Origin of the sequence: Modestobacter sp. VKM Ac-2982 (genome assembly GCF_026967935.1) — a bacterium.
Lineage (GTDB): Bacteria > Actinomycetota > Actinomycetes > Mycobacteriales > Geodermatophilaceae > Modestobacter.
Window position 1 is genome coordinate 455,497 of sequence record NZ_JAPVBL010000003.1, and the last position, 57,671, is coordinate 513,167.

General features: G+C 75.6%; 47 protein-coding genes, 1 tRNA gene, 1 pseudogene and 1 riboswitch (2 of these 50 only partly in view). Of the genes and pseudogenes, 29 read left to right on the plus strand and 20 right to left on the minus strand.

All coding sequences use genetic code 11. From position 1 onward, the window contains the following. A protein-coding gene (locus O2W20_RS12820) for an ABC transporter (protein ID WP_269172240.1) crosses the window boundary here: on the plus strand, window positions 1-686 show its end. 1,015 nt of this gene lie to the left of the window's left edge; the window shows 686 of its 1,701 coding nt (coding positions 1,016-1,701); the start codon falls outside the window, past its left edge; it ends in the stop codon at window positions 684-686. Beyond that, complete coding sequence (locus tag O2W20_RS12825) at window positions 683-2,275, plus strand: YfjP family GTPase (RefSeq protein WP_269172239.1); 1,593 nt, start codon at window positions 683-685, stop codon at window positions 2,273-2,275. The genes O2W20_RS12820 and O2W20_RS12825 overlap by 4 nt, the downstream gene beginning before the upstream one ends. A gap of 70 nt (window positions 2,276-2,345) precedes the next feature. Here the strand turns inward: O2W20_RS12825 and O2W20_RS12830 are convergent, their stop codons facing one another. From O2W20_RS12830 to O2W20_RS12850, 5 genes are all read right to left on the minus strand, one after another. Beyond that, entirely contained in the window at window positions 2,346-3,596 is a 1,251-nt protein-coding gene (locus O2W20_RS12830) for an MFS transporter (RefSeq protein WP_269172238.1), read from the minus strand. Window positions 3,597-3,651: 55 nt separating this feature from the next. Next, window positions 3,652-5,190, minus strand: coding sequence for a precorrin-2 C(20)-methyltransferase (locus O2W20_RS12835; protein WP_269172237.1), 1,539 nt, complete (start codon window positions 5,188-5,190; stop codon window positions 3,652-3,654). After that, window positions 5,187-5,807, minus strand: a complete 621-nt coding sequence (locus O2W20_RS12840; RefSeq protein WP_269172236.1) for a precorrin-8X methylmutase — start codon at window positions 5,805-5,807, stop codon at window positions 5,187-5,189. The genes O2W20_RS12835 and O2W20_RS12840 overlap by 4 nt, the downstream gene beginning before the upstream one ends. Then, on the minus strand, window positions 5,807-7,000 hold the full coding sequence (gene cobG, locus O2W20_RS12845) for a precorrin-3B synthase (RefSeq protein ID WP_269172235.1): 1,194 nt from the start codon (window positions 6,998-7,000) through the stop codon (window positions 5,807-5,809). Before cobG ends, O2W20_RS12840 begins: the two co-directional genes overlap by 1 nt. 65 nt (window positions 7,001-7,065) lie before the next feature. After that, window positions 7,066-7,779 (minus strand): DUF4383 domain-containing protein, encoded by a 714-nt coding sequence (locus tag O2W20_RS12850; protein WP_269172234.1) that lies wholly within the window; start codon window positions 7,777-7,779, stop codon window positions 7,066-7,068. Between the two features lie 133 nt (window positions 7,780-7,912). Here O2W20_RS12850 and O2W20_RS12855 point away from each other — a divergent pair, with 133 nt between their 5' ends. After that, window positions 7,913-8,242, plus strand: coding sequence for a tetratricopeptide repeat protein (locus O2W20_RS12855; protein ID WP_269172233.1), 330 nt, complete (start codon window positions 7,913-7,915; stop codon window positions 8,240-8,242). A gap of 67 nt (window positions 8,243-8,309) precedes the next feature. Here O2W20_RS12855 and O2W20_RS12860 read toward each other — a convergent pair whose 3' ends face one another. After that, window positions 8,310-9,902, minus strand: a complete 1,593-nt coding sequence (locus O2W20_RS12860) for an alanine/glycine:cation symporter family protein (protein ID WP_269172232.1) — start codon at window positions 9,900-9,902, stop codon at window positions 8,310-8,312. Next, window positions 9,899-10,336 carry a universal stress protein gene (locus O2W20_RS12865; protein ID WP_269159729.1) on the minus strand — a complete coding sequence of 146 codons (438 nt, stop codon included), beginning with the start codon at window positions 10,334-10,336 and terminating at the stop codon, window positions 9,899-9,901. Before O2W20_RS12865 ends, O2W20_RS12860 begins: the two co-directional genes overlap by 4 nt. A 188-nt stretch (window positions 10,337-10,524) precedes the next feature. On the opposite strand from O2W20_RS12865, the gene O2W20_RS12870 reads away from it, so the two are divergent. Further along, the gene (locus O2W20_RS12870) at window positions 10,525-11,103 is read left to right on the plus strand and encodes an FKBP-type peptidyl-prolyl cis-trans isomerase (RefSeq protein ID WP_269172231.1); all 579 of its coding nucleotides are present in this window, start codon (window positions 10,525-10,527) and stop codon (window positions 11,101-11,103) included. Between the two features lie 11 nt (window positions 11,104-11,114). Continuing rightward, a complete protein-coding gene (locus O2W20_RS12875; RefSeq protein WP_269172230.1) occupies window positions 11,115-11,540 on the plus strand; it encodes a VanZ family protein in 426 nt (141 codons plus the stop codon). Between the two features lie 10 nt (window positions 11,541-11,550). Here the strand turns inward: O2W20_RS12875 and O2W20_RS12880 are convergent, their stop codons facing one another. Genes O2W20_RS12880 through O2W20_RS12905 form a run of 6 tightly spaced genes read right to left on the minus strand, consistent with a single transcriptional unit; the run spans window position 11,551 to window position 19,552 of the window. Then, the gene (locus tag O2W20_RS12880; RefSeq protein ID WP_269172229.1) at window positions 11,551-12,150 is read right to left on the minus strand and encodes a GNAT family N-acetyltransferase; all 600 of its coding nucleotides are present in this window, start codon (window positions 12,148-12,150) and stop codon (window positions 11,551-11,553) included. Continuing rightward, a complete protein-coding gene (locus tag O2W20_RS12885) occupies window positions 12,147-14,261 on the minus strand; it encodes a penicillin acylase family protein (RefSeq protein WP_269172228.1) in 2,115 nt (704 codons plus the stop codon). Before O2W20_RS12885 ends, O2W20_RS12880 begins: the two co-directional genes overlap by 4 nt. Beyond that, window positions 14,258-16,075, minus strand: a complete 1,818-nt coding sequence (locus O2W20_RS12890; RefSeq protein ID WP_269172227.1) for an IucA/IucC family protein — start codon at window positions 16,073-16,075, stop codon at window positions 14,258-14,260. The genes O2W20_RS12885 and O2W20_RS12890 overlap by 4 nt, the downstream gene beginning before the upstream one ends. Next, window positions 16,072-16,665 (minus strand): GNAT family N-acetyltransferase, encoded by a 594-nt coding sequence (locus tag O2W20_RS12895; RefSeq protein WP_269172226.1) that lies wholly within the window; start codon window positions 16,663-16,665, stop codon window positions 16,072-16,074. Before O2W20_RS12895 ends, O2W20_RS12890 begins: the two co-directional genes overlap by 4 nt. After that, window positions 16,662-18,014 (minus strand): lysine N(6)-hydroxylase/L-ornithine N(5)-oxygenase family protein, encoded by a 1,353-nt coding sequence (locus O2W20_RS12900; RefSeq protein ID WP_269172225.1) that lies wholly within the window; start codon window positions 18,012-18,014, stop codon window positions 16,662-16,664. Before O2W20_RS12900 ends, O2W20_RS12895 begins: the two co-directional genes overlap by 4 nt. Further along, entirely contained in the window at window positions 18,011-19,552 is a 1,542-nt protein-coding gene (locus O2W20_RS12905; RefSeq protein ID WP_269172224.1) for a pyridoxal phosphate-dependent decarboxylase family protein, read from the minus strand. The genes O2W20_RS12900 and O2W20_RS12905 overlap by 4 nt, the downstream gene beginning before the upstream one ends. A gap of 108 nt (window positions 19,553-19,660) precedes the next feature. Between O2W20_RS12905 and O2W20_RS12910 the strand changes: the two genes are divergently transcribed. The 6 genes from O2W20_RS12910 to O2W20_RS12935 all read left to right on the plus strand — a co-directional run bounded on the left by O2W20_RS12910 (window position 19,661) and on the right by O2W20_RS12935 (window position 28,255). Further along, window positions 19,661-20,392, plus strand: coding sequence for a siderophore-interacting protein (locus tag O2W20_RS12910; RefSeq protein ID WP_269172223.1), 732 nt, complete (start codon window positions 19,661-19,663; stop codon window positions 20,390-20,392). Continuing rightward, complete coding sequence (locus tag O2W20_RS12915; protein WP_269172222.1) at window positions 20,389-21,633, plus strand: MFS transporter; 1,245 nt, start codon at window positions 20,389-20,391, stop codon at window positions 21,631-21,633. The genes O2W20_RS12910 and O2W20_RS12915 overlap by 4 nt, the downstream gene beginning before the upstream one ends. Continuing rightward, window positions 21,630-22,979 (plus strand): MFS transporter, encoded by a 1,350-nt coding sequence (locus tag O2W20_RS12920; protein ID WP_269172221.1) that lies wholly within the window; start codon window positions 21,630-21,632, stop codon window positions 22,977-22,979. The genes O2W20_RS12915 and O2W20_RS12920 overlap by 4 nt, the downstream gene beginning before the upstream one ends. Before the next feature lie 27 nt (window positions 22,980-23,006). Then, window positions 23,007-23,085: riboswitch (cobalamin riboswitch) on the plus strand. Window positions 23,086-23,136: 51 nt separating this feature from the next. After that, window positions 23,137-26,760 carry a cobaltochelatase subunit CobN gene (gene cobN, locus O2W20_RS12925; protein WP_269172220.1) on the plus strand — a complete coding sequence of 1,208 codons (3,624 nt, stop codon included), beginning with the start codon at window positions 23,137-23,139 and terminating at the stop codon, window positions 26,758-26,760. 134 nt (window positions 26,761-26,894) lie between these two features. Then, entirely contained in the window at window positions 26,895-27,974 is a 1,080-nt protein-coding gene (locus tag O2W20_RS12930) for a WD40/YVTN/BNR-like repeat-containing protein (protein WP_269172219.1), read from the plus strand. Next, complete coding sequence (locus tag O2W20_RS12935; protein ID WP_269172218.1) at window positions 27,971-28,255, plus strand: MoaD/ThiS family protein; 285 nt, start codon at window positions 27,971-27,973, stop codon at window positions 28,253-28,255. Before O2W20_RS12930 ends, O2W20_RS12935 begins: the two co-directional genes overlap by 4 nt. A 279-nt stretch (window positions 28,256-28,534) precedes the next feature. On the opposite strand, the gene O2W20_RS12940 is transcribed toward O2W20_RS12935, so the two are convergent. Genes O2W20_RS12940 through O2W20_RS12950 form a run of 3 tightly spaced genes read right to left on the minus strand, consistent with a single transcriptional unit; the run spans window position 28,535 to window position 30,449 of the window. Further along, complete coding sequence (locus O2W20_RS12940; RefSeq protein ID WP_269172217.1) at window positions 28,535-29,329, minus strand: adenosylcobinamide-GDP ribazoletransferase; 795 nt, start codon at window positions 29,327-29,329, stop codon at window positions 28,535-28,537. Next, a complete protein-coding gene (cobU, locus tag O2W20_RS12945) occupies window positions 29,326-29,889 on the minus strand; it encodes a bifunctional adenosylcobinamide kinase/adenosylcobinamide-phosphate guanylyltransferase (RefSeq protein ID WP_269172216.1) in 564 nt (187 codons plus the stop codon). Before cobU ends, O2W20_RS12940 begins: the two co-directional genes overlap by 4 nt. Further along, window positions 29,886-30,449, minus strand: coding sequence for a histidine phosphatase family protein (locus O2W20_RS12950; protein WP_269172215.1), 564 nt, complete (start codon window positions 30,447-30,449; stop codon window positions 29,886-29,888). The genes cobU and O2W20_RS12950 overlap by 4 nt, the downstream gene beginning before the upstream one ends. Window positions 30,450-30,525: 76 nt before the next feature. Between O2W20_RS12950 and O2W20_RS12955 the strand changes: the two genes are divergently transcribed. Then, on the plus strand, window positions 30,526-31,323 hold the full coding sequence (locus O2W20_RS12955) for an oxidoreductase (RefSeq protein ID WP_269172214.1): 798 nt from the start codon (window positions 30,526-30,528) through the stop codon (window positions 31,321-31,323). 48 nt (window positions 31,324-31,371) lie between these two features. Beyond that, window positions 31,372-32,361, plus strand: coding sequence for an aldo/keto reductase (locus O2W20_RS12960; protein ID WP_269172213.1), 990 nt, complete (start codon window positions 31,372-31,374; stop codon window positions 32,359-32,361). A 26-nt stretch (window positions 32,362-32,387) separates the two neighbouring features. On the opposite strand, the gene O2W20_RS12965 is transcribed toward O2W20_RS12960, so the two are convergent. After that, a complete protein-coding gene (locus tag O2W20_RS12965; RefSeq protein ID WP_269172212.1) occupies window positions 32,388-33,251 on the minus strand; it encodes an HAD family hydrolase in 864 nt (287 codons plus the stop codon). A gap of 125 nt (window positions 33,252-33,376) precedes the next feature. Between O2W20_RS12965 and ssd the strand changes: the two genes are divergently transcribed. The 4 genes from ssd to O2W20_RS12985 are packed head-to-tail and all read left to right on the plus strand — an operon-like array spanning window position 33,377 to window position 37,183. Continuing rightward, complete coding sequence (gene ssd, locus O2W20_RS12970) at window positions 33,377-34,471, plus strand: septum site-determining protein Ssd (protein WP_269172211.1); 1,095 nt, start codon at window positions 33,377-33,379, stop codon at window positions 34,469-34,471. Beyond that, the gene (locus tag O2W20_RS12975) at window positions 34,468-35,622 is read left to right on the plus strand and encodes a TadA family conjugal transfer-associated ATPase (RefSeq protein ID WP_269172210.1); all 1,155 of its coding nucleotides are present in this window, start codon (window positions 34,468-34,470) and stop codon (window positions 35,620-35,622) included. Before ssd ends, O2W20_RS12975 begins: the two co-directional genes overlap by 4 nt. Further along, window positions 35,619-36,416: a type II secretion system F family protein gene (locus O2W20_RS12980; protein ID WP_269172209.1), complete on the plus strand. Its 798-nt coding sequence runs from the start codon at window positions 35,619-35,621 to the stop codon at window positions 36,414-36,416. Before O2W20_RS12975 ends, O2W20_RS12980 begins: the two co-directional genes overlap by 4 nt. Next, window positions 36,413-37,183: a type II secretion system F family protein gene (locus O2W20_RS12985; protein ID WP_269172208.1), complete on the plus strand. Its 771-nt coding sequence runs from the start codon at window positions 36,413-36,415 to the stop codon at window positions 37,181-37,183. Before O2W20_RS12980 ends, O2W20_RS12985 begins: the two co-directional genes overlap by 4 nt. Window positions 37,184-37,229: 46 nt before the next feature. Here O2W20_RS12985 and O2W20_RS12990 read toward each other — a convergent pair whose 3' ends face one another. After that, on the minus strand, window positions 37,230-38,642 hold the full coding sequence (locus tag O2W20_RS12990) for a DUF3152 domain-containing protein (RefSeq protein ID WP_269172207.1): 1,413 nt from the start codon (window positions 38,640-38,642) through the stop codon (window positions 37,230-37,232). A gap of 316 nt (window positions 38,643-38,958) precedes the next feature. Between O2W20_RS12990 and O2W20_RS12995 the strand changes: the two genes are divergently transcribed. The 3 genes and pseudogenes from O2W20_RS12995 to O2W20_RS22800 form a co-directional block, all read left to right on the plus strand. Further along, entirely contained in the window at window positions 38,959-39,189 is a 231-nt protein-coding gene (locus O2W20_RS12995; protein ID WP_269172206.1) for a DUF4244 domain-containing protein, read from the plus strand. 6 nt (window positions 39,190-39,195) lie between these two features. Next, complete coding sequence (locus O2W20_RS13000) at window positions 39,196-39,582, plus strand: TadE family type IV pilus minor pilin (RefSeq protein ID WP_269172205.1); 387 nt, start codon at window positions 39,196-39,198, stop codon at window positions 39,580-39,582. Beyond that, window positions 39,579-39,923 (plus strand): annotated as a pseudogene (locus tag O2W20_RS22800) (Rv3654c family TadE-like protein); the annotation flags it as partial. The gene O2W20_RS13000 and the pseudogene O2W20_RS22800, both read left to right, overlap by 4 nt. 30 nt (window positions 39,924-39,953) lie before the next feature. Here the strand turns inward: O2W20_RS22800 and O2W20_RS13005 are convergent. Next, window positions 39,954-42,473: a DEAD/DEAH box helicase gene (locus O2W20_RS13005; RefSeq protein ID WP_269172204.1), complete on the minus strand. Its 2,520-nt coding sequence runs from the start codon at window positions 42,471-42,473 to the stop codon at window positions 39,954-39,956. Window positions 42,474-42,669: 196 nt separating this feature from the next. On the opposite strand from O2W20_RS13005, the gene O2W20_RS13010 reads away from it, so the two are divergent. From O2W20_RS13010 to O2W20_RS13045, 8 genes are all read left to right on the plus strand, one after another. After that, window positions 42,670-44,931: a sodium-translocating pyrophosphatase gene (locus O2W20_RS13010; RefSeq protein ID WP_269172203.1), complete on the plus strand. Its 2,262-nt coding sequence runs from the start codon at window positions 42,670-42,672 to the stop codon at window positions 44,929-44,931. Between the two features lie 118 nt (window positions 44,932-45,049). After that, on the plus strand, window positions 45,050-45,373 hold the full coding sequence (locus O2W20_RS13015; protein ID WP_269172202.1) for a hypothetical protein: 324 nt from the start codon (window positions 45,050-45,052) through the stop codon (window positions 45,371-45,373). Then, window positions 45,370-46,899: an alpha/beta hydrolase gene (locus O2W20_RS13020; RefSeq protein ID WP_269172201.1), complete on the plus strand. Its 1,530-nt coding sequence runs from the start codon at window positions 45,370-45,372 to the stop codon at window positions 46,897-46,899. Before O2W20_RS13015 ends, O2W20_RS13020 begins: the two co-directional genes overlap by 4 nt. A gap of 196 nt (window positions 46,900-47,095) precedes the next feature. After that, complete coding sequence (gene topA / locus O2W20_RS13025) at window positions 47,096-49,960, plus strand: type I DNA topoisomerase (RefSeq protein ID WP_269172200.1); 2,865 nt, start codon at window positions 47,096-47,098, stop codon at window positions 49,958-49,960. A gap of 33 nt (window positions 49,961-49,993) precedes the next feature. Continuing rightward, window positions 49,994-50,737: a class I SAM-dependent methyltransferase gene (locus tag O2W20_RS13030; RefSeq protein WP_269172199.1), complete on the plus strand. Its 744-nt coding sequence runs from the start codon at window positions 49,994-49,996 to the stop codon at window positions 50,735-50,737. A 311-nt stretch (window positions 50,738-51,048) separates the two neighbouring features. After that, window positions 51,049-53,322, plus strand: coding sequence for a dTMP kinase (gene tmk, locus O2W20_RS13035; RefSeq protein WP_269172198.1), 2,274 nt, complete (start codon window positions 51,049-51,051; stop codon window positions 53,320-53,322). A 73-nt stretch (window positions 53,323-53,395) separates the two neighbouring features. Next, window positions 53,396-54,583, plus strand: a complete 1,188-nt coding sequence (locus tag O2W20_RS13040) for a DNA polymerase III subunit delta' (protein ID WP_269172197.1) — start codon at window positions 53,396-53,398, stop codon at window positions 54,581-54,583. Between the two features lie 71 nt (window positions 54,584-54,654). Then, window positions 54,655-54,727, plus strand: a tRNA-Thr gene (locus tag O2W20_RS13045). 158 nt (window positions 54,728-54,885) lie between these two features. Here the strand turns inward: O2W20_RS13045 and O2W20_RS13050 are convergent. After that, window positions 54,886-55,380: an inorganic diphosphatase gene (locus O2W20_RS13050; RefSeq protein WP_036334013.1), complete on the minus strand. Its 495-nt coding sequence runs from the start codon at window positions 55,378-55,380 to the stop codon at window positions 54,886-54,888. Window positions 55,381-55,476: 96 nt separating this feature from the next. Between O2W20_RS13050 and dacB the strand changes: the two genes are divergently transcribed. Further along, a protein-coding gene (gene dacB, locus O2W20_RS13055; RefSeq protein ID WP_269172196.1) for a D-alanyl-D-alanine carboxypeptidase/D-alanyl-D-alanine endopeptidase crosses the window boundary here: on the plus strand, window positions 55,477-57,671 show its 5' portion. It continues 208 nt past the right edge of the window; only the first 2,195 of its 2,403 coding nucleotides appear in the window; it begins with the start codon at window positions 55,477-55,479; its stop codon lies beyond the right edge, outside the window.

Sequence of the window (57,671 nt, forward strand, 5' to 3'; positions counted from 1 at the left end):
TCGTCGGCACGGGGGAGTGGATGCGCAGCCTGCAGGGGCACGTGGGCCGGCTGCGCGACCGGGTCACCGCCGCCTTCGCTGGCCGCAACAACCCCGCCGACGACCTGGCCGGTGCCCTGGAGTCCGGGGTCGAGCTGCTGCTGCGGGCCGAGGCCGACCGGGCCGCGGAGAAGACGGTCACCAGCTGGCGCACCCTGCCCGGCGGGATCGCCCTGCTCGACGGCCGGGAGATCGAGCTGGACGGCGTCTCGCCGTCGTTCGCGGGCGCCTCCGCCGACGAGGTGCGCGACTGGCAGGGCACCGTGCTGGAGCTGGTGCGCAGCGAGGGTGCGGGCAAGCGGTCGCGGGCCCGGCTGCTGTCCTGGGGGGTCAACGGCGCGGGGGCGGTGGTGATGGTCGCCGTCTTCGCCTCCACCGCCGGGTTGTCGGGTGCGGAGGTGGCCATCGCCGGTGGCACGACCGCGGTGGGCCAGCGGGTCCTGGAGGCGGTGTTCGGGGACGCTGCGGTGCGCGAGCTGGCCGCCCGGGCCCGGGCCGACCTGGACGCCCGCGCCGACCGGCTGCTGCACGCCGAGCAGCGGCGTTTCGACGTGCTGCTCGCCGACGCCGCCCCGGCGCCGGGCGCCGACGCCGAGCTCCGGTCGGCCGCGCAGACGCTGGCTGCCGCCCAGGGAGCGGGCGCGTGAGGCTCGGGCGGCGCGGCGAGCTGTCCCTGACCGACCGGCTGGCTGCGCTCCGCGAGGCGATCGAGGTCGCCGAGGAGCGGCTGGAGGTGCCCGAGGTGGCCAGCGCCCGCACGCTGCTGGCCAAGGCCGGCGCCCGGGAGGCGCTCGGTGACGCCACCGTCGTGGCGCTCGCCGGGGCGACCGGCAGCGGGAAGTCCACCCTCTTCAACGCGCTCAGCGGCAGCGAGGTGAGCACCCCGGGCGTGCGCCGTCCGACCACCGGGGTGGCGCACGCCAGCGTGTGGGGCCCGGACGGCGCGGACCGGCTGCTCGACTGGCTGCAGGTCCCTCGCCGGCACCGGGTCGAGGCGGGTGACGCCGCGCTCGACGGGCTGGTGCTGCTCGACCTGCCCGACCACGACAGCGTCCGGCTGGAGAACCGGCTCGAGGTCGACCGGCTGGTGGAGCTGGTCGACGTGCTCGTGTGGGTGCTGGACCCGCAGAAGTACGCCGACGCGGCGGTGCACTCGCAGTACCTGGCGCCGCTGGCCGGGCACGCGGGCGTGCTGGTCGTGGTGCTGAACCAGGTCGACCGGCTCGACGAGCCGGCCGCCCGCGCCTGCCTGGCCGACCTCCGCGGCCTGCTGGACCGGGAGGGCCTGGGGGCGACCCCGGTGCTGCCCACCGCGGCCCGCACCGGTGCCGGCCTGCCCGAGCTGCGGGCCGAGCTGGGCCGCCGGGTCGCCGCGCGCCGGGCCGCCACCGACCGACTGGCCGCCGATGCCCGCGCCGCAGCCGGTGCGCTCGCCCAGCACTGCGCGCCCGACGCCGGCCCCGACCGCAGCCGGGACCCCGACGAGTGGGCGGGGCTGACCGAGGCGCTCGCCGACGCCGCCGGCGTGCCGGCCGTGGTCGGCGCCGTGGAGCGCTCGGCCCGCCGCCGCGGTGCCGCGCACACCGGGTGGCCGGTGCTGCGCTGGACGGGCAAGCTCCGGGCCGACCCGCTGGGCCGGCTGCACCTGGGCAACGAGGCGGCACGCAGCTCGCTGCCCCCGGCCGGCGCCGTGCAGCAGGCCGCACTGGTCGCGGCGCTGCGCCGGGCACGGGACGCCGCCGGGCAGGGGCTGCCGCAGGCCTGGCGGGACGAGCTCCGCCGCACCGCCGAGTTCTCCGAGGAGCGGCTGGCCGACCGGCTGGACCGGGCGGTCACCGGCACCGACCTCGGCCCGGACCGCACGCCGCTGTGGCAGCGGGCGGTCGGCGGGCTGCAGTGGCTGCTCGTGCTGACCGCGCTGGCCGGCGCGCTGTGGCTGCTCGGCCTGGTCGGCCTGGGGCTGCTCCAGCTGGACGACGTCGTCCCGCTGCCCCGGGTGGAGGGCATCCCGCTGCCGACGCTGCTGCTGGCCGGTGGCCTGCTCGCCGGGCTGTTGCTGGCGCTGCTGGCCCGGCCGCTGGTGCACGCCGGCGCGCGGAGACGAGCCAGACAGGTGCGGCGGCGGCTGCTGGACCGGGTCGGTGAGGTGACCGACGAGGAGGTGGTCGGGCCGCTCACCGAGGCGCGCGAGGACCACTCCCGGTTCTGCGCGGCGGTGACCCGCGCCGGCAGCTGAACCGGGGCCCTCCGAGTGCTTGTGCTCTGCTCACTCCTGGTGAGCAGAGCACAAGCACTCGGCACCAGGCTCAGTCGAGCGCGGCGGCGGGAGCCCGGTGCGTGGGCTCCGGGACAGGAGCGGCGGGACGGCGGGCGTGCAGGGTCAGGCCGCCCACCGCCAGCAGGGCCAGCACGATGACCGCGACGCCGTAGACCTGCGCCGTCCGCTCCAGGCCGACGTGCCCGGCCGCCACCCCCGCGGCGATCGCCGGCACGCTGAACGCGAGGTAGCTGGCGGTGAAGACCGCGGACAGCAGGGCGGCCCGCTGGCCGGGGGCCACGCCCTGGGTGACGGTGGCCATCGCACCCAGGAAGGCGGTGCCGAAGCCGAAGCCGGAGACGACCGCCGCGACGAAGAACAGCGACAGGGAGCCGGTGGTCAGCGCGGTCACGGTGCCGGCCACCCCGACGGCGAAGACCAGGGCGCCGACGACCATCGAGCGGGCGGGCGCGACGGTGCGCATCGAGAGCGACCCGACCAGACCGGTGCCGTTGAGCGCGAGGATGACCAGGCTGCCGACGACGTGGTCCTGCACGTCGAAGACGCCGGCCACCAGCGACGGGCCGAGCGAGGCGTAGAGCCCGCCCAGCGCCCAGGTGGCGACCAGGCAGGGCAGGACGACGACGAACGCGCGGCGCTGCGAGGCCGGCACCTGCACGCTGGGCCGCAGCGACCGCGCCGCGCCGGGCAGCCGGGGGGAGGACTCCGGCAGGAACACCCAGACCCCGGCGGCGGCGGCCACGCACAGCACGGTGAGGACGCCGAAGACCCAGCTGGTCGGCGCGGGCAGGAACTCGACCGCCAGCCCGGCGCTCACCGCGCCGACGGAGAGCCCCACCGCGGGGGACGCCGAGTTGACCAGGGCCCCCAGCGGCCGGTCCGGGCGCTGCAGGTCCAGCAGTGCCGCGCCGAACGCGCCGGTCAGCGCCCCGGTGGCCAGCCCCTGGACGATGCGGGCGAGCAGCAGCCACCCGACCCCGTCGGCGGTCAGGAACAGCACCATCGAGACGGCCTCGAGCAGCAGCGCGGCGGCGAGCACCGGGCGGCGCCCCACGTGGTCCGACAGCGCCCCGACCACCAGCAGCGACAGCAGCAGGGCGAAGGCATACACGCCGAAGACGACGGTGATCAGGCCCGAGCCGAAGCCGAACTCCTCCGCGTAGACCCGGTAGAGCGGTGAGGGCACCCCGGAGGCGGCGAGCATCAGGGTCAGCAGCACCGCCACCGACCAGAAGGCGGCGGGGCGGGAGAGCTCACGGCGCGGCACGAACCGGTGCAAGCCGCAACGAGCCCCTCCTGTTCCGCCGAGGGGCCGAAGTCGCGACTTCGGCCCCTCAGGCGTCAGCGGGGTAGCGGCGGGAGGTGTAGACCTGGCCGGACGGCGTCACCCGGGTCTGGGTGGAACCGATCATCACCAGGCAGCGCATGTCGACCGTGTCGGGGTCGAACTCGCCGAGGGTGGTCACGGTGACCGACTCCTCGGGCCCGCCGACGTCCCGGCCGATGACGACCACGGTCTCCGGCTTCCTGACCTCCAGCAGCGCCTGGTGCGCCTCGCCCAGCTGGTGCGGGCGCGCCTTGGAACGCGGGTTGTACAGCGCGAGCACCAGGTCGGCGGCGGCTGCGTGCCGCAGCCGGTCCAGCACGATCTCCCACGGCTTGAGGACGTCGGACAGCGAGATGATCGCGAAGTCGTGCCCGAGCGGCGCCCCCACCCGGGAGGCGACCGCCTGCGCCGCGGTGAGCCCGGGCAACACCCGGACCTCGACGTCGGCGAACTCGGGCTGGGCCGCCACCTCGAGCACCGCGGCGGCCATCGCGAACACGCCGGGGTCGCCGCTGGAGACGACCGCCACCCGCCGTCCGGACTGCGCCAGCCGCAGCGCCGCCGCGGCCCGCTCGGCCTCCACCCGGTTGTCGCTGGGGTGCCGGGTCTGCCGGGGGTTGACCTCCACCCGGTCCAGGTAGGGGCCGTAGCCGACCAGGTCGTCGGCGCGGGCCAGCGCCTCGGCGGCCTCCGGGGTCGTCCAGCTGCGCTGCCCGGGGCCCAGGCCGACGACCACCACCTCGCCGCGCCGGGGTCCGTCGTCCTCGGCCCGTTCGGGGTGGTTGCCCGGCCCGGTGAGCTCGCTGGGCAGCAGGGCGAGGGAGAAGTAGGGGACGGTGGCCGGGTCGACGTCGGCGAGCGGTTCGACCCGCTGCCGGTCGGTGGTGGCCCGCTCCACGTACCAGGCGCGGTCGAGCACGCCGGCCGCGTCGAACGCCTCCCGGACGTTGGCGAAGGTGCGGCCCAGCTTCATCACCGCGGCGGAGTCAGTGGTCGACAGCCACTCGGCGAGCTCGTCGGACGGCAGCGTGCCGGGCAGCACGGTGAGCACCTCGTCCCGCTCCACCAGTGGCCGGCCGAGCACCGCGGCCGCACCGCTGACGCTGGTGACGCCGGGGACGACCTCGGTCGGGTACCGGTGGGCCAGCCGCTTGTGCATGTGCATGTACGAGCCGTAGAAGAACGGGTCGCCCTCGGCGAGGACGACGACGTCCCGGCCGGCGTCCAGGTGGGCGGCCAGCCGGGCGGCGGCCGCCTCGTAGAACTCGTCGATCGCCCCCTGGTAGCCGCCGGGGTGCGCGGTGGTCTCGGTGGTCACCGGGTAGACCAGCAGCTCCTCGACCTGGCCGGCGCGCAGGTACGGCGCGGCCAGCGCCCGGGCGACCGAGCGGCCGTGCTGGGCGGCGTGGAACGCGACGACGTCGGCCGCGCCGATCAACCGGGCGGCCTTGACCGTCACCAGCTCCGGGTCGCCCGGCCCCAACCCGACCCCGTACAGCCGCCCCGTCCCCGTCGAGGGGCCGAAGTCGCGATCTTGGCCCGTCATTCGGCGGTGCTCGCGATCGCGTTGACGGCGGCGGCGGTGATGGCGCTGCCGCCCCGCCGGCCGCGGACGGCGAGGAACTCGAGGTCGGCGGCGGCCAGCGCCTCCTTGGACTCGACCGCGCCGATGAAGCCCACCGGGATGCCGATGACGGCGGCCGGCCGCGGGGCCCCGTCGCGGACCATCTCCAGTAGGTGGAACAGCGCGGTGGGGGCGTTGCCGATCGCGACGACGGCGCCGTCCAGCCGGTCGCCCCACAGGTGCATCGCCGCGGCGGTGCGGGTGGTGCCCATCTCCCGGGCCAGGTCGGGGGTGCGCGGGTCGTTGAGGGTGCAGACGACCTCGTTGAACGCCGGCAGCCGCTTGCGGGTCACCCCGGAGGCGACCATCTGGGAGTCGCACAGCACCGGGGCGCCGGACTCCAACGCCTTGCGGCCGGCCCGGACGACGTCGGGGGAGAAGGCCACGTCGGCGGCCAGGTCGACCTGACCGCAGGCGTGGATCATCCGGACCGCGACCTGGGCGACGTCCTCGGGAAGGCCGGACAGGTCGGCCTCGGCGCGGATCATGGCGAAGGACTGCCGGTAGATCTCGGCGCCGTCGTGCTCGTAGGAGTACATCAGTCCTCTTCGATCCGGAGTTCGTAGCCGGACGGCGTCGCGACGACGTCGACGACCCCGCCCTGCGGTCGGCCGCAGCGGCGCTCGCAGCCGGCCCAGTGCTGTCGGGCGCCGCCGGCGGGCAGCGTCCGGGTGGAGACGGCGCTGACGGCGTCCGCGCGGACGTCGGCGAGCGACTTGGCGCAGCCCGGGCGACCGGCGCAGGTGGTCACCTGCAGCCAGGGGCTCGCCTCGTCGAACACCATGCCGGTGCGGAACAGGTCGACGGCGGCGTCGTCCACGGCGTCCTCGGCCAGGTCGGGCACGACCACACTGCGCCACGGGGTCAGCTGCACCTCGGCGGCGAGCCGGGCGAGGAGGTCGGCCTGGTCGGCGGTCAGCCGGCCCAGCGGGACGACGCCGATCAACGCCGTCCGGCCGTCGAGCTGCGTCGTCGCCCCGACCGGCCCCACGACCGGCGCCCCCGGCACCTCCACCGAGGGGCCAAAGTCGCGACTTTGGCCCCTGAGGAGGGCGGCGACGCGGGTGGGGCCGTCGGCGAGCTCGGTCAGCCGCCAGGCGGTCGAGCCCTGGGCGGTGCGCTCGGCGAGGAAGGCGCGGGTGGCGTCCAGTGCCAGCGCGACCGCGTCGTCCGGAGCGCAGCGCAGGCCGGAGTCGACGCCGCCGAGCAGCAGGGCCACCGAGTCGGCGGAGAGGGCCAGCAGGCCGACGTCCCCGCCGAGACCGGCGACGTCGCCCCGCCCGTCGTCCAGGGTCAGCAGGAAGCGGCCGGGCAGCTCGGCCAGCGCCGGGTCGGCGCAGAGCCCGGCGTCGAAGGCACCGACCCAGGGCCGGACGTCGACGTGCCCGCCCGCGGTGCGCCCGGACAGGGTGCTGGCCAGCACGTTGCGCACCCGCTCGTGCGTGGCGCTGGGCAGCAGGCCGGCGGCGGCCAGCCGGTCGCCCAGCTCTGCCTCCGCACCGGCCGGCAGCCCGCGCAGCTGCACGTTGCCCCGGCTGGTCAGCTCCAGGTGCCCGTTCCCGAGCTCCCGGGCCGCCGCCGCCAGTGCCTGCAGCTGCACCGCGCCGATCGCCCCGCCCGGCACCCGGACCCGGGCCAGCCCGCCGTCGGCGGCGGCGTGGGTCTGCAGCGCGCCGGGGCAGGCGTCGGCGCGCTCGCGGGGAGCGGAGAGGGAGGTCCCGGGGAAAGACATGGCGCCCGCGAGGCTACTTCCCGACGGCCCCGCCGCACCGGGGCCGTCGGGCCCGCCCCGCCGGGTCAGGTGAGGGACGTCCGGTCGAAGGACATCCAGACCCGTCGCCGGTCGGCCCGGGTGCGCACCCTCGCCATCGCGTCGACCCGGCGCTGCTGCTCGGCGGTGGCGCGGTGCTCGACGACGGCGAGCTCGGCCTCCCGCATGTCGTGCTCGGCCGCCGCCTCCGCCGGGGTCTGCGGCAGCTGCGGGTCGAGGTCCTCGGGGGAGACCTCCGGGCCGGTGTCCTCCTTGTACGGGCTGTCGTCCGGCAGGTTGCCGCTGACCCGGCCGTAGGCGCCCAGCGTCAGCAGCACGAGGCCGGCGCAGATGGAGAAGATGACGTTGGCCATCGAGAACGCCAGCAGGTTGAACTCGGTCTCCAGCACCGCCAGGTTGGCCAGCGCCGAGATCAGGAACAGGATGCCGAGCACCAGCATCGTGTTCGACGCGGCGCGCGGCCCGAGGAACGCGGTGACGACCAGCACCAGCGCGGTGACCACCGAGATCGTCGAGAGCAGGCCGTTGGAGGACAGGCCGGCCACCTCGCCGCCGTCGGTGGAGAAGTAGGCCAGCCCGTCGGCGAAACCGAGCAGGCCGAAGGTGAGCAGGATCAGGGCCACGACCACCGCGCCGACGCGCTGCACGGTGTAGACCACCGACCCGCCACCCTCGGCGGTCTGATTCGCGTCGTCCGACCGGTTCGGCCGACGGTCTCGCAGGTTCTCGCGCACGCCCATGGGTTGCCTCCGTCGTGTGGATGACCAGACACCGGGGCTTCGTCGGTTGCGGCTCGGACGGATGCGCCGCGTGCACGACACGCCGGGAAGAGCCGTGGGGACGGCGCTGTTACGGGCCGATGGAAGGAGCGTCATGACCCAGCCGTACGAGATCGACCTGCACTCGGAGTACCTGCGCGCGGACCTCTTCTTCGCGATGGGGCAGCCCGCGGAGGCCGCGCGCGTCCTGGAGGCGGTGCTCGCCGCCGAGCCGGAGAACCAGGCCGCACTGGAGCTGCTGGCCCGCAGCTACTTCGGTTCCGCCCAGCTGAGCCGCGCGGAGGATGCGCTGGCCCGGCTGGTGGAGCTGGCCCCGGCGAACGGGTGGGCCCGCCGCGCGCTGGCCCGCACGCTCGAGCGGCAGAACCGCGGGGTGGACGCCGCCGTCCACCACCGCGTGGCCGACGCCCTCGGCGCCGCGTGATCCACGTTCGCTGAGCTCGTCGTCCGGCGGGTGCTCGGAGTCCAGGAGCACCCGCCGGAGCGACGGGTCAGCGGTCCTCGACCGAGGGCGGCGGGTTCGGGGTGGTGCCGTCGACGCCCGTGGTGGCGGCGGTGCTGCCGCCCGTCGGGGAGGGCGTGATGCCCCGCTCGGCGACCGGGAGCAGCGCGCCGTGGGCCAACCGCTCGCGGTAGCCGAAGAGCTCCCGCTTCACCACCCGGCTCAGGATGTAGAGCCCGATGATGTTCGGCAGTGACATCAGGAAGATCATGCTGTCGGAGAAGCCGATCACCGCGTCGAGGGTCGAGGAGGCCCCGATGACGACGAAGATGCAGAAGATCAGCTTCCAGGTCCGGTCCACGAACATCGACTCGCCGAACAGGTAGGTCGATGCCTTGAGCCCGTAGTAGCTCCAGGCGAGCATCGTGGAGTAGGCGAAGAGGATCACCGCGATCGCCAGCACGATCGGGAACCAGTCCGCCACCGTCTCGAAGGCGGCCGAGGTCGTCTCCACGCCCGGGGCACTGGCCTCGTCCGCCCAGGTGCCGGTGATCACGATGGCCAACGCGGTCATCGTGCAGATGACGACGGTGTCGATGAAGGGCTCGAGGACGGCGACGTGGCCCTCGGTCGCCGGCTCGTTCGTCTTCACCGCGGAGTGGGCGATCGCGGCCGACCCCAGGCCGGCCTCGTTGCTGAACGCCGCCCGCCGGAAGCCCTGGATGAGCACACCGACGACACCGCCGAACCCGGCCTCGGGGCTGAACGCCGTCCGGAGGATCTCCCAGAGCGCGTTGGGGATCTCGGTGAAGTTGGCGAACAGCACGGAGAGGCAGGCGATGACGTAGAAGACGGCCATGAAGGGGACGAGCTTGTCGGTGACGCGGGCGATGCTGCGGATCCCACCGATGATCACCGCACCGACCAGGATCGCCAGCACCAGGCCGAAGACGGCGCCGGCGGCCCCGAACCCGAGCCAGCCGTCCGCGCCGCCGGTCACCGACTGGGCCTGGGCGAAGGCCTGGTTGGCCTGGAACATGTTCCCGCCACCGACGGCGCCGCCCAGGGTGAAGATGCAGAACAGGACCGCGAGGACCTTGCCCAGCGTGCCCTTGCCCTTCTCCTTCAGCCCCTGGCTCAGGTAGTACATGGGCCCACCGGAGACCCGGCCGTCGGGGTAGACCCGGCGGTACTTGACGCCGAGGGTGCACTCGACGCCCTTGGTGCACATGCCGACCAGGCCGGCGATGATCATCCAGAAGGTCGCCCCCGGCCCGCCGAGCGAGATTGCCACCGCGACCCCGGCGATGTTCCCGAGGCCCACCGTCCCGGAGACGGCGGTCGCCAGCGCCTGGAAGTGGGTCACCTCCCCGGCGTCGTTCGGGTCGTCGTACTTGCCCTTGATCAGCTGGATCGCGTGGCCGAAGGCCCGGAACTGGAAGCCCTTCAGGTAGATCGTGAAGAAGACGCCCGCGATCACCAGCCAGACGACGATGAGCGGCAGCTCGACGCCCTCGTCGATGAAGCCCAGCGGCACGGCGTAGAAGACGATCCCGGTGATGAAGTCCGAGATCGGTGCGAAGACGTCGTTGACCTGCTCGTCGAACGTGGCGGCCTGCGGGGAGGAGAGCGACGTGTTCACGGGACCACCAGGACCGGGATCGGGGACAGTTGGATGAGGCTGCTCGGGGTCGACCCGAACAGCAGCGTGCGGACCCGGCTCTGACCGACCCGGCCGACGATGATCCAGGCGGCGTCCTCCTCGCGGGCGAGGGAGACCAGCGTCTCGGCGGGGTGCCCGTGCCGGACGACGCCCTCGACGGTCAGGTCGCCGGCGGCCGACAGCCGGGCGACCGCCGGGTCGAGCACCCGCTCGCGGGCCGACTTCGCCTCGCGTTCCTTGTCGATCGTGCGGCGTTCGTTCTCCTCCGCCGTGGAGAACGAGTAGGGCGACCAGGGGACGACGCAGGCGAGCACCAGGCGCAGGTCGTGCCTGCGCGCCGCGTCGGCCGCGGCATCAGCCGCTCGCCCGCTCGCCTCGCTCCCGTCGAGCCCCACGATGATCGATGCGGACATTGGGTGACCCCCAGCCGTCGCGGACGTTTCGGGAAAGCTAGTGGCAAGGAACGGCCCACCGCCAGACGGAAGAGGGCTTCACCTTCCGAGCTGTGATGTGCTGGTGACCGCACGGCCGGCGTCCTGACCGGCTGGCCGCGCCTGATGCCCGCCCCGACTCGAGCACCTGCTCGGCCAGGAGAACCCTCATGAGCCACCGCACCGTCCGCCGCACGCTGCTCGCCGTCCCGCTGTCGATCGCCCTGTCGCTGCCGCTCGCCGCCTGCGCGAGCGACGACCCGGCCGAACAGGCCGAGGCACCGGTCGAGGTCGAGGCACCCACGGAGGACGACGAGGCGACCGCCGTCGACGAGGAGCCCGTCGAGGAGGTGGCGGCCGAGGTCTCCACCGACCTGAGCGTGCGGCCGGAGGTGCCGCCGTCGGACGCCCCGGCGCCGACCGAACTGGTGACCGAGGACGTCGTCGTCGGCGACGGCGCCGAGGCCACCGTGGGCAGCACCGCGCAGGTCAAGTACGTCGGCGCCTTCTACGGGACCGGCGAGGAGTTCGACGCCTCCTGGGACCGGGGCGAGGACGAGACCCTGCCGGTCCCCCTCGGCGCCGGCCGGGTGATCCCCGGCTTCGAGCAGGGGATCGTGGGCATGCAGGTCGGCGGCCGGCGGGTCATCACCATCCCCAGCGACCTCGCCTACGGCGACCAGCCCCCGGCGGGCATCCCCGTCGACGCCGACCTGGTGTTCGTCGTCGACCTCGTCTCGGTGGACTGACCCGGGCCCCGGTGGTCGCCGAGCCGGACCATCGCCCCGGGCCGGGGCGGTGGTGGGCCCGCGGGCTGCTCGCCGGCTGCCTGGCCCTCGGCGCGTTCGTCACGCTGCGCCCGGAGCCGATGGGCCGGTTCTCCCGCCCGATCACCCGGGCGGTGATGGAGGCCATCGACCAGCCCTGGTCGGTGGCCTTCCCGCTGGTCGAGCGCGGCGGGAACGTGCTGCTGTTCGTGCCGCTGGCGCTGCTGTTGTGCTGGTCGCTGCCCCGATGGCCCCGGTGGGCGGTCTGGCTGGCGTGCGTGGCCGGGTCGGTGGGCATCGAGCTCGTCCAGGCGCTGTTCCTGCCGGCGCGGTACCCGTCCCTGGTCGACATCGGGACCAACAGCACCGGCGCCGCGATCGGCGTCGGGCTGCACTGGCTGCTCACCCGCCGCCGCTGAGCCCCGGCCGTCAGGACGTCGGCTGGTGCCCGGGGGCGACCGCGGCCAGCATCGCCTCGAGGACCTCCCGGCGCAGGAACGCCAGCCGCGCGCGCTTGGTCGGCAGCTCCACCTCGGGACCGAGCTCGAAGCCCGTCCGGCGCAGCCGCTCCAGGGCGACCTCGTTCGCGGCGTCGGGCTCGACGACGACGCGCCGGATGGTGGGGTCCGTGAGCGCGACCGCCCCGAGGGCGGCGGCGAGCCGGAGGGTGAAGCCCGGCTCCGGGGTGGTCGCGGGGGCCAGCAGCACGTGGATGCCGAGGTCGCCGGGTTCGACGTCGTACACCTCGCCCACCGGGTCGGCGGCCGGCTGGTAGGTCTGCAGCAGCCCCACGGGCCGGTCGTCCACGGACACCAGCCAGGCGTGGTGGGTGTCCAGCGAGTCGACGTAGGCGTAGATGTCGCGCACCTGCTCCTCGGTGTGGTCGGTCATCCCCCAGAACCGGGCGCGCTCCTCCCGCACCCAGGAGTGCACGAGCGGGGCGTCGCGGTCGGGGTCCAGGCGGCGCACCTCGAGGGTGCGGCCGTCCCCGAAGGGGTGGGTGCCCTCGGCGAGGCGGGCATCGGTCACGGGTTCTCCTCAGGTCGGGCGGGTGGGACGGGGATCAGGGAGCCACGGGCCCAGAGCGGGGTCTGGTCCTCGGCGTGCGGGCCGGGCACACCGTCGGCGCCGAGCGGGACCACCCAGCGGCTGGCGTCGCGGTCGGCGAGGTCCCAGACGTAGCGGGCCACCGGTCCGCGCAGGCACAGGTCGGTGAGCCCGGGCAGGCTCGCGGTCGCCAGGACGCAGTTGGTGTCGCCGTGCAGTGGCAAGCCGTCGGCGGGCCGGACGACGGTCTCCTCCCAGCCGGTGCCGTCGAGGGAGTGCACGGTCAGCAGCCGGTGCGTCGCCCCCCAGTCCGGCGCGGGCGTGGTCGCCGCGTAGGCGAGGGCGTCCTGGAGGAGCGCGTCGACGTCGACGCCGTGCCGCGGGAGGACGTCGAGCAGCCGCTCCAGCGCCGTCCCGACCCGTTCCACGGGGGAGAGCCACGGGTCCAGCACCTCCGGGACGCCGGTCGGCAGGTGCAGCGGGGCGAGCAGCGGCAGGTCCAGGACCCGCCGGACCAGGGCGCTGCGCCAGGCGGCGAAGGCCCCGGCGCGGAGGCTGTCGGCGGCCATCCGGCGGTCCCAGGCCAGCAGCTCCGCGCGCAGCCGGGCGGCGGGGGTGCCCGTCTCGGGCGCGGTGGCCCGGCGGAGGGCGTCGACCAGCCCGGTGGCGGGGGAGGCGGTGTCGACCAGCAGCTCGGCGAGGTCGTCGACCCGTAGGCCGGTGCGGTCGCCGACGAGGGCGCGGAGCCGGGCGGCGCGGTGCGGTGGGGCGAAGACCGTGCCGTACGGGGCGACGTCCGGGCGCGCGTCGTTGGCGGTCACCGCGACGCCGCCCCAGGGTGCGGCGTCGGAGACGCGCAGCCCCGCTGGGGGAGGGCGGGTGCCGCGCCAGGCGTGCGCGCGGTCCCACGCCGGCACCGGGTGCCAGCGGTTGCTGGCCGCCCGGTCGGGCACCCGGCCGGCGACCAGCTGGCGCACGTCGCCGGTGGTGTCGGCGACCAGCACGCTGTTCACCGGCTCGACCCACGAGGTGAGCGCCGCCTCGACGTCCCCGGCGGTCCGCGCGCGCAGCAGCCGCGGCAGCGCCTCGAACCCGAGGCTGGCGTCCACCCGGCTCGGTGCCCGCAGGCTCAGCGCCTCGGGCTCCGCACCCCCGGACCAGGACGGCACGACCACCGGTCCGCGGGCGGTCTCGACGGTCTCGACGGTCACCGGCTCGCCGTCGCGGACGGCCAGCCGGACCGTCGCCGCATCGGCCGGCTCCCAGCCGTCCGGACCGAGGGCCAGCAGCCGGTCGCCGTCGCGGCGCAGCCGCTCCCGGTAGAGGTCCTGGTGCACGGCCATCGCGTTCGTCACCGCCCAGGCCACCGTGCCGGTGTGCCCGAAGTGCGCGACACCCGGGACGCCGGGGAAGGCGAGCCCCACCACGTCGAGGGCCGCGGGTCCGGCGACCACCAGGTGCACCTGCTGGTAGACGCCGGGACGTTCCAGCAGCCGGTGCGGGTCGCCGGCGACGAGCGGCAGCCCGGACGCCGTCCGGGACCCGGTCACCGCGACCGCGTTGCTGCCGTCCGGCGGTCCCAGGCCGAGCGCGGCGGCGAGGTCGGGCCCGAGCCGCGGCCCGAAGGACCGCAGCAGGTGCCCCCGCCAGACCGTCGTCCCCAGCGACCCGAACAGCACGTGGTGGACCAGGAAGATGCCCAGCGGGGTCCACGGCCGCCAGCCGCCGTGCCCGCCGCGGGGCAGGCCGAGGGCCTGCAGCTCGGGCGACCGCGCGGCGCCCTCGGCCAGGCCCTCGCGCACGCCCGCCACGTAGGCGGCGACCCAGCGCCGGGTGTCCGGGTCGAGGGCGTCGTGGCAGCGGCGGGCGGTGTCGTCGAGCCGGGCTCGGGCGGCGAAGGTGTCCCAGGACAGCCCGGCGGCGCCGACGTGCGCGGCCAGCGTCGCCTCGCTCCGCCAGCGCTCCACCTCCAGCTGCCACGCACGGTCGACGGCGGTCACCCGCCCCTGCGCCCAGGCGAGGTCGTCCAGCGACCCGGCCCGCACGGTCGGCACGCCCCACGGGTCACGGGTCACCCCGGCCGGTGCGGTCACCGGTGTGCGGCGACCGGGTTGGCCAGCGTCCCGGCGTACAGCAGCGAGGACGCCTGGTCGGCCAGGTCGACCATCTGCGTCGTGTTCCGCAGCTGCAGCCGGTTCAGGCACGAGTGCTGGAACTCCGGGGTGAAGAGGTCGAAGCGCCGGTGCAGCTCCGGGTGGGCGTCCCGGTGCCCCCGCAGGCACTCGGCCACGCAGCCCCAGACCTCCTCGGCGGGCAGCAGCCCGTCGGCGTCCAGCACGCCGGCGAGGTAGCGCAGGAACCCGTCGAAGACGTCGGTGAAGATCGACAGCAGGCGGACGTCGTCGTCGTAGGCAACGCGCACCCGCTCGACGCCCGGGGGCAGCGGCCGGTCACCGAAGACGGCGACCTCCTCCCCGACGTCCTTCATCAGGACCCGGGTCGGCATCGAGCCCTCCAGCACGAGGATGACGTTCTCCCCGTGCGGCATGAAGGCGAGGTCCTGGGCGAGCAGGCAGTGCACGACCGGGCGGAGGTAGGCGTCGAGGTAGCGCCGCAGCCAGCTGCGCGGGTCCAGGCCCGAGTCGGCGACCAGGCCGCCCACCAGCGAGCGGCCGTCGGCGTCCCGGTGCAGCAGCGCCGCCATCGTCATCGCCCGTTCGCCCGGCGCCAGCCGCGGCACCGGGCTCTCCCGCCACAGCGCCGCGACCATCCGCTGGTACGGCGAGCGCAGCCCGCGGGCGGCCATCCGGTGGTAGGCGTCGCCGGTGTAGCCCACCGACGCGAGCTCGCGGAGCACCCCGAACCCGCTGGCCACCAGCTCGGGGTCGCCGGTGACGACCTCGGCGACCCAGTCGTTGATCGCCGGGGTCGCCCGCATGTAGGCCGGGGAGAGCCCGCGCAGGAAGCCCATGTTCTGGATCGCCAGCGCCGTCTTGACGTAGTGCCGGTCGGGGCGGTCGAGGTCGAAGAACGTCCGGATCGACTGCTGGGCCTGGTAGCGGTCCTCGCTGTACCCGACCGGCACGAGGTCGCGCCGGCCGACGTCGGCGGCGAAGGTGACCGCCAGCCGGTGCTCCCACTGCCACGGGTGCACGGGCAGGTAGAGGTGGTCGGCGGGGTCCAGGCCCAGCGACCGCAGCCGGTCGGCGAAGCGGGCGAGCAGCTCCTCGCCGAGCTGGCCGGCGTACAGCTGCTGCTCGTCGACGCCGGCACCGCAGGCGAGATGGGTGTGCTCCCGGCGGGCCGCCAGCCAGACCAGCCGGACCGGGGCCCCGGACTCGGGGGCGTAGGCGGCGGTGTCGGCCAGCCCGAAGCCGATCCGCCCGTTGTTGGCCACGAACGCCGGGTGGCCCTCGGTCATCGACCGCTCGACGGTCTGCAGGTCGGCGCGGGCCAGCTCCCGGGCGTCGGTGCGGCGGTGGTGCAGCTTCCAGGCCACCCCGGCGAGGGTGGCGCTGACCTCCTCCAGGTAGGTGCCCAGCAGCTGGTCGGGGATCCCGAGGTCGTGCTGCAGCTCGTCGACGAGGGCGAGGGCGTCCAGCGGTGCGTCGGCGCCGTCGACGGTGCGGGTCACCGAGGCCGGGTCGACGTCCCAGTGCTCCAGTGGCAGCACCCGGGCGGCGAACCGGTACCGGACCCCGGGGGCGGTGCGCAGCGACCACCAGGTCCGCCGCAGGTCGTCGGCCAGGCCACCGTCGGCCTCGGGGGTGACGAGCCGCTCGTGGCTGAACTCCGACAGCGCCTTGGTGACGACGTGCCGGTGCGCCCGGGCCATCGCCACCGGCTCGAGGTGGTCGGCGCCGAGCGGGACGGCGTCCGCGACCAGCTCGGTCGTGGACGCGGTCATGCCAGCACCCGGCCCAGCTCGCTCGCCGCGAAGGACGCCGGCGTGCAGGTGCTCACCGCCGCCGTCTTGTGCCCCAGGTCGACCAGGCCGTGCTCGACGAACCCCGCCGCCCGGTTCTTGGCCCGGATCGCCGTGTTGCGCGCGTCCGGCTCGACGACGACCCGGCGTGCACCCGGGCGGTCCAGGGCGAAGCGCACGACCGCCGCCATCACGGCCGAGGTCAGGCCGCGGACGGGCGGGGCGCCCTCGGCCGGCGGGGCGACGAGGACGTGCATCCCGACGTCGCCGGGCTCGGCCGCCCAGACGCCGACCAGCTCCCGGTGGTGGGGGTCGTAGGTCTCGGCGAGGAACGCCGGGGTCCCGTCGACCCGGCCCAGCCACGCGTCGTGGTGCGGGTCGGCGGTGATCGCGGTGTAGGCGCTGCGCACCGCGGCCGGCTCCGCGTCCTGCATCAGCCAGTAGACCGAGCGCGGGTGGGTGACCCAGGCGTGCAACAGGTCCAGGTCGCGGTCGACGTCCAGCGGTTCCAGGGTCAGCACCCCGACCGGCGTGCGGACCGACCAGGGGGGCGCGGCGGGAGCGGCGCTCATCGCAGGGCCCCGGTCGCCGTCAGCCCCGCCTCGTCGGGCAGCGCGTCGGTGTCCTCGAGCTCCACCCCGAACTCCTGGTACGCGATGTGCTCCTCGACCGGGTAGACCTCCCGGCCGCACATCGCGTTGACGATCACCGAGTTCCGGAAGGGCCCCATGCCCAGGTCGGGCGCGGTGAGGCTGTGGGTGTGCTCCTCGGCGTTCTGCACGAAGACCTCCCCGCCGGTGACGTCCACGGCGTAGTCCAGCGCCACGTCGTACCGGCCGCGCGCGTCCCAGCGGACCCGGTCGCGCACCGGGTCGAGGAACGCGGGCACCCGGGACCGGTAGCCGGTCGCCAGGACCAGCCCCTGGGTCGGGCGGGTGACCGTGCGCCCCTGCTCGGCGTGGTGCAGCCGCAGCTCGTAGCGCCGCTGCTCGGCGTCCCAGTGGGCGCCGACCACCTCGACGCCGGTGTGCAGCGACGAGGGCACCTCACCGCGCCGTCCCGTGCGGTAGAGGGTGTCGTAGATGGCGTCCACCAGGGTGCCGCTGATGCCCTTGTACAGGTGGCGCTGCTCCCGGGCGAGGGCGTCGCGCCGCCCCATCGGCAGGGCGTGGTGGTAGCGGGCGTACTCCGGGGAGGTCATCTCCAGGGTCAGCTTCGTGTACTCCATGGGGAAGAACCGGGGTGAGCGGGTGAGCCAGTCGACCCGGTACCCGAGCCGGTCGGCGTCGGTGAGCAGGTCGAGGTACACCTCCGCGGCGCTCTGCCCGCTGCCCACGACCGTCACGTGCCCGAGGGTCTGCAGCTCCTCCTTGTGCTCCAGGTAGCGCGAGCTGTGCCATGCCGGGCCGGGCAGGTCCCGCACCGGCTCGGGCACCCACGGCGCCGTCCCGACGCCGAGGACCAGCCGCCGGCCCAGGTGCACCTCCGGCTCCCCGGTGCGGACGTCGCGGGCGTGCACCCGGTAGACGCCGGCGGCGGCGTCGTGCTCGACCCGCTCGACGCGCCGGCCCCACCGCAGCCCGGGCACCCGCTCGGCGACCCAGCGGCAGTAGGCGTCGTACTCCGCGCGCAGCGGGTGGAAGTCCTCGCGGATGTAGAAGGGGTACAGCCGGCCGGTCGCCTTGAGGTGCGCCAGGAAGGAGTACGGCGACGTCGGGTCGGCCATGGTCACCAGGTCGGCGAGGAACGGGACCTGGAGCGTGGTGCCCTCGATCATCATCCCGGGGTGCCAGGAGAACTCCTCGTGCTCGTCGAGGAAGACGCCGGACAGGTCGGGCACCGGGGCGGTGAGCGCGGCCAGGCCGAGGTTGAAGGGCCCGATCCCGATGGCGACGAAGTCGTGCACGGGTGTGGCGCTCATGCCCCGACCCGCCCGCCGGCGAGGGCCAGCGCGCTCGGGGTCGTCGCGCTCGGGGCCGCCGCGTCCGGGCCCGCCGCGGACTCCGCGAGCAGGTCCTCACCGGCCGCGCGCACCAGCTCGATGACCGCACGGACGTCGGCCCGGGTGGTCGCCGGGTTCAGCAGGGTCAGCTTCAGCCACGGGCGCCCGTCGACGACGGTGCGCGCGACGACCGCCTCCCCCTCGTCGAACAGCCGCTCGCGGATGCCGGCGACCAACTGGTCGGCGGCGGCCGGGTCGAGCGGGCCGTCCGGGCCGATGGGGCGGTGCCGGAACAGGACGGTGCTCAGCGTCGGTTCGCTGTGCACCTCGATGTCCGGGTCGGCGCACAGGTCCTCGTGAACCTGTACGGCCAGGTCCAGGCACGCGTCGAAGGCCGCACCGATCGCGTCGGCCCCCATGGCGCGCAGCGTCACCCACAGCTTGAGCGCGTCGAAGCGCCGGGTGGTCTGCAGGCTGCGGTCGACCTGGTTCGGCGCCCGCTCGCCGCGCGGGTTGAGGTAGGCGGCGTGGTGGGTGACGTGTCGCAGCGTGGCGGCGTCGCGCACCAGCACCGCCGAGGACGCCACCGGCTGGAAGAAGGTCTTGTGGAAGTCCACGGTCACCGAGTCGGCGCGCTCGATGCCGTCCAGCAGGTGCCGCCGACGGCGGGACACCAGCAGGCCGCCGCCGTAGGCCGCGTCGACGTGCAACCACGCGCCGATCTCCGCGCAGACGTCGGCCACCGCGGGGAGCGGGTCGATCCGGCCGAGGTCGGTGGTGCCGGCGGTGACGGACACCGCCATGACGACGTCGCCGGCGGCGCGGACCCCCGCGGCGACCTGCCGCAGCGCGGCCGGGTCCATCCGGTGCCGTGCGTCGGTGGCCACCGGCAGCACCGCGTCGGCGCCGAGCCCGAGCAGGCGCGCGGCCTTGCCGACGCTGAAGTGCGCCTGGTCGGTGGCGAGGACCCGCAGGCGGGCGCCCGGGGCCAGCACGCCGCCCGGCAGTGCGGCCAGCGCCTCGTCGCGGGCCAGCAGCAGCGCGTGCAGGTTCGACTGGGTGCCGCCGCTGGTGAACACGCCGTCCGCGTCGGGCCCCAGGCCCGCGCGGCCGGCGGCCCAGGCGATCAGCCGGCGCTCGATGAGGGTGGCCGTCGTCGACTGGTCGTAGGTGTCGACGGAGGTGTTGACCGCGGACGCGAGGAGGTCGGCCGCCAGGGCCGGGATCGCGACCGGGCAGTTGAGGTGGGCGACGTAGCCGGGCTCGTGGAACCACACCGCGTGCTCGAGGTACAGCCGGGAGGTCTCCTTGAGGGCGGAGAACGTGTCGCCGAGGGGGGCCTCGAGGTCGACACCGGCCACGAGCTCCTCGAGGTCCTGCTGCGGCGCCCCCGACCGGGGGCGGCGGACCACCCGCACGCGGTCGGTCAGCGCGCCCAGCGCCGCGGTGACGACCGCGGCGTAGTGGTCGACCGTCGACCCCGAGAACAGGTGTGCGGTCGGCGTGTGCTCCGTCACGAACGAGCCCCTTCGTAGGTTAGCCTCCCCTAAACACGGCGGACGGTACACGGGGCTCGGACCCGGTGCGCGGGGGTCCTGCCGGAGGTGACGGCGAGAGGACGAGCGATGCAGCACGGCTGGGAGGGCGTGGTCCTCAAGGCCATGCGCGGCAAGGACTTCGTCCTCACCGTGCGCGGGAGCGAGCAGGTCGGCGAGCAGTACCAGCGGGTCCGGGTCTCCGACGGCGGGCTGCTCGCCGACTGCCCGCCGCACCCCGCGATGTGGGTCCGGCTGTGGTTCTCCCACGACGGGCGACCCCACCAGCGGGCCTACACGCTCGTCGACCCGGACCCGGTGGCGGGCACCTTCGACCTCGAGTTCGCCCTCCACGACGGCCCGGCCGCGCACTGGTCCGTCGCGGTGCAGCCCGGCAGCACCATCGAGGCGACGGTGCAGGGCACCCGCGAGGCCCAGCCACCGTCGGCGACCCGGGTGGTGCACCTCGTCGGTGACCCGGCGTCCCTGCCGGCGGTGAACTCGCTGTTGGACGCCCACCCGACGACGCCCGCGCGGGTCTGGCTCGAGGCCGGCCACCCGGCCGACCGCGACCTCCCCGTGCGCGCCCGGGCCGGGCACGAGGTGGTGTGGATCGACCGCGACGGCGCCGCCCCCGGGGAGGCGCTGCAGGCCGCCGTGACGGCTGCCTGGGCCGCAGACGCGGCAGCCGACCCGGCGCAGGACTGGTTCTGGGTGGCCTGCGAGGCCGCCGCCACCCGGGCGCTGACCCGGCACCTGCGTCGCGAGCTCGGTGTCGGCAAGGACCGCGTGTCCTCGCTCGCCTACTGGCGCACGACGTGACCGCCCCCTCCACACCCGCCGTCGCCGAGACGTCGCCGGTGGCGGCGGGCCGACCGCCGTGGGCGCTGCTCACGACCCTGTGGGTCACCCAGTACGTCGGCATCGGCTTCCTCACCGTCGGGCTGGTCGCGATCCTGCGGGCCGACGGCGTCTCCCTCGCCGACCTCTCGCTCATCTCGCTGCTCGGTCTCGCCTGGCCGCTCAAGCTCCTCTGGGCACCGCTGCTGGACCGGTACGGGTCCCGGCGGCTCGGGCACCACCGCTCCTGGCTGCTGGCCTTGCAGAGCGGCATGGTCCTCGCGCTCCTCGCGCTCCTGCCGTTCGAGGACCCGGCCGCCTCGCTCGGCCCGCTCGTCATCGTCTGCGCCGTCTACGTGCTGCTGTCGGCGACCCAGGACGTGGCGGCCGACGCCCTGGCCGTGCGGCTGCTGCGCCCGCAGGACCGCGGGCTGGGCAACGGCGTGCAGGTGGGCGCCAGTTACCTGGGCACCGTGCTCGGCGGCGGTCTCTGCGTCCTGGTGTACGACCGCGCGGGGTGGACCGCGGCGGTGCTCCTCCTCGCGGCCCTCACCGTGGTCGCGCTCGCGGTGGTGCTCCGGTTCCGTGAGCCGGCCCGCGACCCGCGGCCACCGGGCAACGCCGCCTGGGCCGCGTTGATCGGGGTGTTCCGCCGCCCCGGCGTGCCGGTGTGGGCGCTGGGCGTCGTGCCGCTCGTCTACGGGGGCGCGGCCGGGGTGTACGCCCTGCCCAGCGCCGCGCTCGTGGACGCCGGGTGGTCGCTCACCCGCATCGGCGTGGTCACCGGCGTCGTGATCAGCGTGCCCGCGGCGCTGGCCGGCCCGCTCGCGGGGTGGCTGGTCCGCCGCTGGGGCCGGGCCGCGGTGCTCGTCGGCGGCGGCGCTGCGCTGGCGGTCTCGACGGCCGGACTGGTCCCGCTGCTGCTGGGGTCGGCGCCGCTGGTCGGCACGGTGGTGGCGCTCAGCGGCTTCCTCGTCGCCTACACCGCGCTCAACGTCGTGGTCTACACGGTGAGCATGGACCTCTCCCGCCCGGCCACGGCGGGCACCGACTTCACCACGCTGACCACGGTGCCGCTGCTCGCCTCCTTCCTCACCGCCTCCGCCGCGCTCGCCACGGCGGCGCTCGTCGGGTACGTCGCCTCGGCGGCCGTGTGGTGCGGGATCACCCTGCTCGGGGTCGCCCTGGGCGTGCGGTGGCTGCGAGCCGCACCCGTCCGGTGAGCACCGTCCCCGACGACCGGGCCGTGGCGGACCACCCGCCCCGGCGGCTGCCGCTGCTCGCGGTCGAGGCGGCGACGCTGCTCTCCGGCACGGCCAACGGGGTCACCGCCGTCGTCCTGCCGTGGCTGGTCCTCGAGCGCGGCGGCGGCGCGGCCGGCGCCGGTCTGGTCGCCGCCGGGACGGCGCTGCCGCTGGTGCTCACCGCGGTGCTCGCGGGTGTCGTCGTCGACCGGGTCGGCCGGCGCCGGGTGTCGGTGGTCTCCGACGTCGTCTCCGCGGCGGCGGTCGCCGCCATCCCGCTGTTGGAGCTGGCCACGGGCGGGCTCGGGCTGGGGACGGTCGTCGCGCTGGCCGCCCTCGGGGCACTGCTCGACCCGGCCGGGGTGACCGCGCGCGAGGCGATGCTCCCGGAGGCCGCTGCGGCCGCCCGGCTCCCGCTCTCCCGGGTCAACGGCGTCCATGAGGCGGTGTGGGGGTCGGCGTTCTTCATCGGACCGGCGATCGGTGGCGTGCTGATCGGCCTCGTCGGCACGGTCCCGGCGCTGTGGGCCACGACGGTCGCCTTCGTGCTGTCGGCCGTCGTCGTCGCCCTCGTCCGGGTCCCCGGCGGTGGGCGGCCGGACCCCCGGGCGGAGTCCTCCGGCAGCGCGGTCCGGCGGGTCCTCACCGACACGGCCGAGGGGATCGCGGTGCTCCGCCGTGACCGGCTGGTGCTGTGCGCCGCGGCGGTCGCCGTCCTCGTCTCGGCGACCTACCTGCCGATCTCGGCGGTGCTGCTGCCGGTGCTGTTCGAGCAGCAGGGCGCCCCCGGCCGGCTCGGTCTCCTGCTGCTGGTGATGAGCGGGGGCTGGGTGCTGGGCAGCTTGCTGCAGGGCGCGCTGGGCCACCTGCTGCCCCGCAGCGTCGTGCTCCGGGTGGCCACCGTGGGGGCGTCCCTGGCGCTCGTCCCGTTCGTGGCCCTGCCGCCCTACCCGGTCCTGCTCGGCTGCGGTGCGCTCGCCGGGCTGCTGTTCGGCCCGATCAACCCGCTGGTCAACCTGGCGTTCCAGCGGCGGGTGCCGCCGCACCTGCGCGGGCGGGTGCTGGGGATCGTCGCCTCGGGCGCCTACGCCGCGGGGCCGGTCGGCCACGTCGCGGCCGGCGTGCTGGTCGACTCCACCGGGTTGCGCACGGCCTTCGCGGTGTTCGTCGGCGCCGTCGTCCTCGCCGCCCTGTCGGCGCTGGCGATGCGCCCGCTCCGGGAGCTCGACGACCTGCCGGACGGGGACGGGACGCCGGTGCCCGGGCCGCCGCCCGCCGGGACCGGACCGGTGCTGCCCGGGCCCCGGGAGCCCGCAGCCCGGTAGCGTCACCGGCACATCACGGCAGTGCGCGAGGAAGCCGGTGCGAACCCGGCGCGGTCCCGCCACTGTGAGCCTCGGCGTCGACGACGCGGAGGCGAGCCAGACACTCCGGCTGCCGTGCTCGACGACCCGGGGCGCGGACCCCGAGGGAGGCACTGCCTTGAGCGCACGCACCTTCACCCTGCTCTCCACCTCCGACACCGACCTGCTCTCGGCCAGGGCGAGCGCGTCGGACTGGAAGCTCGGCAACCCCTACCGGGTCGGCACCGGTGAGCTCGCCGAGTTCGCCGCGGGCACCGACCTGGTCGTCGTCCGGATCCTCGGGGCCGCCCGCAAGTACGAGGACATGCTGCGGCCGCTGCTCGACAGCGGCCTGCCGGTCGTCGTGCTGGGCGGGGAGCAGCTGCCCGACGCCGAGCTGATGGCGCTGTCCACCGTGCCGATGGGCGTGGCCACCGACGCGCACGCCTACCTGGCCCAGGGCGGGCCCGACAACATCGTGGAGCTGCACCGGTTCCTGGCCGACACCGTGCTGCTGGACGGCGAGGGCTTCGACGCCCCGGCCGTCGCACCGGACTGGGGGCTGCTGGACCGCCCGACGAGCGCGACCGGCCCGCGGATCGCCGTCCTGTACTACCGGGCGCACCACCTGGCCGGGAACACCGCGTTCGTGCACACGCTGTGCGAGGCGATCGAGACCGCCGGCGGGGTGCCGGTGCCGGTCTACACCGCGTCGCTGCGGTCGGTGGAACCGGAGATGCTCGACGTGCTGCGCACGGTCGACGCCATGGTCGTCACGGTCCTGGCGGCCGGCGGCTCCAAGCCCGCCACCGCCTCCGCCGGCGGGGACGACGGCGCGTGGGACGTCGGCGAGCTGGCCCGCCTCGACGTCCCGGTGATCCAGGGTCTGGTGCTCGGCACCCCGCGGGCGACGTGGGCGGCCAACGACGACGGGCTCTCCCCGCTGGACGTGGGCAACCAGGTCGCGATCCCGGAGTTCGACGGCCGGATCATCAGCGTGCCGTTCTCCTTCAAGGAGGTCGACGCCGACGGCCTGACCTCCTACGTGCCCGACCTGGAACGGGCCGCCCGGGTGGCCGGCACCGCCGTCGCGCACGCCCGGCTGCGGCACACCGCACCGGCCGACCGCAAGATCGTGGTGATGCTGTCGGCGTACCCGACCAAGCACGCCCGGATCGGCAACGCGGTCGGCCTGGACACCCCCGCCTCGGTGGTCCGGCTGCTGGCCGCGATGGCCGGGCAGGGCTACGACATCGGCCCGTTCGACGGCGAGGGCTCGCTGCCCGGTGTCGCCGACCTGGACGGCGACCGGCTGGTGCACGCGCTGATCGAGGCCGGCGGCCAGGACCCGGACTGGCTGACCGCCGAGCAGCTGTCCGGCAACCCGGTGCGGATCCCCGCCGCGGAGTACCGCCGGTTCTTCGACACCCTGCCCGCCGAGCTGACCGACCGGATGGTGGAGCACTGGGGGCCGCCGCCCGGTGAGCTGTTCGTGGACCCGACCGACGACTGCATCGTGTTCGCGGCACTGCGTGCCGGCAACGTCGTGGTGATGGTCCAGCCGCCGCGCGGGTTCGGGGAGAACCCGATCGCGATCTACCACGACCCGGACCTGCCGCCGTCCCACCACTACCTGGCCGCCTACCACTGGCTGCGCTCGTCCTTCGGTGCGCATGCGGTCGTGCACGTGGGCAAGCACGGCAACCTGGAGTGGATGCCCGGCAAGACCGTCGGGCTCTCGGCGTCCTGCGCCCCGGACGCCGCGCTGGGCGACCTGCCGATGGTCTACCCGTTCCTGGTCAACGACCCCGGTGAGGGCTCGCAGGCCAAGCGCCGCGCGCACGCCGTGCTGATCGACCACATGGTGCCGCCGATGGCCCGCGCCGAGACCTACGGCGACATCGCCCGGCTGGAGCAGCTGCTCGACGAGCACGCCAACATCGCCGCGATGGACCCGCCCAAGCTGCCCGCCGTCCGGCAGCAGATCTGGACGCTGATCCAGGCCGCCAAGCTCGACCACGACCTGGGCCTGGACGACCGGCCGCACGACGCCGAGTTCGACGAGATGATCCTGCACGTCGACGGCTGGCTCTGCGCCATCAAGGACAGCCAGATCCGCGACGGCCTGCACGTCTTCGGCTCCCCGCCGGAGGGCGACGCGCGCGTGGGCCTGGTGCTCGCGATCCTGCGGGCCCGGCAGATCTGGGGCGGTTCGGTCGCCATGCCCGGCCTGCGCGAGGCGCTCGGCCTCGTGGAGGACGGCTCGGCGGGGCTGCACGAGACCGATGAGGTGGAGGCACGGGCGCTGGCCCTGGTCACCGCCATGGAGGCGGCCGGCTGGACCACCGACGCCGTCGAGCCGACCGTCGCCGAGGTGCTGGGCGGGCCGCACGCCGAGGTGAGCCGGGTGCTGGACTTCGCGGTCGCCGAGGTCGTGCCGCGGCTGGCGAAGACGACCGACGAGATCGACATGGCCCTGCACGCCCTGGACGGCGGGTACGTGCCGGCGGGCCCGTCGGGTTCGCCGCTGCGCGGGCTGGTCAACGTGCTGCCGACCGGGCGCAACTTCTACTCCGTCGACCCGCGCGCGGTGCCCTCCCGGCTGGCCTGGGAGACCGGGCAGGGCCTGGCCGAGTCGCTGGTCGAGCGGTACGTCTCCGAGACCGGGGAGCACCCGCGCTCGGTCGGGCTCTCGGTGTGGGGCACCTCGGCGATGCGCACCTCCGGCGACGACGTCGCCCAGGTGCTCGCGCTCCTCGGCGTCCGGCCGGTGTGGGACGAGGCGTCCCGCCGGGTCACGAAGCTGGAGCCGATCCCGCTGGGGGAGCTGGGCCGGCCGCGGATCGACGTCACGGTGCGCATCTCCGGGTTCTTCCGGGACGCCTTCCCGCACGTGGTGACCATGCTCGACGACGCCGTCACCCTGGCCGCGGGGCTGGAGGAGACACCGGAGCAGAACTACGTGAAGGCGCACGTGGACGCCGACGTCGCCGAGCACGGCGACCGCCGGCGGGCCACCACCCGGGTGTTCGGCTCCAAGCCCGGCGCCTACGGGGCCGGGCTGCTGTCGCTGATCGACAGCCGGGACTGGCGCACCGACGCCGACCTGGCCGAGGTCTACGCGGTGTGGGGCGGCTACGCCTACGGCCGCGATCTGGACGGCGTCGCGGCCCGGGCGGACATGGAGACCTCCTACCGGCGGATCGCGGTGGCGGCCAAGAACATCGACACCCGTGAGCACGACATCGCCGACTCCGACGACTACTTCCAGTACCACGGCGGCATGGTCGCCACGGTGCGCGCGCTGACCGGCTCGTCGCCGAAGGCCTACATCGGCGACTCGACCCGCCCCGAGCACGTGCGCACCCGTTCGCTGGTGGAGGAGACCTCGCGGGTGTTCCGCGCCCGGGTGGTCAACCCCAAGTGGCTCGCCGCGATGCGCCGGCACGGCTACAAGGGCGCCTTCGAGATGGCCGCGACGGTGGACTACCTGTTCGGCTACGACGCCACCACCGGCGTCGTCGCCGACTGGATGTACGAGAAGCTCGCGCAGAGCTACGTGCTGGACCCGGAGAACCGGGAGTTCATGGAGCAGTCGAACCCCTGGGCGCTGCACGGCATCGCCGAGCGGCTGCTGGAGGCGGTCGAGCGGAAGATGTGGGCCGAGCCGGACCCGGCGTTGCTGGCCGAGCTGCAGCAGGCCTACCTGGACACCGAGGGGGACCTCGAGGGCGGCGAGACCCCGGCCCAGCAGCCGGTCTGAGCGCCGGCCGGCAGGTGGGGAACCACGAGGCTTGTGCTCTGCTCACCCCCAGTGAGCAGAGCACTAGCTCTCCGAGGTACCACCCGGAGGCCCGACTCCGATGAGTTCCGCCGGGTCGCGGAGTCCTCTGCTGCATGGCGACGACTCTGCTGGCGATCGGCACGCGCAAGGGGCTCTGGCTCGCGACGAGTGAGGACCGGCGCGACTGGTCGCTGTCCGCACCGCACTTCCTGATGACCGAGGTGCCGAGCATCGGCATCGACACCCGCGACGGGCGCCGCCGGCTGATGGTCGGCGTCCGGTCGGAGCACTTCGGGCCCACGGTCCTGCACTCCGACGACCTGGGCGAGACCTGGGACGAACCGGCCGGCGGCGCGATCGGCTTCCCGGCCGACACCGGTGCCGCCGTGGAGCGGATCTGGCAGCTGCAGCCGGACTCCGCCGACCGGCCCGGGGTGGTCTGGGCGGGGTGCGAGCCGATCTCGGTCTGGCGCTCGGACGACGGCGGGGAGTCCTTCGCATTGTGCCGCGGGCTGTGGGACCACCCGCACCGCAGCGAGTGGGGCGCCGGCTACGGCGGGGCGGCGGCGCACTCCGTCGTCCCTGGGCCCGAGGGCACGGTGCACGTCGCGATGAGCACCGGCGGCGTCTACCGGACGCGGGACGGCGGGGGCTCGTGGCAGCCGCGCAACTCCGGCATCTCGGCGTACTTCATGCCCGGACCGGCCCCGGAGTTCGGGCAGTGCGTGCACAAGATCGCCCGGGACGCCGCCGACCCCCGGCGGCTGTACGCGCAGAACCACCACGGCGTGTACCGGTCCGACGACGACGGCGACTCGTGGACGTCGATCGCCGACGGGCTGCCGTCGGACTTCGGGTTCGCGATGCTCGCAGACCCGCGCCGGGGCGGGCGGATCTGGGTGGTCCCGCTGGTCGCCGACGGGGAGCGGATCCCGCCGGGCGGCGAGCTGGCCGTGCACCGCAGCGACGACGCCGGTGCGAACTGGCGCCGGCTGGCCACCGGGCTGCCCACGCACGAGTACAACGCCGTGCTGCGGGACGCCGCCGCGGTCGACGCCGGGGACCCGGTGGGCGTCTACGTCGGCACCCGCGGGGGCGAGGTGTACGCCAGCGCGGACGAGGGGGAGTCGTTCCGCACCGTCGCCTCCCACCTGCCCGACGTCCTCTGCGTGCGGGCGGCGGTGCTGCCGTGACCGTCCGGGTGCTGCTGCCGCGGCTGCTGGCCGACTGCACCGGCGGCCGGACGTCGATGTCGCTGGACCTGCCCGAGGACGGGACCGTCCGCGCCCTGCTGGACGTCCTGGCCGCCGACCACCCGGTGTTCGACCGCCGGGTGCGGGACGAGACCGGCGCGCTGCGCCGGCACGTCAACGTCTATGTCGACGGGGAGGAGGTCCGGCGGCTGGCCGGCCTGGTCACCCCGGTACCGGCCGGTGCAGAGGTGATGGTCGTGCAGTCGGTGGCCGGTGGCTGACCGCGACGACCCGCCGTGATCTGGCCGTCCGACAGGTTACGAGTTGATGACGGCGGTCACACCTCTGCCATGAGCATCCTCAGCAGGTTGATGGGCACGGCAGGGAACACCGCGGCGCGGGGCGCGCGTGGTGGACGTTCGGCCACCCGGGGCACCACCGGTCGGCGCCGGACCGGGACGGCTGGAGGTGGGATGCGACGCGGGCGGGCCGCCTCGCCCGCTGCCTCAGGCGGCCTGAGCCGGGTCCTCGGCTCGCTCACCCGTCGCCGGTGACCGCGCTCAGCTGATCAGGACGGCGGCGGCGAGCAGGGTGACCGCCGCCGTCACCTCGCCCATGGCGCCCATGACGTCGCCGTTCACCCCGCCCAGCCGGGTGCGTGCCCGCGAGAACAGGGCCTCGGACGACCCCAGCCCGGCGGCGACGGCGGCGACCAGCCCGAGGGCGGCGACGGGGCCGTCCCGGCCGACGAGCAGCGCGCCCCCGGCGGCGATCACGGCGGTGACCAGCGCCGCCCCGGCCAGCCAGCCCCGGGAGACGGTGCCGGCCACCGCCTGGCCCAGCGACGAGCCCTGCGCGATCGGCACCCCCGGTAGACCGGTGCGGGCCATCGCCACCCGGGCTGCGACGGTCGCCGCCGGCAGGGCCAGCCAACCGCCGTCCAGCGTGAGCAGGTGCGCCAGGCAGCCGACCTGCAGCAGCAGGGTGAGCACCAGCGTGACGACGCCGAAGGGGCCGACGTCCCCGGCGCGCATCACCGCCAGCGCCTTCTCCCGGCCGCGCAGCGGACCCAGCCCGTCGGCGGTGTCGGCCAGCCCGTCCAGGTGCAGCCCTCGGGTCAATGCGGCCAGGACGGCGACGCCCAGCACCGCGCCGACCAGCGGGTCCACCGCACGGCCGCCGGCCCAGGCGACCGTCGTCGCCACGCCGCCGAGGACCAGGCCGACCAGCGGCGCCCAGGGCAGCACGCCGCGGGCCGAGGTCGCTGCCGGCACCCGCAGGCAGGTCAGCAGGGCGAAGGACTCCGCCGGCCCGGTCCAGGGGCGGCGGGTCGCCGGCTGGTCCGGGGAGCTCATCGCAACCGCTGGGGCAGCCCGGCGACCACGAACCACACCTCGTCGGCGGTCGCGGCCAGCCGCTGGTTCACCGTGCCCAGGGTGTCCCGGAACAGCCGGCCGGCCCGGGTCTCGGGCACCACGCCGAGGCCGACCTCGTCGCTGACCGCCACCACGTGCGCCGACGTCATCACCCAGCTGTCGACCAGCGCGTCGCAGCGCCGGGCGAGCCGGTCGCGGGCCGCTGCGGCGTCCGTCGGGGAGCCTGCGGCATGGGCGCCGGTCGCGTCGACGGCGTCCCAGATGCCGGTCTGGTCCATCAGCGCGGCCACCCAGGTGGTCACGCTGTCGACCAACACCGCCCCGGAGCGCAGCAGCTCCGAGGGCGCGGTGGTCTCCACCGTCGTCCACCCGGCCGGGCGCCGGGCGCGGTGGGTGGCGACCCGGGCCGACCACTCGGCGTCGGCCTCGTCGACGACGGAGGTGGCCAGGTAGGTGACCTCCGCCCAGTCCGCCAGCAGCTGCTCGGCGTGCGCCGACTTGCCCGAGCGGGAGCCACCGAGCACCAGCACCCTGCTCACGTCAGCACCAGCTTCGTGACCGTGCCGTTGTGCGGTGTGACCGCCGGCATCTGGTCCGGCCCGAGACCGGCCACCACCGCTTGGAGGGCCCGGATGGTGTCCCCGTGGGTGACCAGGGCGACGACCGGGGCCGGCGGGTCGGCGCGCAGCCGGTCGAGGTAGCCGGCCACCCGGGCGTGCAGCTGGGCGAGGCTCTCCCCGCCCTCGGCCGACCAGTGCGGGTCGGTCCAGTCGACGACGTCCCACAGCTCTCGGGAGGGCCGCCCCTCGAGCGCCCCGTAGCCCTGTTCGCGCAACGCCGGGGTGGTGGTGAGCGGCAGTCCGGTGGTGGCGGCGCAGTGCTCGGCGGTCTGCACGGCACGGTGCAGGTCGCTGGAGACGAGGGCGCCGGGACCACTGCCGTCCCGGGTCAGCGCGGCGAGCTCGGCGGCGGCCTGCGCGGCCTGCTGGTGGCCGAGCTCGGTCAGCGGCACGTGGGCGGTCTGCCCCTGCATCAGGCCGGCGGCGTTCCACTCGCTCTGACCGTGGCGGACGAGGAGCAGGGTCAGGGGAGCGGCCATGGTGGGTCGGAGCGTATGCGGCGGGTGGTGCGGGGCGGCGTGGGCCCTGCGGTCCCGGACTCGTACCGTCGCGGTCGTGACGATCCCGCTCCGCCCCGGCGCCGGCCCTGCCCCCCGGCCCGCGGCTCGCCCGACCGGCCCCGACCCGCTCGCCCCGCTGCTGGAGCTGCCCGACGTCGCCGCGGCGGCCGAGGACGCGCGCGCCGCGGTGGACCGGCTGCTCGGCCACAAGGTGCTGCGCCGCGAGTCCGCCGGGGTGAGCGCGGAGTCGGCGCTGCGCGGTGCCCGGGCGTCCGCTGCCCTGCAGGGCGTGGACCGGCCGCTGGCGGACCTCCGCGCAGGCGAGGTCACCGACCCGGTCGTGCAGGGCGCGCTGCGGGTCTCGGTGGGCCTCGGCTCGATGGTGGAGACCTGGGAGCGGGCGCCCGGGCAGGTGCTCGCCCGGCTGCACGTCCTGGCCGCCACCGACCTCGCCGAGCCGGCCGACCTGGGCCGCCCCAGCGGTGCGGCCGGTCCACGGCTGGGCGGGCTCTTCTCGCTCATCACCGGCGCGACGACGGTGCCGGCGGTGGTGGTGGCCGGGGTGGTGCACGGCGAGCTGGCCGCGCTCGCCCCCTTCGGCGTGCAGGACGGCGTGGTCGCCCGTGCCGCCGGTCGGCTGGTCATCATCAGCCGGGGCCTGGACCGCAAGGCGGTCTCGGTGCCCGAGGTCGGGTTCGCCGAACTCGGCCGGGAGGCCTACGACACCGCCCTGGCGGGCTACCGCACCGGCGGCCCGGCGGGGGTGGCCGGCTGGCTCGTGCACTGCTGCCGCGCCACCGAGCACGGCGCCACCGAGGGCCTGGCCATCTGCGAGAGCCTGCTCCGCGGCTGAGCGCGGCGCCGCCCTGCGCCGCCGTGGCAGCACGACCAGACTGGGCGGATGCGCTTCCTCGAGGTCGACGGTCTGGGACAGGTCAGCCGGGTCGGACTGGGCACCTGGCAGTTCGGCTCGCGTGAGTGGGGCTACGGCGACGAGTACGCCGTGGGAGCGGCGCGCGACATCGTCCGGCGGGCCCGGGAGCTCGGGGTCACGCTCTTCGACACCGCCGAGGTCTACGGCTTCGGTCGCAGCGAGAAGATCCTCGCCGAGGCGCTCGGTGCCGACCGGGCCGAGGTGGTCGTCGCCAGCAAGGTCTTCCCGGTGGCGCCGTTCCCCGCGGTCGTCCGCAACCGCGCGACCGCGAGCGCCCGCCGGCTGCAGCTGGACCGGATCCCGCTCTACCAGGTGCACCAGGCCAACCCGCTGGTGCCGGACTCGGTGATCATGCCGGGCATGCGGGCCCTCCTCGACGAGGGCGTGATCGGGGCCGTCGGGGTCTCCAACTACTCGCTGGAGCGCTGGCAGGCGGCCGACCGCGGGCTGGGCAGCCCGGTGGTGAGCAACCAGGTGCAGTTCTCCCTGGCGCACGCGGGGCCGCTGGCCGACCTGGTGCCCTTCGCCGAACGCGAGGACCGGGTGGTCATCGCCTACAGCCCGCTCGCCCAGGGCCTGCTGGGCGGCAGGTACTCCGCGGAGAACCGCCCCGGGGGCGTCCGGGCGATGAACCCGCTGTTCGGCACCGAGAACCTGCACCGGGTCGAGCCGCTCCTCCAGCTGCTCCGGGACGTCGCCGCCGCACACCAGGCGAAGCCGGCGCAGGTGGCACTGGCCTGGCTCCTCGGCCTGCCGCAGGTGGTGGTGATCCCGGGGGCGTCCAGCGTCGAGCAGCTGGAGTCCAACGTGGCGGCCGCCGAGCTGGAGCTGACGCCGGAGGAGCAGCAGGCGCTGACCACCGCGGCGCAGGACTTCCAGCCGGTCTCCACCGGCCGCACGGTCCTGGACCAGGTGCGCGAGAAGGTCGCCGAGGTGCGCAGCCGCGTGGGCGGCTGAGCGGCCGGCGGTGGCCGAGCCGGCGGTCAGGCGCCGCGGCGCCGACGGCGACCGGCGGGGGGCACCACGACCGGGGCGGCGAGCCCGCTGCCGGCAGCCGGGAGGGCACGCAACGTGCGCCGCCGGGCGTACCAGGCCAGCCCGGCCATGGCGGCCCCGACGCCGACCGCGGCGCTGGTGACCACCGGCGTCCGGGCGCCGGAGAACCGCGAGCGCAGGGTGACCGGGCGGGTGAACTCCAGCACCGGCCAGCCGCGCTCGACGGCGGCCTTGCGCAGTCCCTTGTCGGGGTTGACGGCGGTGGGGTGCCCGACCGCCGCCAGCATCGGCAGGTCGGTGACCGAGTCGCTGTAGGCCCAGCAGTCGGCCAGGTCCCAGCCCTTCTCGGCGGCCACCTCGCGCATCGCGGCGGCCTTGTTCTCGCCGTAGGCGTAGAAGTCGATCTCGCCGGTGTACTTCCCGTCGACGGTGACCATCCGGGTGGCGACGACGCGGTCCACCCCGAGCATCTCGCCGATCGGCTCGACCATCTCCGCACCACTGCTGGAGACGATGACGATCTCCCGGCCGGCCGCCTGGTGCGCCTCGATCAGGTCGGCGGCCTCGGCGTAGACCAGCGGGTCGACGATGCCGTGCAGGGTCTCGCGGACGATCTCGTGCACGACGGCGACGTCCCACCCCGTGGTCATCGCGGTGATCTGGCTCCGCATCCGCTCCATCTGGTCGGCGTCCGCGCCGGCCAGGGAGAAGACGAACTGCGCGTAGGCGCCCTTGAGGACGGCTCGCCGGTTGATCAGCCCACCCTGGAAGAACGGTCGTCCGAAGGCCAACGTGCTGGACTTCGCGATGACCGTCTTGTCCAGGTCGAAGAACGCCGCGGCGCGGGTCACATCGCACACGGTAAGGGGATCGGCAGTCCGGGTGGTCGGGCACACCGTCGTCCACACCCGGACGGGTCGTCCACAGATGCCGTCCGGGGGTGGGCCGGGGCCGGTCGGCCCGCTGGGCTGGGCCGGTGTCTGCTGCCTCGCGCGCCCTCGGCTCCGCGCCTCCCGCCCCCGCCCACCCGCTGGTCCTGAGCACCGACCCCGACCTGCTCGACGACCTGCTCCGGCTGCTCGCCGCCGCCGGTGCGACCGCCGAGCTCGCCACCGGGGGAGGCGCACTCCGCCGCGCGCACCGGGACGCGCCGCTGGTGCTCCTCGGCGCCGAGGTGCTGGGCAGTGCGCCGGTGCGGGCGCTGCCGCGGCGCCCGGGTCTGCTGGTCGTCGCCACCGGTGAACCCGCGGCCGAGGTGTGGCCGGCGGCCGTCGAGCTCGGCGCCGAACGGGTGGTGGTGCTGCCCCGGGACGAGGCCTGGCTGGTGGAGCGGGTGGCCGCGGCGGTGCAGGCGCCCGCCCGGCCGGGGTGGCTGACCGTGGTCGGCGGCGCCTGCGGTGGTGCCGGGGCGAGCACCCTGGCGACGGCGCTCGCGGTGGCCGCGGGAGGTGCCGCCGACGGCGGGGTGCTGCTGGTGGACGGCGACGGCTGGGGCGCGGGGCTGGACCTGCTGCTCGGAGCCGAGCGGGAGCCCGGTCTGCGCTGGCCCGAGCTGGTCGGGGCGAGCGGACGGGTGGCCGGCCCGGCGCTCGCCGCCGCGCTGCCCGAGGCCGCCGGGGTGGCGGTGCTGTCCGCCTCCCGGGAGGACCCGCAGGAGCCGCCGGCCGAGGCGCTGCTCGCCGTCTGCGCGGGTGCCCGGGCCAGCGGGTGCGCCGTCGTGCTCGACCTGCCCGTCCGGAGCCCGGCCGCCGAGGTGCTGCTCGCCGAGGCCGACCTCGGTGTCCTGCTCGTCCCGGCCCGGCTGCGGGCGGGGGCCGCCGCCCGCGCCCTGCTGGAGGGCGACCCGCGGCCCTGGTCGGCAGCGCTCGTGGTCAGCCGGCCGGTCCCCGGTGGGCTCAGCCGCGCCCAGGTGGCCGACGTGGTCGGCCGGCCGGTCTTCGCCGAGCTCGCCGCCGACCGGTCGGCAGCGCCGCGGAGCGAACGGGGCGAACCGCCGTCCGTGGCCGCCCGGTCCCCGCTCGGTGGGCTCAGCCGACTGATCCTCGCCGAGCTGGCCGGGCGGGCGGCGTGACCGCGGGGTCGGCGCCACCGCTGGTGGAGCGGGTGCGCGCCCGGCTCGCCACCGGCGTCGGCGCCCCCAGTTCGGCGGCCGTGGCGGCCCTGGTCCGGGAGGAGTCCGGCGGCCTGCTGGGCGACCGCGGGGTGCTCGACGCCGTCCGGGCCGCCACCGACGAGCTCGCCGGGGCCGGCGTCCTGGAGCCGTTGCTGCGCACGCCCGGGGTCACCGACGTGCTGGTCAACGGGCCGGACGAGGTGTGGGTCGACCGCGGCGAGGGGCTGGAGCCGGTCGACGTGCGGTTCCCGGACGAGGCCGCCGTCCGCCGGCTCGCGGTCCGGTTGGCCGCCGCTGCCGGCCGCCGGCTCGACGACGCCGCGCCGTGGGTCGACGCCGGTCTGCCCGACGGCACGCGGCTGCACGCCGTCCTGCCGCCGGTGTCGGGGTCGGGCACCTGCCTGTCCCTGCGGGTGCTGCGCCGGGCGGTGCTCTCCTTCGTCGACCTCTCCGCCCGGGGCGCCCTGCCCGGCGCCAGCGCGGACCTGCTCGCCGCCGCCGTCCGGGCGCGGCTGGCGTTCCTGGTCACCGGCGGCACGGGCACCGGGAAGACGACGGTGCTCTCCGCGCTGCTCGGGCTGGTCGACCCCGGGGAACGCCTGGTGCTCTGCGAGGACGCACCGGAGCTGACGCCACAGCACCCGCACGTCGTCCGGCTGCTCACCCGGCCGCCCAACGTGGAGGCCGCCGGCGCGGTCACGCTGCGGGACCTGGTGCGGCAGGCCCTGCGGATGCGGCCGGACCGGCTGGTCGTCGGGGAGGTCCGCGGCGCCGAGGTGGTCGACCTGCTCGCCGCCCTGAACACCGGCCACGACGGTGGCTGCGGCACCGTGCACGTGAACCGGGCAGCGGACCTGCCGGCCCGGCTGGAGGCCCTCGGCGGTGCGGCCGGCCTGGGCCGGGCTGCGGTCCACAGCCAGGCGGCGGCCGCGCTCGCGCTCGTCGTGCACCTGCGGCGGAGCGCGGCGGGGCGGGGCGTGGCCGAGCTGGGCGTGGTCCGGCGACAGGGGGAGCTGATCGAGGTGGCCGCCGGGTGGCGGGCCGACGGCGGCCCCACCCCGGCGCGCGGGGAGCTGGCCGACCTGCTCGGCGTCCGGGTGCCCGGATGAGCCCGGTGCTGCTGATCCTGGGAGCCGCGCTGCTGGCGTGGCCCTCCGGCGCCGCCGCCCGGTCGCGACGGCTCACGGTGCACGGGCACGGCGGGGTGCGCCCGGACCCCCGTGCCCTGGTCGGGGGCCCCGGGGGCCCGTGGGCGCTCGCGCTGGCGAGCGGGGGAGCCGCGGCGCTGCTGTCCACCCCGGTCGTGGCCGCCCTCGCGGCCGCCTGCGGTGCCGTTGCCGGCCGTGCCCTGCAGGCGCGAGGCCGGGCGGCCGCCGCCGACCGGCGGATCCGGGCCCTCGTGGAGGCCCTCGGCGTGCTGGCCGCGGAGGTGCGCGCCGGGCGGCCGCTCCGGGAGGCGGCCGTGGCTGCGGTCGGCGGCTGCCCGGACCCCGGCACGGCGCGGGCGCTCGAGCCGGTCCTGCGGCTGGGCGCCCCGCCGGCGGGGCCGGCGGACGACGAGTCGAGTCACGCGCTCGTGCGGATCGCCGCCGCGGTGCGGCTGAGCACCCGCACCGGGTGCTCGCTGGCCGGCGTGGTCACCGCCGTCGAGGACGACCTGCGGGCCCGGCTGCGGGCCGGGGAGGAGCTGCGCTCGGCGGTCGCCGGACCGCGGGCCAGCGCCACCGTGCTCGCCGGCCTGCCCCTGCTCGGCCTGCTGATGGGCAGCGGGGTGGGCGCCGATCCGTGGCGGGTGCTCACCACCACGGCCGCCGGGACGGCGCTCCTGGTGCTGGGCGTGGCCCTGGAACTGGCCGGGCTGACCTGGTCGGCCCGGCTGGTCCGGCGGGCGGTGGCCCGGTGAGCGGTGACTCGGTGAGCGGTGGCGCGGTGGACGCGGCCCTGCCGGTCCTGGTCCTGGCCGGAGCGGTGCTGCTGTGGGTGCCGCCCGGGGCCGGCCGCCGGGACCGGGTGCGGTCGTTGCTGGCCGCTCCCGGGGAGGACGGCCGATCCTGGCCGAGCCGCCGGGCGACCGGTCCGCCGGGGACGGCGCGACGGCGGGTGGAGGCGGGCCTGGGCGGGTTGGCGGCGTTCCTGGTGCTCGGTGCCGGGCTGCCGGCCGTCCTCGTCGGACTGGGCGTGGCCGCCGGGCTGGACCGGCTGCTGCGGCGGTCCGGTGCGCCACCGCCCGAGGCCGACTCCCTCGCCCGGGACCTGCCGGTGGCCTGCGACCTGCTGGCCGTCTGCCTGACCGCCGGCACCCCGGTCGGCGCCGCCGTCGCGGCCGTCGGGGAGTCGGTCCCGGGTCCGCTCGGCGACCGGCTGGCCGAGGTGGGCGCGCTGTACCGGCTGGGCGCCGCCCCGCGCCGGGCCTGGGCCGGTGCGCCGCCGCCGGTCGACGCGCTGGCCCGCACGGTGGTGCGGGCCGGGGAGTCGGGGTCGGCCGTCGTCCCGGCCCTGCAGCGGCTGGCCACCGACCTCCGCAGCGCCGGCCGCAGCCGGACCGAGGCCGCGGTGCAGCGGGCGGGGGTCTGGGTGCTGGCGCCGCTGGGGCTCTGCTTCCTGCCGGCGTTCCTGTGCCTGGGCGTCGTCCCGATGGTGCTGGGCATCGCCGGCGACGTCTTCGGCTGAGCGGGACCGGGAACAGGCCCGGGTCACGGACCGCCGGGCGACCCGCTCAGTCGACGTCGAAGCGCCAGTGCGGCTCGGCGGCCGAGTGCAACGCCGAGGCGACGTGCACCGCGAACTGGTCGTAGCCAGGGCCCGTCAGCACGTGCACCTCGGTGCGGCCCGACCCACCCGTCCGGAGCACGCCGATGACGTCGCTCCAGCCGTCCCCGTCGTGGTCGGCCACGAGGAACTCCCAGGACTGGTCGGTGCCGTGCAGCGCCGAGGCGGCGTGCGCCGACCAGCGCTGGTACTGGCTCGCGCCGTCGAGGACGTGCACCTCGGTCTGGCCCGACCCACCGCGGCGGTTGACGGCGTAGAGATCGGGCACGCCGTCCCGGTCGTGGTCGCCGGTGCGCAGCACCCAGTCGGCGGACGTGGTCGGGGCCAGCGGCGTGGCCGTCTGGAGCAGCCAGGAGCCGTAGTCGGTCGCACCGTCGAGGACGTGCACCTCCGTGTTCCCGGAGGCACCGGCGCGGGCGAACGCCAGCACGTCCAGCCGGCCGTCGCCGTTGACGTCGGCCACGTCGAAGGACCACCCGTCCCCACCGGTCGGTGGCAGGGCCGTGGCCGAGTGCAGCTGGAACGCGCCGTACCCGCTGGCACCGTCCAGGACGTGCACCTCCGTACGACCCGACCCGCCGGTGCGCAGGATCCCCACGATGTCGTCCACCCCGTCGTGGTCGCGGTCGGCCACCGCGAAGTCCCAGTCCTCCGGCGACGTCTGGTGCAGGGCGGTCGGCAGGTGCGCCGCGAACGACTGGTGGAGCGATGCGCCGCTGAGCGGATGCACCTCGGTGCCGGTGCCCCCGGCCTGCGAGATCGCGTACAGAGCGGGCACCTCGCTGCGGACGGAGACCCCCTGCCCGTTGGCCGCGGCCTGGCGTTCGCTCTCGATGGGCCAGGTGTTGGTACGGCACCCGCCGAGGGAGATGGACTGCTGCTGCATGACCGGTGCCAGCGCGCCCGGCCCGGTGCAGTCGGTGTGCCCCAGTCCCAGCCAGTGGCCCAGCTCGTGGTTGAGGACGTAGGCGCGGTACTCCCGCACGTCCGGCCAGGTGGAGGTGCCCAGACGCCACCGCTCGTCGTTGATGACGACGTCCCGGCCCACGCGGCAGCTGTACTCCGGGCTGCACACGCTGGAGAAGCCCGGGAGCGCAGCCGGCTCGGCGAGCCACAGCGTGAACGAGCCGCCGGAGGAGACCTCCTGGAAGCGCAGGCTGCCGCCCAGGCTCCACCCGCGCCGGTCGTTGAACGTGGCTTGCGCGATCCGGCGGAAGGTGTCGACGTCGCCCTGCACGGCCCCGCGCGTCTGCACCTCGTAGGTGATCGTCCGGGCGGGCTGTCCGGGCGGCGGGACGCCGGCGGACGCGGGGGGCGCGCCACCGAGCCAGCCGCCGCCGGCGAGCGCTGCAGCGCTCACGAGCAGCACCGTGCCCAGCACGTGCAGCGGATGCCGGCCCCGACGGGCGGGGCCGGCAGCGTGATCGGACGTGGAGCGCCGTCGCCACATTGCTCAACCGTGCCTCCGCCCGGTCCGCCGGCGCAACCACTTGGTTCATGACCGGGTGAGGACGGCGGTCGCTCCGGCCATCGGGCCGCGGCAGTGGGCTGCTGTGCCGGCCGGCGTCCACAACTGCGGGCGTCGTCCACAACCCGGCAGCGGCCGCGGGCGAGGGCGGTGGTCGGCCGCAGGCTCGGGTCGACGGACCGGCAGGCGGTCCGGCGGAGGAGGGGACATGGACCAGCAGTCGCAGGTCGAGGAGCGAGACGGCCGGCGGGTCGCACGGGCCCGGAGGTGGGCTGCGGCCCGTGTGTCGGACGAGGAGGGGATGAGCACCGCCGAGTACGCCGTCGGCACGGTGGCCGCCTGCGCGTTCGCCGCCGTGCTCTACCAGGTGGTGACCGGCGGATCGGTGGTCGCGGCGCTCGGCGAGCTCGTCCAGACCGCGCTCACCACGCTCGCCTGAGTCGACGTGTCGACAGCCGACCGCGGCCGGCGGGCCGGTGTCTCCCGGGAGGCGGGGATGGTGACCGCGGAGACGGCCGTGGTCCTGCCCGTGCTCCTGCTGGTGCTGGCCGCTGCGGTGTCGGCGGTCGTCGTGGTCGGTGCCCAGCTGCGCTGTGTGGACGCCGCCCGGGAGGGGGCTCGAGCGGCGGCCCGCGGTGAGCCGGTGGCCCTGGTGCACGAGCTGGCGGCGCAAGCCGCCCCCGACGGTGCGACGACGGAGCTGGACCTGGGGGAGACGGTGCGCGTGACCGTCGCGGCGACGGTCGAACCGCTGGGACCACTGCCCTGGCGCGTCGAGGTCACGGCGACGGCGACGGGCCTGCGCGAACCGGCAGCGGGTGGCTCGCCGTGACCGGCCGCCAGCCGGACGACGGCGAGCGCGGCTCCGCCACGGTGTGGATGGTCGCGCTGGCGGGGCTGCTCGCCCTGGTCGGCGCGGCCACCCTCCTCGTCGGCGTCGCCGTCGTGGCCCGGCACCGGGCCGCCTCGGCGGCCGACCTCGCGGCCCTGGCCGCCGCCGGCCGGGCCGTGCTGGGCGACCCGGCGGCCTGTGCGGTCGCCGAGGAGGTCGCCGGGGCCAACGGCGCGATGCTCGACTCCTGTCAGGTCGGTGCGGGTGCCGTGGTCGAGGTGCACCTGCACGTCCCGGTGCGGCTGGGTCCGCTTGGCGTCGTCGACGCCCCGGCCCGGGCCCGCGCCGGCCCGGCGCCGCCGGGGACCGGGTCAGAAGACGAGGTCGTCGGGGTCGGGACCGGCCGCCCCCGCCTCGGTGCCGGGGTCGGCCTCCGTCGTGGTGGGGGTGCTGGCGCCGAAGAGGGCGGGCCGGAGCGCCGGCCGCCGGGTCACCTCCAGTTCCTCGGCCGTCAGCTCCGGGGCGTGCGCGAGTTCGTCGAGGACGACGTCGAGCACCCGCACCGCACCGGCCTTGTCCAGCGGGTCGTTGCCGTTGCCGCACTTGGGCGACTGCACGCACGACGGGCAGCCGGACTCGCACTCGCAGCTGGCCACCGTCGCCCGGGTGGCCTGCAGCCAGTCCCGGAGCACCGCGTAGCCGCGCTCGGCGAAACCGGCGCCACCCGGGTGGCCGTCGTAGACCACGATCGTGGCCGCGCCGGTGTCCGGGTGCAGGGCGGTGGAGACCCCGCCGAGGTCCCAGCGGTCGCAGGTGGCCAGCAGCGGGAGCAGCCCGATCGAGGCGTGCTCGGCGGCGTGCAGCGAGCCGGGCAGGGCGGCGTCGTCGACGTCGGCGCGGTCGATCGCCCGCTCGTCCAGCGTCAGCCACACCGCCCGGGTGCGCAGCTGGCGGGGGGGCAGGTCCAGCGGGAACTCGGCGAGGACCTCGCCGGTGCTCAGTCGCCGCCGCTGGTAGGCGACGACCTGGTTGGTGACGTCCACGACGCCGGTGTGCGCGGTGACGGTGCCCAGGTGGCGGGTGCGGTCGGTGGAGACGATCGACAGGTCGACGGTGTCGCGGGCCACCGTCGTCCACTCCGGGCTCTCCGGGTGCACCACGGCGCACGCGTCCTCGACGTCGAGCTCGTCGACCACGTAGGTCTCGCCGCGGTGCACGTAGAGCGCGCCGGTGTGCACGGTCGCGTGCGAGGCGTCGCCGTCGACGGTGCCCAGCAGCCGGCCGGTCGCGCCCTCGATGATCGACACCGGCGCGGCGCCGCTGCCGCGGATGTCCACGTCCGGCCGGCCCCGTCCGGCCCAGTACCAGCCGGTGGGGCGGCTGCGCAGCAGCCCTTCGGTCACCAGCTCCCCGACCTGCGCCTCGGCCACCTCGCCGCCGAAGTCGGACAGGTCGGCGTGGGTCAGGGGCAGCTCGGCGGCGGCGCAGCACAGCTGGGGCCCCAGCACGTAGGGGTTGGCCGGGTCGGTGACGGTCGCCTCGACGGGCCGGCCGAACACCGCGCGCGGGTGGTGAGCCAGGTAGTGGTCCAGCGGGTCGTCCCGGGCGACGAACACGACCAGCGACTCGCGCTGGGCCCGTCCGGCCCGTCCAGCCTGCTGCCACATCGAGGCCAGGGTGCCCGGGTAGCCGGCGAGCACGACGGCGTCGAGCCCGGCGATGTCGATCCCGAGCTCCAGGGCGTTCGTGGTCGCCACGCCCAGCAGGTCGCCGGTCGACAGGGCTCGTTCCAGCTCCCGGCGCTCCTCGGGCAGGTAACCCCCGCGGTAGGAGTCCACCCGGGACACCAGGTCGCCCCGGCCCCGGGAACGGAGGACGGCCCGGGCCTGCTCGGCGACGGACTCCGCGCCGCGGCGGGAGCGCACGAACGCCAGCGTGCGGGCGTTCTGCTCGACCAGGTCGGCCAGCAGCCCCGCCGCATCGGCTGCCGCCGACCGGCGCAGGGGGGCGCCGTGCTCACCGGTCCGCTCCGTCAGCGGTGGCTCCCACAGCGCGAAGGTCGCGCCCGGACGCGGCGAGCCGTCCTCGGTCACCGCCGTCACCGGGGCACCGACCAGCCGGCCGGCGGCCAGCGCGGGGTCCGCCACGGTCGCCGACGCCAGGACGAACACCGGGTCGGCGCCGTAGCGGCGGCAGATCCGCCGCAGTCGGCGCAGCACGTGCCCGACGTGCGAGCCGAACACGCCCCGGTAGGCGTGGCACTCGTCCACGACCACGTAGGCGACCCGGCGCAACGTGCTGGACCACTTCTGGTGGGCCGGGAGGACGCCGCGGTGCAGCATGTCCGGGTTGGTCACGATCCAGCGCGAGTGCCGCCGCACCCACTCGCGCTCCTCCATCGGGGTGTCGCCGTCGTAGGCCGCCGGCCGCACCGAGGGGTCGGCCAGGGCAGCGACGGAGGCCAGCTGGTCCCGGGCGAGCGCCTTGGTGGGGGCGAGGTAGAGGACGCACGCCCGCGGGTCGTCGGCGAGCGCGGTCAGCGCGGGCAGTTGGTAGGCCAGGGACTTCCCCGACGCCGTCCCGGTGGCGACGACGACGTGGCTGCCGGCCCGGGCCAGCTCCGCCGCCTCGACCTGGTGGCTGAACGGCGCCGGCACCCCGCGTTCGGCCAGCCGGGCCCGCAGCGGCGCGCCGACCCAGTCCGGCCACTCCGCCAGTCGGCTGGGGCGGGCCGGCAGTCGGTGGACGTGGGTCACGGGGTCGTCGTCGGCGGCGGTGCCGGACAGCAGGGCCTCGAGCAGGTCGGTGCCCGGCAGTGCGCCACCGGCCGGGTCGGGCGCCGGCGCCGATGGCACGTCCGCCGATCGCCGGACGGAGTGCAGGGACGTCACCACCCCACTGTCACACCGGCGCGCAAGCCGCTGCCGGGACAGCGGGCCGAATGACGCTGAGTGTGAACGGGATCACATCGAGGTCTGGCGGCGGGCCCACCTCCTGCGGCACAGTGCGTCCCACGCCGGGCCCTCCCCGAGCGAGAGCCCGGGGGTGGCTGGCCGGTGCGCGCCCCGCCTCGCCTCGGAGGAACACATGCCCGACACCGACCTGTCCGGAGGGGACCTCGCCCTGGTGGCGATCGCTCTCCTCATCTCCCTCGCCGCCCTCGGCTTCGCCGCCTGGCTGGTCCGCGCCGTCCTGGCCGCAGATCAGGGCACGGCGTCGATGCAGGAGATCGCGAAGGCGATCCAGGAGGGCGCCGGGGCCTATCTGAGACGGCAGTACCGGACGCTCGCCGTGTTCGCCGTCATCGTCTTCGGGTTGCTGCTCCTGCTCCCGGTCGCCGAGGGCGGGCTGGGCACCCGGTTGGGTCGCGCGGCCTTCTTCCTCGTCGGTGCCGGGTTCTCCGCCGCGGTCGGGTTCATCGGGATGACCCTGGCCACCCGCGGCAATGTCCGGGTCGCGGCCGCCGCGGCCGCCGGCGGGCACCGGCCGGCCTTCCGCATCGCGTTCCGCACCGGCGGCGTCTGCGGGATGATCACCGTCGGTCTGGGGCTGTTCGGGGCCTCGCTGGCCCTGCTGCTCTTCCAGGAGACCGCCCCGATCGTGCTGGAGGGGTTCGGCTTCGGCGGGGCGCTGCTGGCGATGTTCATGCGCGTCGGGGGCGGCATCTTCACCAAGGCCGCCGACGTCGGTGCCGACCTGGTCGGCAAGGTCGAGGCCGGCATCCCGGAGGACGATCCGCGCAACGCGGCGACGATCGCGGACAACGTCGGGGACAACGTCGGCGACTGCGCCGGCATGGCCGCCGACCTCTTCGAGTCCTACGCGGTGACGCTGGTGGCCGCGCTGATCCTCGGCCAGATCTTCTTCGGTCCCGTGGGGATGGTGTTCCCGCTGGTGGTGGCCGCGATCGGGGTGATCGCCTCCGTGGTCGGCATTCTGGCCAGCAACCCCAGCAGCAACGACCGGAACTGGATGGCCCCGATCAACCGCGGCTTCTTCCTCTCCGCCGCCGTCTCCCTGGTGCTGGTCGCGGCGGCGGCGTTCACCATCCTGCCGACGATCTCCGACGGTCTGGACATCGCGGTCAGCCCGCAGGTGCTCGGTTTCCTCTCCGTGCTCATCGGCATCGTGCTGGCCGCCGCGATCCAGCAGCTCACCGGCTACTTCACCGAGACCTCCCGCCGGCCCGTCCGCGACGTCGGCCGCAGCTCGCTCACCGGTCCGGCCACGGTGATCCTCTCCGGCATCTCCCTGGGCCTGGAGTCGGCCGTCTACGCGGCGCTGCTCATCGGCACCGCCGTCTACGGCGCCTTCCTCATCGGCGGCGCCGCGGCGCTCTACGCGGTCGCGCTGGCCGGCTGCGGGCTGCTCACCACCGCCGGGGTGATCGTCTCGATGGACACCTTCGGCCCGGTCAGCGACAACGCGCAGGGCATCGCGGAGATGTCCGGGGACATCGACGCCGAGGGCGCCCAGGTGCTCACCGACCTGGACGCGGTCGGCAACACCACCAAGGCGATCACCAAGGGCATCGCGATCGCCACCGCCGTGCTGGCGGCCACCGCCCTGTTCGGCTCCTACAACGCCAGCCTGATCGTCGCGCTGGACGAGGCCGGGTCAGGCCTCGGGAACGCCCTCACCCTGGTCTCCCCGAACAACGTCGTCGGCGCGGTCGTCGGCGCCGCCGTCGTCTTCCTCTTCTCCGGGCTGGCGATCAACGCGGTGTCGCGTGCCGCCGGCCGGGTCGTGTTCGAGGTGCGCGAGCAGTTCCGCACGCACCCCGGGATCATGGACTACAGCGAGCGCCCCGACTACAGCCGTGTGGTCGACATCTGCACCCGGGACTCGCTGCGGGAACTGACCACCCCTGGCCTGCTCGCCGTGCTGGCGCCGGTCGCGGTCGGCTTCGGCCTCGGGTTCGGCCCGCTGGCCGCCTACCTGGTCGGTGCGATCGCCACCGGCACCCTGATGGCGGTGTTCCTGGCCAACTCCGGCGGAGCCTGGGACAACGCCAAGAAGATGGTCGAGGACGGCGCGCACGGCGGGAAGGGCAGTCCGGCGCACGAGGCGACCATCATCGGCGACACCGTGGGCGACCCGTTCAAGGACACCGCCGGCCCGGCCATCAACCCGTTGCTCAAGGTGATGAACCTGGTCGCGCTGCTGATCGCCCCGGCCGTCGTCGGGCTGTCCGTCGGCGAGGGCGCCAACACCGCGCTGCGGCTGTCGATCGCCGTCGGTGCGGTCCTGGTGATCGTGGTGGCCATCGTGGTCAGCAAGCGGCGGTCCAGCGTCGTGGGCGGCGAGACCGACACCCCGGCCGAGACGCTCACCGAGCAGGCGTTCTGACCGGGTTGTGGAGAGCGGCACCGGGTGTGGACGGCGGGCCCCGGGAGGTGCGCCGAGGTCCCTAGCGTCCCTCCCGCCGGTCCCGCCCGGGGCCGTGGTCCGTCGCCGGGAGGCACGTGTGTCCGATCTGATCGACGTCCACCTCGATGCCCTCGGGGCACTGCTCGGCGAGCTGACCGCGCTCGGCGCAGAACTCGGCGAGGAGGCGGGGCTGTGCGCCTCGGCGGGGCGGGCGCTGGGCACCGCGCTGGAGGGGGAGGCGGCGGAGTCGACAGCCGCGACCGGCGCGGCGTGGACCGACCTGGTCACCACGCTGGCCGCGCGCACCCTGGCCGTCGCCGCCACGCTGGCGACCGCGCTGGAGTCCTACCGGGCCTTCGACGTCGGCCTGGCGGGGCAGCTCGGTGGTGACGGCGGTGGCCGGGTCCGGGTGTCGCGGTGACGACGACGGCAGTCATCGCCGGCTGGGACGTCCCGCAGCTGCGGGGAGCGGTGGTCACCCTCGGGGTGCTGACCGATCGACTCGAGCCCTGGCGGGGGCGGCTGGACGAGCTGGGCCGTCAGCTCGGGGCCGCGGGGTCCTGGTCCGGTCCGGCTGGCACGGCGGCCGCGGCGGCGCTCGTCGAGCTCTCGACGATCACCTCCGGCGTCGGTGGGGCGCTGGCCGCCTCGCTGGCCGACCTGACCGGGCTGACCGCCGCGGCGGACGAGGCGCAGGAGCTCGCCGCCGAGGCCCTGGCGGTCGCCGCGGCCGGCGGGGTCGGTCTGGACGGCGCCGGTCGGGCGGTCGGGGTCCCCGCCCCACCTCACCCGGCCATGGCACCGGACCAGCTGGCCGACGTGGAGGCCGCCCGCGGCGCCGCAGTGCTCGCCGAGGAGAGAGCCGAGGGGGCCCGTGTCGCGGCGGTTCGGGCGGCGGCGTGCGCCCGGGCCGCCCGGGAGCCGCTGCTCCGGCTCGGTGCGGTCGACGTCCCGGTACCGGACCGCTTCGCCGACCTGGTGGACCGGTTGCTGCCGGTGCGGGCGCCGCAGGTGCCGGCCACCGCCGGTCCGCGGGGCGCCGCGGCCTGGTGGGCCGGTCTGACGGCGGCCGGGCAGCTGCAGGCGATCGACGGGCAGCCGGGTGCGGTCGGCGCCCTGGACGGTCTGCCGGCCTGGGCCCGCGACCGGGCGAACCGGGCGAACCTGGCCGCGGCGCTGCAGCACCTCCCGCCGGGGTCGGTCGGCCACGACACCGCCCGCGTCGTGCAGCGCACCCTGACCGGGCTGGTGGACGCCGGCTCCGTGGCGCAGCTCCTCCAGTTCGACCCCGCCACCGGCCTGGTGGCGCTGTCCGTCGGCGACCTGGACACCGCTGCCGCCGTGGGTGTCCTGGTCCCGGGGGTCGAGACCACGGTCGGCGACGACCTGCCCGGTCTGGTCGGTGACGCCCGGGACGTCGCGGCGGCCGCTGCGGTGGCGGCCCCGGGCCTGGCCGTGGCGACGGTCGCCTGGCTGGGCTACCGGACACCCCGGTGGTTCACCTCGGTCTCCGAGCACACCTCCCGGCGCGGGGGCCGCGACCTGGACAGTGCGTTGGACGGGCTGGCCGCCAGTCGTGCTGCCCGGGCCGCCGGGCCGGCACCGCGGACGACCGTGCTGGCGCACAGCTACGGGACGGTCGTCACCGGGGAGGCGGCGCGAGCGCCAGGACGGCTGGCCGCGGACGCCGTCGTCCTGCTGGGCAGCCCCGGGACGGGCACGGGCACCGCGGCGGGGCTGGAGGCGGCGGAGGTCTACGGCGCCTGGTCGGCGGCCGACCCGATCGCCTGGTCCGGCTGGTACGGAGCCGGCCCGTTCGACACGAGGTTCGGCGACGTCCCCCTGCCGACCGAGCCGACCCAGGGACACACCCAGTACTACGACCGCGACCGCCCGACCCTGGCCGCCGTCGGCGCGGTCGTGGTCGGCCCGTGGGCGCCGCGATGACCTGCGGATCGGTGCGGGGAACAGTGAGCGACGTCATCCGTTGGAGGTGGACCAGCCGGGGCGTTCCGGTTCACCGCTCGGCCTCCTGGTCCGGTCGTGGCCTACCGTGGCGTCGCCGAGCGGGTACAGCTCGCTCTGCCCCGTGCGCCGCCGGGTCCTCCCCGGCGAATGCACCAGCACCCTCGACAGGAGCACCGTGCCGCCCACCAAGACCACGAAGTCAGCCACCAGCACCGGCGACCGCGCGCCGCGCAAGCGTGCCGTCGCGGCCGGAGGCAAGCCGCTGGTCATCGTGGAGTCGCCGACCAAGGCGAACAAGATCGCTGGGTACCTCGGCAGTGACTACGTCGTCGAGGCCAGCGTCGGGCACATCCGTGACCTCCCGCGCAACGCCGCCGACGTGCCCGCCGCACACAAGGGCGAGTCGTGGGCCCGGCTCGGTGTCGACGTCGACCACGGCTTCGCCCCGCTCTACGTGGTCAGCCCGGACCGGCGGCAGCAGGTGACCCGGTTGAAGCAGCTGGTCAAGGAAGCCAGCGAGATCTACCTCGCCACCGATGAGGACCGCGAGGGCGAGGCCATCGCCTGGCACCTGATCGACACGCTCAAGCCGACCGTGCCGATCCGCCGGATGGTGTTCCACGAGATCACCCGCGAGGCGATCGCCCGCGCCGTGGCGAACCCGCGGGAACTGGACACCGCGCTGGTCGACGCCCAGGAGACCCGCCGCATCCTCGACCGGCTCTACGGCTACGAGGTCTCCCCGGTGCTGTGGAAGAAGGTCCTCCCCAAGCTGTCGGCCGGCCGGGTGCAGTCGGTCGCCACCCGCATCGTCGTGGAGCGCGAGCGCGCCCGGATGCGGTTCACCGCCGCGGACTACTGGAGCCTCGACGGCGTCTTCGAGGTCGCCGAACGGCGCGCCGCGACCGACGCGGGGGAGCCGACCACCCTGCGGGCCCGGCTGGTGACCGTGGACGACAGCCGGGTCGCCACCGGCCGCGACTTCGACGCCGACACCGGCACCGTGACCAGCGACGTCGTCCACCTGGACGAGGCCGGTGCCCGCGGCCTGGCGGCACGCCTGGAGGGCCGGCCGGTCTCGGTCAGCCGGGTCGACGAGCGGGACTACACCCGCAAGCCCTACGCCCCCTTCATCACCTCCAGCCTGCAGATGGAGGCCGGCCGGAAGCTCGGCTGGTCCTCCGCCCAGGTGATGCGGGTCGCCCAGCGGCTGTACGAGAACGGCCACATCACCTACATGCGGACCGACTCGACCAACCTGTCGAACGAGGCGATCACCGCCGCCCGCCGGCAGGCCGCCGAGCTGTACGGCGACGCCTACGTGCCGGCGGAGCCGCGCCGGTACGACAAGAAGGCCAAGGGCGCCCAAGAGGCGCACGAGGCGATCCGCCCGGCCGGTGACTCCTTCCGCACCCCCGGGCAGCTGGCCGGCCAGCTCGCCCGCGACGAGTTCCGGCTCTACGAGCTGATCTGGCAGCGCACCATCGCCTCGCAGATGGCCAACGCCGTCGGCAAGACGCTGAGCATCCGGCTCGCCGGCAGCTCGAGCACCGGTGAGGCCGTCGAGTTCACCGCCTCCGGGCGGACGATCACCTTCCCCGGGTTCCTGCGGGCCTACGTCGAGGGCAAGGACGAGGGCTCCGGCAACGACGACGAGGCCGACGACAGCGAGCGCCGGCTGCCGCGCGTCGAGCAGGGGCAGCGGCTGGACACCCGGGAGCTGGACCCCAAGGGGCACACCACCAGCCCCCCGGCGCGCTACACCGAGCCGAGCCTCACCGCCCGCCTCCAGGAGCTGGAGATCGGCCGGCCCTCGACGTACGCGTCGATCATGCAGACGATCCAGGACCGGGGGTACGTCTGGAAGAAGGGCTCGGCGCTGGTCCCGTCCTTCGTCGCCTTCGCCGTGATGAACCTGCTCGAGCAGCACTTCGCTCAGCTGGTCGACTACGACTTCACCGCGTCGCTGGAACGCGAGCTCGACGAGATCGCCGCCGGGCAGCTGGGCCGGGTCGACTGGCTCACCGAGTTCTACTTCGGTGGCGAGGGCCGGCACGCCGGCGGCATCGGTGCCTCCGGTGGGCTGAAGTCCGTCGTCGGCCAGCGGCTGGAGGAGATCGACGCCCGCGGCGTCAACTCCATCCCGTTGCGGGCGGTGGCGCCCGACGGCGAGCCCGTGGTCGTGCGGGTCGGCCGGTACGGGCCCTACCTGCAGGCCGGCGGCGAGGACGGCGCGCGGGTGAGCCTCCCCGAGGACATCGCGCCCGACGAGCTGACGACCGAGCGTGTCACCGAGCTGCTGAACGCCCCCTCCTCGGACCGGGAGCTGGGCACCGACCCGGAGTCCGGGTTCCCGGTGGCGGTGAAGGCGGGCCGCTACGGCCCCTACGTCACCACGGTGGTGCCCGAGGGCAGCAAGGAGACCTCGCGGACCGCCAGCCTGTTCAAGACGATGACGCCGGAGACCGTCACCCTGGAGCAGGCGCTGAAGCTGCTCACCCTGCCGCGCACCATCGGCAAGGACGCCGAGGGCGCGGAGATCCAGGCGCTCAACGGCCGGTACGGGCCCTACATCAAGAAGGGCACCGACTCGCGCTCGCTGGAGAGCGAGGACGCGCTCTTCACGATCACCCTCGACGAGGCGCTGGCGATCTTCGCGCAGCCCAAGCAGCGGGGCCGGGCTGCGGCCAAGGCGCCGCTCAAGGAGCTGGGCGCGGACCCGGTCAGCCAGGGGCAGGTCACGGTGCGCGAGGGCCGCTTCGGCCCCTACGTCACCGACGGTGAGGTCAACGCCAGCCTGCGCAAGGGCGACGAGGTCGAGACGATCACCCTGGAGCGGGCGGCCGAACTGCTCGCCGACCGCCGTGAGCGGGCGCCGGTGAAGAAGAAGGCGGCCAAGAAGACCGCTGCGAAGAAGGCGCCGGCGAAGAAGGCCACCGCCAAGAAGGCCACCGCGAAGAAGACGACGGCGAAGAAGACGGCCGCCGAGCCGGCACAGGCCGCCTCCGAGGTCGAGGAGCGGGTCCCGGCCGGCAGCTGACGGAGCCGGACGGGCGGGTCGGAGGGAGGCCGGGTGGAGGGCTGGGAGCAGCGGCGGACGTCGTTCGGTGCGGTCGCGGCCGACTACGCCGCCCTCCGGCCCACCTACCCGGCCGACGTGGTCGGGTTCCTGCTCGGCGACGCCCCGCGCCGGGTGCTGGACCTGGGGGCCGGGACCGGCCTGCTCACCGACCGGCTGGTGGCCGCCGGGCACGAGGTGGTCGCCGTCGACCTGTCCGGGGAGATGCTGGCGCAGCTGCGCGAGCGGTTGCCCCGGGTGCGGGTGGCCACCGGGGGAGCGGAGTCGATCCCGCTGCCCGACGCGGACGTGGACGCGGTCGTCGCCGGGCAGGCCGCACACTGGTTCGACGTCGCCCCCGCAGCTGCCGAGCTGTGCCGGGTGCTCCGGCCGGGCGGCGTGGTCGGCCTGGTCTGGAACACCCGCGACGAGCGGGTGCCGTGGGTGCGCGCCCTCGGTGAGCTCCTCGCCGACGAGGCACGCGACCACGAGGCCGACCAGACGGTGGTGGCCCGGTTCGCTGCCGAGCTGCCCGCCGACGTGGAGGTCCTCGACTCCGCCGTCGCCCAGCTGGTGACGCAGGACGAGGTCGTCCGCGGCATCGGCACCCGCAGCTACGTCGCGACGATGGACGGCGCCCGGCGGGCGGAGTTCCTCGGCCGAGTCCGGGAACTGCTGTCCACTCACCCCGACACCCGCGGCCGCACCCAGCTCGAGCTGCCGTACACCACCCGCGCCCACCGGCTCTCCCCGCGCTGAGCCCAGCACGCGAACGGGTCGGGACAGCCGGGGGCGCGTGACCCGGACGAGTCGTCGACCGGACGGATTCGTCGGTCCGGACCGGTACGGTGACCACGCCGAGGCCATGACACGGCCATGTCCCGCGGCGCTCCGGTGCCGCCACACCCCGGGGGTCCCCGATCAGCTCCGACCCGACGGGTCACCGTCCCGCGGACGACCCGTCCGCCGACCGGCCGTCGCCCGATGGCCCGCTGGCCGCACCCGGCGGGGGCCTCGACGACACCACCGGCGACGGCACCACGGGCGACGGCGTCGCCGGCCCCGCCCCCGTGGCCCCGGGCGACGGCCTGCCGCCCGCCGGGGTGCCGACCCCGGAGGACGCCGCGACCCCGCCACTGGCCGGGCTGGCCGACGGCCTCCCGGCGGACGGACCGCAGCCCTCCGGCGCCGAGGCCCCGTCCGAGGACGCAGGCCAGGACGGCGCGGACCTCGACGAGTCGGCGCAGGCCGGTGCGGGCGAGGTCGGGCTGATGGCCCGGGTCCGGGCGGTGCTCCGGGTCCGCGACTTCCGCAAGCTGTGGCTGTCGATGTCGCTGTCCAGCTTCGGCGACTGGCTCGGCCTGCTGGCGATCACCGCGACCGCCACCACGCTGGTCGACGGCTACATGGCCAGCAACCTGGCCCTCAGCGGCGTCCTGCTCTTCCGGCTGCTGCCGGCGCTCGTGCTCGGGCCGCTGGCCGGGGTCTTCGCCGACCGGTTCGACCGGCGCAAGACGATGGTGGTCACCGACCTGTTCCGGTTCGGCCTGTTCGCCTCGATCCCGGTGGTCGACAACCTGGTCTGGCTGTTCATCGCGCAGTTCCTGATCGAGGTGGTCAGCCTCTTCTGGACCCCGGCCAAGGACGCCGCCGTCCCGAACATGCTCCGCAAGGACCAGTTGGAGCCGGCCAACCAGTTGTCGCTGGTCACCACCTACGGGATCACCCCGGTGCTCGCCGGTGGCGTCTACGCGGTGCTGAACACCTCGGGTGGCCGGCTGAACCAGTTGTTCCCCGGGCTGGACCAGATCGCCCTCGCCCTGTACCTGAACGCGCTGACCTTCCTGGTCGCGGCCGTCGTCATCTGGAACCTGCCCTCGATCAGCGGTCGCCGGGCCACCCGGCCCGAGGTGCCGCAGGAGAGCTTCCTCGGCTCGCTGAAGGCGGGCTTCTCCTTCGCCGGGCACACCCGCCTGGTCCGCGGGCTGATCCTCGGGATCGCCGGGGCCTTCGCCGCTGCCGGTGCGATCATCGCGACCGGGCAGTTCTACGTGAACGCCCTGGGTGGGGGGCAGGCGGCCTACGGGCTGCTGTTCGGGGCCGTCTTCGTCGGCCTCGGTCTGGGCATCGCCGTGGGCCCCAGCATCGCCCACGACCTCGCCCGGGAGCGGATCTTCGGGGTGGCCATCGTCGGCGCCGGGATCGCCGTGCTGTTCATGTCGTGGATCGCCACGTTGTGGGTGGCGCTGCTGCTGGTCGTGTTGATGGGCTTCTTCGCCGGCATCGCCTACCTGGCCGGCTTCACCCTGCTCGGCACGGAGGTCGACGACGCGATCCGCGGCCGCACGTTCGCGATCGTCCAGTCCCTCGTCCGCGCCTCGTTGATCCTCTCCCTCGCGACGGTGCCGATCGGCGTGGGCGTGATCGGTCAGAACCAGGTCGACGTCGGCGTCCTGACGCTGGCGGTCACCGGGGAGCGGGTCATGCTGTTCGTCGCCGGCCTGCTGGCCGTGGGCGTCGGCGTGGTCGCCTACCGGCAGATGGACGACGGCCGCCCGGTGCCGCTGCTGGCCGACGTGGTGACCGCACTGCGCCGGGACACCACCGCACGCCGCCGGCTGGCCGGCGGTGGGGTGTTCATCGCCTTCGAGGGCGGCGAGGGGGCGGGCAAGTCGACGCAGGTGCGCCGCCTGCAGGAGTGGCTGACGGGGGAAGGGCTGGTCGCCCGGACCACTCGCGAACCGGGCGGGACGGCGCTGGGCGGGAAGGTCCGGGCGCTGCTGCTGGACCCGGCCAGCGCCGGGCTGTCGCCGCGGGCCGAGGCGCTCATGTACGCCGCCGACCGCGCGCAGCACGTGCACGACGTCCTCCGCCCCGCACTGGACGCCGGCGAGGTGGTGATCACCGACCGGTTCGTGGACAGCTCGCTGGCCTACCAGGGCGCCGGCCGCACGATCCCGATGGACGACGTCCGCTCGATCTCCCGCTGGGCCACCCAGGGGCTGCGGCCCGACCTCACCCTGCTGCTGGACCTGCCACCCGAGGTCGGCCTGGCCCGGGCCCGGGGGCGGGCCGCCGCCGACCGGCTGGAGTCGGAGTCGCTGGACTTCCACCAGCGGGTGCGCCGGACGTTCCTCGCCCTGGCCGAGGCCGAGCCCGACCGCTACCTGGTGCTCGACGCCCGCCGGTCGCCGGAGGAGATCGCCGCCGCCATCCGCACCCGGGTGAGCGTGCTGCTGGAGGGCCTGCCGCTGCAGCAGCTCCCGGCCGACGTGCCGGTGCCGCACAGCCGCCGCGGCAGCGACCACCTCCAGACGGGGCCGACCCCTCAGCTGCACCCATGAAGGACCCCGTCCTCCGCACCCCTCGCAGGCTCGGGGCGAGCCTCTGGACGGGGCCGGGACCGGCTGGGAGAGGATGGGCCACGTGACGGTCGGTGGGGTGTGGGCCGACGTGGTGGGGCAGCCGGCCGTGGTGGCCGAGCTGCAGGCCGCGGTGGCCCAGCCGGCGGCGATGACGCACGCCTGGCTGTTCACCGGGCCGCCCGGCTCCGGCCGCTCGGTGGCCGCCCGCGCCTTCGCCGCCGCGCTGCAGTGCCCGGCCGGCGGCGACGGCACCTGCCACGCCTGCCGCACCGTGCTGGCCGGCAGTCACGCCGACGTGCACCGGGTGGTGCCCGAGGGGCTGTCCATCGGGGTCGCCGAGGTGCGGCAGATCGTCCGGACCGCGGGCCGGGCGCCGTCCCAGGGCCGCTGGCAGATCGTGGTGGTCGAGGACGCCGACCGGATGACCGAGCAGGCCTCCAACACCGTGCTGAAGATGCTGGAGGAGCCCCCGCCGCGGACGGTCTTCCTGCTGTGCGCGCCCTCGCTGCACCCCGACGACGTGCCGGTCACCATCCGCTCCCGCTGCCGGGTGGTGGCGCTGCGCACCCCGCGGATCGACGCGGTCACCGAGGTGCTGGTCCGCCGGGACGGCATCGACCCGGCTCTGGCCGCCTGGTCCGCGGCGGCTGCCGGCGGGCACGTCGGGCGGGCCCGGCACCTGGCCCAGGACGAGTCGGCCCGGCTGGCGCGCAAGGCGGTGCTGGACATCCCGCTGTCGCTGGTCTCGCTCGCGGCGTGCCTGCACGCCGCCGACGACCTGGTCGGGACGGCCAAGGACGAGTCGGACAAGACCGTCGCCGAGGTCGACGCGGTCGAGACCGACGCCGTCAAGGCCAGCCTGGGTGTGGGCGCGCGCGGGCCGGGGGTCGCTGCCGCCAGTCGCGGGGCCGGTCAGCTCAAGGAGCTGGAGACGCGGCAGAAGCGGCGGGCCACCCGGATCGGCCGGGACTCCCTGGACCGGGCGCTGGTCGACCTGGCGGCGCTCTACCGGGACGCGCTGGTGATCAGCTCGACGAGTGGTGCGGCCGGGGAGCTGACGTTGCCGCTGGCCCACCCGGACCGCCGGGCCGACGCGGTGGAGCTGGCCCGCCGGATCGGCGCCGAGGGAGCGCTGCGCCGGATCGACGCGGTGCTGGCCGCGCGCACCGCCCTGGAGCAGAACGTGAAGCCGCAGATCGCCGTCGAGGCGCTGACCGTCGCCCTCCGCCTGCCCGCCTGAGCCGCCCCGCCACCCCGGCGGGGGTGTCGCAGGAGGGGGGTGGCGGTGCCGTAAGCTCACTCGCGCAGTCCGCCGCCTTAGCTCAGTCGGTAGAGCGTCTCACTCGTAATGAGAAGGTCGTCGGTTCGATTCCGACAGGCGGCTCCCCTTCCCCCTCCGTCTCCCACCCAGGCGGGCGCGCCTCATCGGTGTGCCGCAGGAGACCGGCGTCGACAGCGGTCCCCGGATGCGGAACGGCGGCGCACCCGGGTGGGTGCGCCGCCGTCTGGTCAGTGCGTGTCCGGCGAGGTCCGCCGGTGGGGTCAGTGCTGTCGGGGGGTGTCGATGGCGCGCTGCCGGGAGGCCTCGATCTCGGCCTCGGCCTCGGCGCGCCCGACCCACTCGGCGCCCTCGACCGACTTGCCCGGCTCGAGGTCCTTGTAGGTCTCGAAGAAGTGCTGGATCTCCAGCCGGTCGAACTCCGAGACATCGTTGATGTCCTGCAGGTGGGCCATCCGGGGGTCGGTCGCCGGGACGGTGAGGACCTTGTCGTCCCCACCCGCCTCGTCGGTCATCCGGAACATGCCGATCGCCCGGCAGGTGATGAGGCACCCGGGGAACGTCGGCTCCTCCAGGAGCACCAGGGCATCGAGCGGGTCACCGTCCATTCCGAGCGTCTCCTCGATGTACCCGTAGTCGGCGGGGTACCGGGTCGAGGTGAACAGCATCCGGTCCAGGCGGATGCGTCCGGTGGCGTGGTCCAGCTCGTACTTGTTCCGCTGGCCCTTGGGGATCTCTACCGTCACGTCGAACTGCACGCCGATAGTGTGGCGTACGACCGTCCGTCCCGTCGGCGGAGGTCACTCCAGGGGGTGGGGGAGATCTCGTCGAGTCCGGGTGCAGAGCAGCCGGGGGTGCCCGAAGGCAGCCCGGAGGTGCCGCCCTCGGCGGCCGACGGCGGCGCCGGGACGACGCCCGGTCCGTCGCTCCCGGCCGACGCCACGCCCACCGGGCCGGCCGTCGCAGTGCCGGGAACGGAACACACCGGGCCGGTGGGAGAGTCGGGCGCTGAGGCGGCCGAGCAGGGACATCCGGAGGTCGAGCAGGCTGCCGAGCCGCCAGCGCCGGCAGGGACCACCGAGGAGTCGCTTCCGGAGGGGACCGGCGAGGCTGCCGAGGCGCGCCGTGCGGCAGCGGAGCAGGCAGCAGCCGACCTGGCCGCGGTGAAGAGGTGGGCGGCCGAGCGGGCTGCCGCCGAGCGCGCAGCAGCCGAGGAGGCCGAGCGTGCTGCGGCCGCTCAGGCCGAGCTCGACGAGGCCGACGTCGAACGCGCCCGGGCCGAGCAGGCCGCCGCCGACCTCGCCGCCGTCCGGGAGTGGGCGGCCCAGCAGGCCGCCGCGGCGCGGGCCGCCGAGGACCAGGCTGCCGCCGAACGGGCCACGGCGGACCAGGCAGAGGCTGCGCGCGCCGAGGCCGAGCGCGCAACGGTCGCTCGGGCGGAGGCCGATCGCGTGGCGGCCGAGCAGGTCGAGGCGGGTCGGCTGGCGGCAGAACGAGCGGCCGCAGCGGAGGCCGACGGGCAGCGGGCCGCCGCGGCTGCGGCGATGGCCGCCGAGCGTGCGGCCATCGAGCAGGAGACAGCCGAGCGAGCCGCGACCGCGCGCGCCGCAGCAGCCGAGCGCGCCGCGGCCGAGGACGCCGCGGCCGAGCGCAGGGCGGCGGCCGAAGGCGCGGCAGCCGAGCGCGCCGCAGCCGAGCGCGCGGCCGTCGAGCGCGCGGCCGTCGAACGCGCGGCCGCCGAACGCGCGGACCGGGCGCAGGTGCACGCCGAACGGGCGGCCGGACGCCGGACGGTCCCAGGACACGCTGCTCCTGCTCCGGCGGCGGCGGGTGCCACCGCGGCCACACCTGGCCCCCGGCAGGCGGGGTCCGGCGCCGGGAGCAGCGGCCGGCGGGTCAAGCTCCTGATCGCCGCCGTCCTCGCCCTCGTGCTGGTCGCGGCCGGGGTGGTGCTGGCCCTGGACCTGACCGGCGGCGACCCCGCCGTCGCCGTGGACGCCGAGCAGGTGCCCGACGCCGTCCTGCCCGACCTCACCGAGCCCGGCCCGGTGCTCACCCCGCTCTCCGCGGAGGCACCGGTGCCCGACCCGGCGGCCCTCACGGCCGTGCTGACCCCGTTGCTCGCCGCCCCGGCGCTCGGCAGCGGCCTGTCCGCCCAGGTCGTCGACGTGGCCACCGGGCAGGTGCTCTTCGACCAGGACGCGGCTGACCCCGGCACGCCGGCCTCCACCGCGAAGCTGCTCACCGCCCTCGCCGCGCTCACCACCCTGGACCCCACCGACACCCTGACGACGACCGTGGTGGCCGGCAGCACCCCGGGGGAGGTCGTCCTGGTGGGCGGGGGCGACCCGACCCTGTCGACGACCGCACCCTCGGTCGACTATCCCGGCGCGGCGACCGTCGCGGACCTGGCCGCCCAGGTCCAGGAGGCGCTCGGTGGTCAGCCGGTGACCAGCGTCGTCGTCGACAACTCGTTGTTCAGCGGCCCGCTCACCGCCCAGGGCTGGGGGGCTGACGACGCACCGTCGACGTACGCCGCTCCGGTGACCGCCACCGCCGTCGACGGCGCCCGGCAGGTTCCCGGCCGCACCCCCCGCAGCGGGTCGCCGGGCACCGACGCCGGTGCCGCACTGGCCGCGGCGCTGGGCGCCCCGGAGGCGGCGGTCAGCCTCGGTGCCGCACCGGCCGGCGCGCGCACGCTGGGCAGCGTCGAGTCGGCGCCCGTCGCCCGGCTGGTCGAGCAGGCGCTCACCGCGTCGGACAACCTGCTGGCCGAGTCGCTGGCCCGGCACGTGGCCATCGCCCGGGGCCTGCCGGCCACCTTCCAGGGCGCCGGGCAGGCGATCGGCGCAGCGCTGGCCGAGGCGGGGCTGGACACCACCGGGCTCGCCCTCTCCGACGCCAGCGGCCTGTCCCGCGACGACCGGGTGCCCGCCCGGCTCCTGGTCGACGTCGTCCAGGCCGCCGCGGACGGGAGCGTCCCCGACGCCGACGTGCTGCTCTCCGGCCTCCCGGTCGCCGGGTACGACGGCACCCTGACCGACCGCGC

What these genes read in the sequence shown, in the direction of transcription:
- O2W20_RS12835 (WP_269172237.1), bottom strand. Translation starts at nt 5,190, where the DNA reads ATGACGGGCCAAGATCGCGACTTCGGCCCCTCGACGGGGACGGGGCGG.
- O2W20_RS12840 (WP_269172236.1), bottom strand. Translation starts at nt 5,807, where the DNA reads ATGTACTCCTACGAGCACGACGGCGCCGAGATCTACCGGCAGTCCTTC.
- cobG (WP_269172235.1), bottom strand. Translation starts at nt 7,000, where the DNA reads ATGTCTTTCCCCGGGACCTCCCTCTCCGCTCCCCGCGAGCGCGCCGAC.
- O2W20_RS12850 (WP_269172234.1), bottom strand. Translation starts at nt 7,779, where the DNA reads ATGGGCGTGCGCGAGAACCTGCGAGACCGTCGGCCGAACCGGTCGGAC.
- O2W20_RS12855 (WP_269172233.1), top strand. Translation starts at nt 7,913, where the DNA reads ATGACCCAGCCGTACGAGATCGACCTGCACTCGGAGTACCTGCGCGCG.
- O2W20_RS12865 (WP_269159729.1), bottom strand. Translation starts at nt 10,336, where the DNA reads ATGTCCGCATCGATCATCGTGGGGCTCGACGGGAGCGAGGCGAGCGGG.
- O2W20_RS12870 (WP_269172231.1), top strand. Translation starts at nt 10,525, where the DNA reads ATGAGCCACCGCACCGTCCGCCGCACGCTGCTCGCCGTCCCGCTGTCG.
- O2W20_RS12890 (WP_269172227.1), bottom strand. Translation starts at nt 16,075, where the DNA reads ATGACCGCGTCCACGACCGAGCTGGTCGCGGACGCCGTCCCGCTCGGC.
- O2W20_RS12895 (WP_269172226.1), bottom strand. Translation starts at nt 16,665, where the DNA reads ATGAGCGCCGCTCCCGCCGCGCCCCCCTGGTCGGTCCGCACGCCGGTC.
- O2W20_RS12900 (WP_269172225.1), bottom strand. Translation starts at nt 18,014, where the DNA reads ATGAGCGCCACACCCGTGCACGACTTCGTCGCCATCGGGATCGGGCCC.
- O2W20_RS12910 (WP_269172223.1), top strand. Translation starts at nt 19,661, where the DNA reads ATGCAGCACGGCTGGGAGGGCGTGGTCCTCAAGGCCATGCGCGGCAAG.
- O2W20_RS12930 (WP_269172219.1), top strand. Translation starts at nt 26,895, where the DNA reads ATGGCGACGACTCTGCTGGCGATCGGCACGCGCAAGGGGCTCTGGCTC.
- O2W20_RS12940 (WP_269172217.1), bottom strand. Translation starts at nt 29,329, where the DNA reads ATGAGCTCCCCGGACCAGCCGGCGACCCGCCGCCCCTGGACCGGGCCG.
- O2W20_RS12950 (WP_269172215.1), bottom strand. Translation starts at nt 30,449, where the DNA reads ATGGCCGCTCCCCTGACCCTGCTCCTCGTCCGCCACGGTCAGAGCGAG.
- O2W20_RS12960 (WP_269172213.1), top strand. Translation starts at nt 31,372, where the DNA reads ATGCGCTTCCTCGAGGTCGACGGTCTGGGACAGGTCAGCCGGGTCGGA.
- O2W20_RS12980 (WP_269172209.1), top strand. Translation starts at nt 35,619, where the DNA reads ATGAGCCCGGTGCTGCTGATCCTGGGAGCCGCGCTGCTGGCGTGGCCC.
- O2W20_RS12995 (WP_269172206.1), top strand. Translation starts at nt 38,959, where the DNA reads ATGGACCAGCAGTCGCAGGTCGAGGAGCGAGACGGCCGGCGGGTCGCA.
- O2W20_RS13010 (WP_269172203.1), top strand. Translation starts at nt 42,670, where the DNA reads ATGCCCGACACCGACCTGTCCGGAGGGGACCTCGCCCTGGTGGCGATC.
- O2W20_RS13040 (WP_269172197.1), top strand. Translation starts at nt 53,396, where the DNA reads ATGGGCCACGTGACGGTCGGTGGGGTGTGGGCCGACGTGGTGGGGCAG.